Here is a 57671-nt window from a genome sequence, read left to right as displayed (position 1 = left end):
TATCCAGAAGAAGTCAACCGGTTTCTATCAGCTGATTGAGTTCAATGCAGAACCTACTGTCATTGAAAAATTGGAAGTAAACTTCCGTCGTGACGAGCGCGTTATCCGTTTCTTGACTTTCAAACAAGACAAGTACGCTGCTGAATATGCTGCGAAGAGAAGAAGTGTTAAATCAACTAAAAAGGAGGATTAATCATGGCACAACAAGTTCAATCAGAAATCAGATATTTAACTCCACCCTCAGTAGACGTTAAGAAGAAAAAATACTGCCGTTTCAAGAAGAGCGGTATTAAGTACATTGACTACAAAGATCCTGAATTCTTGAAGAAATTCTTGAATGAGCAAGGTAAAATCCTTCCGCGTCGTATTACCGGTACTTCTTTGAAGTTCCAACGTCGTGTAGCTCAAGCTGTGAAGAGAGCACGTCACTTGGCGTTGCTGCCCTATGTAACTGACATGATGAAATAATAGGAGGAGGAAAGTATGGAAATTATATTGAAAGAAGACATCGTAAACTTGGGTTATAAGAACGACATCGTAACAGTAAAGTCTGGCTACGGTCGTAACTACCTCATCCCGACCGGTAAAGCTGTTATCGCTTCACCGGCTGCAAAGAAAATGTTGGCTGAAGAGTTGAAACAACGTGCTCACAAGCTGGAGAAAATCAAAAAGGATGCTGAAGAACTGGCTGCTAAGCTGGAAGGTGTATCATTGAAGATTGCTACTAAGGTTAGCTCCACTGGTACTATTTTCGGTTCTGTTGGTAACATCCAGATTGCTGAAGAGCTGGCTAAATTGGGTCACAATATCGATCGTAAGATTATCGTTGTGAAGGATGCTGTGAAAGAAGTTGGCAACTACAAGGCTATCGTTAAGTTGCACAAGGAAGTTTCTGTAGAAGTTCCTTTTGAGGTGGTTGCTGAAGAAGCATAAATAAGTACGCTATAAATAGAAAGCCCGATTTCTTTGTATAAGAAATGGGGCTTTTTGTTTGTTTGAATCGCAAATTGGCCACTATTTGTAGAACTCGTCAATGGCAGATGCCGTTTCATCAATCTGCTTGATAAATCTGTTGTACATACGGGTTGGACTGTCATGGGTGAAATATATCTGCTGAATTAACTGGATTCCTTCCGGAAATTTAAAGAAAAAAGTCCATTCTTCTGCTGTTGAGTAATCTGCATCATTGGTCAAGAATTTTTGTACCTCCGGTTTATTGATTAATTTATCAACCTTCTTTTGCTTTATTTCCATAAATGAATTAAAGGTTTCATAGGAGCCTTTTATTGCATTGTATGTTTTAATGATTTGAGTCGCAAGTTCCTTGTCTCTGATGGCAGACATGAGCGAGGACGTTTTAAGCATTTCCATTGCATCGTTAATGTAAATGAAGGTCTGTGTCTGAAAGGGTAAATTCCCATATTTCTCTAAAGAGTCGGGTGCTGCCTTTGCAATGTTTTCCTTGTGCTGAAGCAGATATGAAGCTCCTTGTTTTTCAAATTCTTCTCTTTCCATCATCTGTGTCATGTATCCCCGGTTGAGTAACATCTCATTTTTGACCAGTAATAGTGCATCCTTAAGTCCTTTCTGTTTTTTATGTTCTTCAATGAGGTTACTGCCGGCAAAGGTCAGTAAGATGCCTAATACAACTGCTGTGAAGTTACAGATAAAATCTCCCAATCGCCTTTTAACGGTGGGGCAGACAAAGATTTTTTTCAGCTTGTTTTTCATAAGTATGTGATTGAGATTTTATTGGTTGTATTCTTCATCAATGGCTGCAATGACTTTGTCTATTGCTTTCAAATGATTTTGGTAAATATCAGTACTTTGTATTTGGGGGATTTGCTGTATGAGAGCGACTCCTTCTGGATATTTGAAGTAGAAATTCCAATCAATATAGTTGGTGGAATTCATTCTTTTTTTGACATCGGGGACTTTCATCAACTCTTCCAGGCAACGCTGTTTTATGTTGCCGTATGAATCGAAAGCGCTTTGGCTGTTCCTGACTATAGCGTAGGCGGTCAAAATTTGCACAGTCAGTTCTTTGTTTTTGATTTTGGGAATGAGGCCGGAAGCTTTGAGCATTTCCAATGCGTCGTACATTGCATTAAAAGAAATGCTTTGGAAGGGTAATCTATCATATTTTTGTAAAGAATCCGGGTCGGCCTCCTGTATTCTACCTTTGTATTCCAATAGATATAAGGCGCCTTTTTGTTCCAGTTCTACTAATTCTTTTATATATGCTATATCTTCACGGTTCGTTTGCAATTCACTTTTTACCAATAGTATGGATTCCTTCACTTCTTTTTGGGCATTGTGTTCTGTAATCCAGTCGCTTCCTGCAAAGGTGATGATAATACCCAATATGACAGCAAGAAAGTTACGGAAGAAGTCTCCAAATTTATATTCAGTGCTTATTTGTTTTGCTTTTTCTATCAGTTTTGTTTTCATGTTTTTTTGAACGTATGTTTTATCAAAGATAAAGGAAAAATGCAAATAACAAAGAAGGGGCATATCTTATTATTAAGATATGCCCTTGCTTATTGTCAGTCAATAATTTTTAGTTTCTTGGCAATGCTTCTTTTACTACCATCTGGCGGCCTACATATTCTGCTCCATTCAGTTTGTTGATTGCTTGTTGGGCTTCAGCAGCTTCGGGCATCTCCACGAAGGCAAAACCTTTTGATCTGTTTGTATTACGGTCCATAATCAGTTTTACTGATTCTACTGTTCCATACTCTTCCATTACTTGTCTCAAATCTGATTCCCTAACGTTGTAGTTAAGGTTTCCAATGTACATATTCATAAAATACAAAAATAAAAAATTAATAATTCAATAAAGGAGTCTTAGGAAGTTGTAGTCAGAAATGAAAATTCTCAATGTGGTTAATCGAGGAGAGACATAATGAAACGCAGATCGTAATAAACCTCTTATTGTTTTGTTGATGCAAAGTAACGTTTTTTATTTGGTATATGCACTATACTTTATCATTTATCTGCCATATTATACCCTTTTTTGTGAAATAAGACCAAGACTTAACAATTGGAAGGGAAAAGAATGAGAGGATAGGGCATAAAAAAAGTCTGGTGTGCTTGTATGCACGTCAGACTTTCAATTCTCTCGAGTGTTGTACTGAAATTATTCAGCTACAACAGCTGCGCTATCTACTGCTACAGTGTCAGCTGCTGCTGCGGCTGCTGCTGCTTCAGCTGCTGCTGCTTCTACAGCTGCGATTGAGTCAGCGATACGGATAGAATCTGCAGTTGCTTGTTCAGCGTTAGCTGCTTTGTTGCCACAAGATGCGAAAGATACTGCTACGATAGCTGCAGCCATCAAAACTAATTTTTTCATTTTCTTTACTTTTAAAACGTAATACAATCAATTGCTTTATTAAAACGTTGCAAAGGTATGTACTTTTTGAATATGTTGTTCTCGAAACCCCAACTTTTTTTATATTTTTTTTGGAGCTTCGGCTGTTTTTATCCCTATCTATATGTTTTACAACATATTAATCTTCGGCAATGCTGTTGTATAAGTATCTCTTGATACTTCTTTTGGGCGTTTTCTCAAATTCTGTTGGATAAAGTTGGATTTGGCTTACTTTTTCATAGGCTGCCACACTATTATTCAGATTTTTGAGATTCTCATCCATAATGGTTTTGAGGTTGTCCGGCTGGTTCAACCCTAAAGAATCCAAGGCTTCATAGTCGGCATAAACCAGTGCCACCAGTCTTTTATTCCGTTCGATGACAAGACTTTCCAGGACGAAAGGCATGTTGTTGAGCCGTGCTTCTATCTCTTCGGGGAAGATATTCTGTCCACTGGAACTGAGAATCATGGTCTTGCTGCGTCCGCGTATGTATAGGTTGTTGTCGTCGTCCAGTGTACCCAAGTCGCCGGTGCGAAGCCATCCGTCTTCGGTGAAGACTTCTTTGGTGGCTTCGGGGTTTTTGTAATAACCCGTCATCACGTTCTCGCCACGTACTTGTATTTCGCCGAGTTTGTCGTCCGGGTTTTCCTTGCAGATACGGGCTTCCATGATGTCGAGTACCCGTCCGGAGGAAGTCGGGACGAATTCATTCCAGGGAGCATAGCTGATGAGAGGGGCACATTCAGTCATGCCGTAGCCGATGGTGAAGGGGAACTTGATGCGGTGGAAGAATTCTTCCACTTCCGGGTTCATGGCTGCGCCTCCTATGATGACTTCCTTGAAACGTCCGCCCAGTGCGTCAATCAGTTTCTTGCGGATTTGCCCGTATATCTGTCCGTCGAGCAAGGGAATGCTGAGCGCCCATTTCATGGTCTTTTTGTTGATGATGGGCTGTATGACATTCTTGTATATCTTTTCAATGACAAGGGGGACGGTGATAATCAGGTTGGGTTTCACTTCCTCGAAAGCTTTCATCAGAATCTTTGGGGAAGGCACTTTTCCCAACAGTGTGACGTGTGTGCCGACGGCCGTGGCGGTAAGGAAATCGAATGCGCAGCCGTATGCATGTGCCAAAGGCAGGAAAGAGAGCACTTTGTCCCCTTTCTTCAACAGCTCGGTACGTATGCCGAAGGTGACGTTGCCGGCCAGGTTGTTTCCCGTCAGCATGACGCCCTTACTGAATCCGGTGGTGCCCGAGGTATAATTCAGCAGCATGACCTTGTCGTTGGAAAGGTCCGTGTAAACGATGTCTTCCTTGCGGAACCCGTTCGGGTAGGTCGCTTCCATTTCATCGCCCAGATGCTTGAGGAAACGCTGGATGGTTTCGCCGTCCCGCTGATACAGACAGCGGAAGTCGCTCAGCGAGAACACACCGCGAATTCCGGTAAGCCGTTCTTCTTCCAGATGTTCCCAAATGGCATCGCTGGTGAAGAGGAACGTCGATTCGGAGTGGTTTACGATATGATGGACATCATTGGGGTTGAAGTCTTGCAGAATGGGGACTACGATACCGCCGTAGGTGATGGTGGCCATATAGGCGATGCACCAGCGGGCATTGTTCTTGCCGATGACGGCTATCTTGTCGCCGCGGCGCAGTTGGCAGTACTTGAAAATAAGGTGCAGTCTGGCTATTTCTTGTGCCACTTCGCCATAAGTATAGCTCTCGTTTTCTCCATAGTTGGTATAGCAGGGGAGGTCCCAATTCTCGCGGAAACTATGCTCGTATAGTTTGATAAAGTTCTCTTGTATCATTGCACAAATTTTAGTTGAGTGTGCAAAAGTAGGAAAAATAGATTAATAATGTATATATTTGCAGCATAAATGTGTTTATAAGCTCATGATAGATACCAATATATTTCAAGATAAGACGGCGGTTTACTATACGTTGGGGTGCAAACTGAACTTCTCGGAGACCTCTACTATCGGTAAAATTTTGCGGGAAGCGGGCGTACGTACGGCGCGCAAGGGTGAGAAAGCGGATATTTGTGTAGTGAATACCTGCTCGGTGACGGAAGTGGCGGACAAGAAGTGCCGCCAGGCCATCCACAAACTGGTGAAGCAACATCCGGGTGCATTTGTCGTGGTGACCGGTTGCTATGCCCAGCTGAAACCGGAGACGGTGGCAAAGATAGAAGGTGTGGACGTCGTGCTGGGAGCCGAGCAGAAGAAGGACTTGCTTCACTACTTGGGCAATCTGCAGAAGCACGAGACCGGCGAGGCCTACACTTCCGCTTTGAAGGATATACGTTCGTTTGCCCCGTCTTGTTCGCGTGGCGACCGGACCCGTTTCTTCCTGAAAGTGCAGGACGGCTGCGATTATTATTGTTCCTATTGCACCATTCCCTTTGCCCGCGGACGTAGCCGTAACGGCAGCATTGCTTCTATGGTGGAGCAGGCCAGCCAGGCGGCTGCCGAAGGTGGAAAGGAAATTGTATTGACTGGCGTCAATATCGGAGACTTCGGCAAGTCTACCGGTGAGACTTTCTTCGATTTGGTGAAGGCGCTGGACGAGGTGGAAGGCATTGAGCGTTACCGCATATCCTCCATCGAGCCGAATCTGCTGACAGATGAAATCATAGAATACGTGTCCCGTTCCCGGCATTTCATGCCTCATTTCCATATACCGCTGCAGTCGGGCAGTGACGAGGTGCTGAAGCTGATGCGACGCCGTTACGATACCGCCTTGTTTGCCTCGAAGATAAAGAAGATAAAGAAAGTGATGCCCGATTCCTTTATAGGGGTAGACGTGATTGTGGGTACCCGTGGAGAGACGGAGGAGTATTTCGGGCAGGCTTATGAGTTCATCAAGAGCCTGGACGTGACGCAGCTCCATGTCTTCAGCTATTCGGAGCGTCCCGGCACGCAGGCCTTAAAGATAGACCACGTGGTGGCACCCGAAGAAAAGCACCGCAGGAGCCAGCAGTTGCTGGAGCTTTCGGACGAAAAGACCTGTGCTTTTTATGCGCGCCATATCGGGCAGACGATGCCGGTGTTGCTGGAACGTCCCAAACCCGGACTGCCGATGCACGGCTTCACTCCCAATTATATCCGTGTGGAAGTCCCTCATGATGCTGCCTTGGACAACCAGCTCGTGTCTGTGCGCCTGGGCGATTTCAATGCCGACGGCACCGCACTCTTGGGAGCAATGGAATGAGGAATGCCGCCTTTGCAACAAATAACTCATAACTTATAACTCATAACTGACGAAGTGAAATCAAAAATTGTCTATTGGCTGACTTATGCGGGCATGTGGCTTGTGGCACTTCTGCCTTTCCGGGTGCTTTATGCGTTGTCTGACGGGCTGTACTTCCTGATGCGCCACGTCGTGCATTATCGGAAGAAAGTCGTTCGCCGCAACCTTCGCAATTCCTTTCCGGAGAAGTCGGAAACCGAATTGATGGAGATAGAGCGCAAATTCTATCATTATATCTGCGATTATATGCTGGAAGAGGTGAAGATGCTGCGCATGTCTTTCGAGGAGCTCTGCCGCCGGATGAAGTATGATAATAAGGAAGAATACCTTGCCATGATAGAGAAGCATGGAGGCATTGTACTGCTGATTCCCCATTATGCCAATTTTGAGTGGATTATAGGCATGGGGGCCATCATGCATCCGGGCGACATCCCGGTGCAGGTGTACAAACCGCTAAGCAATAAGTATCTGGACGAGATGTTCAAGCATATCCGCGCCCGGTTCGGAGGATATAATGTGGCGAAACATTCCACGGCACGCGAAGTGATAAAGCTTCGCCGTGAAGGCAGGCGGATAGCCATCGGCCTGATTACAGACCAGTCGCCCAACCGCAGCGAGGCCCATTATTGGACTACTTTCTTGAATCAGGACACCGTGTTCATGGATGGCGCCGAGCGCATTGCCAAGCTGATGGACTTCCCCGTCTTTTATTGTGAATTGGAACGGACATCCAGAGGATATTGCAAAGTGCTCTTCGACTTGGTTACCGAAACTCCCAAGCAGACGGCGGATGGCGAGATAACCGAGTGCTTCGCCCGTCGTCTGGAGCAGACCATCCGGCGCGAACCGGCTTATTGGTTCTGGTCTCATAAACGCTGGAAAAAGAAACGAAAAGAAGCTGTGCAACATGGATAAGATTGCTGTTGTCATATTGAATTGGAACGGATGTGATATGCTCCGTTCCTTCCTTCCCTCTGTTGTGCGTTTTTCGGAGGCGGATGGTGCTGTGGTGTATGTGGCGGACAATGGCTCTACGGATGCCTCCGTGGCAATGCTCCGTCGTGAGTTTCCTTCTGTGCACTTGATTCTGCTGGAAGAGAACCACGGTTTTGCCGACGGATACAATCTGGCATTGAAGCAGGTGGAGGCAGAATATGTAGTGCTGCTCAACTCCGATGTAGAGGTCACCGAGCACTGGCTTGTCCCGTTGGCAGAGTATATGGATGCCTATCCGGAGACGGCCGCTTGCCAGCCGAAGATACGCAGTTGGCGTAACAAGGGGCAGTTTGAATATGCCGGAGCTGCGGGAGGTTTCATCGACCGCTATGGCTATCCCTTCTGCCGCGGCCGTATTATGGGCGTGGTAGAAGAGGACAAGGGGCAATACGACACGGTGATACCCATTTTCTGGGCTACGGGGGCGGCTCTGTTCATCCGTCTGGCGGATTACCGGGAAGCGGGTGGGCTGGACGGACGTTTTTTTGCCCACATGGAGGAGATAGATTTATGTTGGCGGCTTCGTGCCCGTGGCAGACAGTTGGCATGTATACCGCAGAGTGTGGTATTTCATGTGGGAGGGGCCACTTTGAAGAAGGAGAATCCGCGCAAGACCTTCCTCAATTTTCGTAATAACCTTGTCATGCTTTATAAGAATCTGCCGCAGGAGGACTTGGCGTCCGTGATGCGTGTACGTGTGGTGCTCGATTATGTGGCTGCGTTCAGTTTCATGCTGAAAGGCCAGTTTCCCAATGCTTTGGCCGTATTCCGTGCGCGCCGTGCCTACCACTCCTTCCGCGCTTCATTGGCAGCGTCCCGCAAAGAGAATCTGAAAAAAACTACGCTTGCCGTAATACCGGAACGGACAAAAAGCAGTATATTGGCGCAGTTTTATCTGCATGGAAAGAAATTCTTTTCCCAATTGTAGGAACTGTTGCCTTTTATAATTGTTCAATCTATTAAAGGTTTTGAATTATGGAAAAACTAATTAGAAAAATCGGATTAGTGGCACACGACGCCATGAAGAAAGACCTCATCGAGTGGGTACTGTGGAACTCGGAATTGCTGATGGGGCATAAATTCTATTGTACGGGCACCACGGGTACCCTTATCCTCGAAGCCCTCCGGGAGAAACATCCTGATGTGGAGTGGGATTTCACTATCCTTAAATCCGGTCCTTTGGGCGGTGACCAGCAGATGGGCTCGCGCATTGTGGACGGAGAGATTGACTATCTTTTCTTTTTCACCGACCCCATGACCCTTCAGCCGCACGATACGGATGTGAAGGCGTTGACTCGCCTTGCCGGTGTGGAGAACATCGTGTTCTGCTGCAACCGCAGTACGGCAGACCATATCATTTCCAGCCCGTTGTTTGTCGACCCGACGTATGAACGCACTGTTCCCGATTACAGCAACTACACCAAGCGGTTTGCAAATAAGCCGGTGGTGGCCGAAGCGGTGGAATCGGCAAAGAAGCGGAAACGGAAAAAATAGGCATTCATTGTGCTTCATAACCTTCACCTTTACAAGGAAGTAATTGATTGACAGAGCTTTCTGGTGAAAGATGTTTGAACGAAAAACAGATAAGGTGAATGATGCTGAAGCTGATAAATTTAAACCGATTATAAAAGTTGCACATACCCGACACAAGGGATGTGCAACTTTCTTATAGACTTTAGTTTTTGTGTTAGAATTGATAGCCTACGCTGAGCTGATAACCATAGTTGTGTAGGTTGCATTGTTTCTGTACTTTCTTTATGGATTCGTAGTATTGGAGTGAAACGGTGTATCTGCCTGCTATTACTGCTTTCATGCCTCCCACCGCACCATAATTCCAACGGTGGAAAGCGTCTATGGTAGCTTCATATTCATACGGGATGTCTGCTTTTGTCGGCACGATGTATGAATACCCGTCCATAGGCTTCCAATGATTGGTTTCTCCTGTATAATAAGGGTTCTTTACGTCGCATTTACCTGCATTGAAGTTGATGGAGCCGTAGACACCGATGTAGGGTATTAGGCTGAGGTTTTTGTTGATACGGATGTTGTAGCCTATTTTTATGGGGATGTTCAAGTGGTTCATCTTTATTTCCGTATCGGGGAAGTAAGGCACGCTGGCATTGAACAGCTTCATACTGCTTCGGGTTTGCATCCAGGTAAGTCCCGACATCAACATCCAATGGTGCTTGAACTCATAGTCCACGGTTCCGCCCAGTTGGAAACCGCCTCCCATGCTTCCCACTTGTTCGGCTTTCGATTTATCGTTTTTGTAGTGCGACCAGTTGCCGCCGGCTTCAACGCCGAATTTGACTTGTTGGGCAGAGGCTTGCATACAGCAGAAGACTCCTCCTAAGATAAAAGTTATGATTGCTTTCATTGATTATGTAAATCGGTAATTATAGTTGGTTTATAGCACTTACTATCTGTCATTCTGTATAAAGAAGAATGGCAGATAGTGTAAGATAAAATTAAGTATCGATGTCTTTTTTGACTTAGTTTGTTTTTACAATATAAAAGTCTCCCCCATAAGATTCACTATTGTTAAGTTTGGGAAGTTTGAATTTTCCCAGCTTATTTTCATAGAGTGCATACACGTTGTTATATTCTACAGAATCTTTGACATTACTAACAGAGTTGTCAGTCCAAACTCGTAACGTTCCAGAAAGATATTTTCCTCCGGGCTGTAAGCTGCCAACAGTTACATGCTTGTCGCCATCATTATGGTAAGCAAAGTATTGTATGTTATTGGTGTAAAGTTCTTGTCCATAAGGACCTATATATCTATATGCCATAGGACTTGCAGCGACTTGATAATAGATATCTCTATTGTCGTCTCTTTTCCATCTGTACCACATTTTCTTTTGACAGCCTACATGTACATTGATGTATGCTCTGCTGTCAATTTCTATATTTCCGGTTGTTTTCTTTTTACCTACTGTTTCTTTGAAATCAAATCTGTTGGTTGCACCGGCTCTCGTATCAGCAGCAAATACTGCTTTCTCAGAACTACTCATGTCATTGTTTAGTGAAATTTCTTTGACTTCATTGCCTATCACTACTTTTTTGTTTTCATTGATAAGGTAGGTAGAGAGGTTGTCGCCATCGGGAACGTACAGTGTCAAGTCTTCTACATCATATTTGTTCGTAATCAGTTTTTCACTGTACTTTTCTACGTATTGGGCATATCTCTTTCTGAAGTCGGCTTCGCTGGTTGCTACCGCGCCTATTTCATCTAATTCCATGTCTGCTTCGTTGGCAAGTTTCTGCAGAGAGATAAAGTTGTCTACGTATTCCAATCTTTCTTTAGCAGTCATGTGGCTGATTTCTGTTATAGTCGATTGGTAATCGGACTCGGAAATGAATCGTAGTGCAAGTTCTCCTTCTACAGAACTTCTGGTTGTAGTTCCATTGATTGGAATAATTTCCCCTTGGTTGGTGATTTGCACAATTTGAAGGTTTTTAGATTGGGGTACAGAAGGCTCGATTTGTGTGTTGATTTCTTCCTCTTGGCATGAAATATTAGCCAATAGGATGGTTGCAAGAAATAAAATTTTCTTCATGATTAATTGTTTAAAATGTAAATAATATGTTGGTTAATCCTCTTCCTCTAATGTGATTTCTCCCGTGATGTCTACAGCAGGGGAGGTTATTTCTATTGTATAAGGATAATCTTCAGGCGTATAGATATACAATGCTTTACTTTCGTAAATGGAGGTTTGTTGTTCGTTGATTACGATGTTCCCATTTTTATCTGCTACGGTGATGTCGGATTCATGCAATGGAAACTGAAATAGTATTTGCGGACAGTTATCGTTATTGCTTACATCTATAGTATAGTCTATAGGGATGCGTGGAAGCACATTTTTGCGTGTTTCATGTTTCCTCAAAAGGACTGGGCGTTTTCTTGGCTTATTAACTGCTCCACTTATCGGTACAATAAAGAGTACCACTAAAAGAATCATAAATAACTTTGCTTTCATTATTCGTTGTTTTATCGATTTATGGCGGCAAAGTTAGAGGGAAAAACTAAAATGGAAGCATGAAATCAATCACACTTGTTTTTTTGTAAGGTGTTGATTTGCAGATGTATTGTGTTTAGAATAATCACACTTACTTATTCTTTGGCTACATCCGTTCCTTTTTCATGCGGTATTTTCGTTGGGCAAGGGCATGTGTGTCGATATTGCCAAAACAAAGGGATATTGTTTGAGAAGAGAACCCAATTTCATCTAAGCAGAGAAATAATAAGTCTTCATCTGTCAATTTGGGATATTGGACTTTTATGCCAGCTATGTAATCAGTATAAATATCCAATACGGTTTCCTTTAGTTTTTTCAGTTCTGCATCTGTCAGTACACTTCGTTCTTTTTTACTTGACACGTTTTGTTTGGAGAGTTTTATTATCTTCTTGTATATGTCGCTTTGTTTGAACAGCCAGTTGCGCAAAGCCAGTTTTTCTTCTTTCAGTTTCTTTATTTGGTTTTCCCGCTCTTGTATTTCTTGATTGTTTTTTTCTTTTTCTTGCATTAATGTAGAATGCTCCCTCTGCAATAGAACTACAATGCGGTGACTCTCTTCGATGGTGGTTTCCAAAGAAGTGAGCTTTTCTTGGGCTTGTTTCAGGTTTTGCTCATTGATGAGTTGCAGCCTTTTTCTTTTGTTTATGCGATGTTGATAGAAGAGGGCAATGAGGAAGCAGCAGAATGTGAAACATGCGATCGCTGTCCTTAGTTTTTTTGTCCTTTAAACTGTTCTTCCTTTACTTTTGTTTGGGAGTCATACTTATGGATAAGTTGCTGTATCTTATTGGATTGCTCGGTGAAATATATTGAGTCAATGATGTCTACAAACTGATATAGTAATTCTGTGGTTGCTTGATAATCCCCTTGCTCTTCTTTTATATAAGATAAGTTTAATAGAGCATTTTCCCGTCCTTTTATATTTGTGCTATCTTCTATTTTTTTGTTTATATAATATATGGCAGAATCTCTTTCTTCTTTATCCAAGAATATATTGCCAATATTGGCGTGATAATCACTTCTATTTTTGTTTCCGGGAAGCCATTGTAAGGACATTCGCGCATAATATAAGGCTGTATCATTCGCTTCTTTACTGGAATATTCTACACTGAGATTAAGGGCTATTGTTGCAATCATGGCAGAATCTTTCGATATTTGGGCGTATTCCAAAGCCTTGCATTGAAGTATAAGTGCAGAGTCTTCTTTTTCTGTTACAGCATAAAAAGAGGCAAGGCTGTTCAATGCTATCGACTTGTCTTTATCCGTGGTGCAACATTTGTAAAGTTCTTGATACGCCTTTCCTGCTTTCTCGTACAGCCGTGCATCAAAGTATTCGTTTCCCAATGAGCTGAATAGATATTTTCTGGTTTCAATATCTTGGGGGAATTTCTTTATGATTTCCAGTCCTTCTAGCAAGAAGCCGATGGCCCGTTCGCTTTGTTCCATTTCCACTTCCAGTCTTCCTTTATAGAGAAGTGCCACGGCTCGTTCGCGCTCGTCATCGTCATAATAATCCAGTGCCACGTCCAGTAGCGAGTCGCAGGGTAGCAGAGGTTTTTCGCATTTGTCTGTGGCTTGTGCCAGCAGCAGGGCGTATCAGGCAGACTCCCGACGTGTAAGTTTGGTGGTTGCAGGCAGTGCCTCCAGCAGTCGCAGAGCACTGTCCGGATTTGCTGTCAGCAATGAGTCGGCGTTGTTCAATAAAGCTTCTGCCCATCCGTCCGTCCGGTGGCAAGCGGCCGGTAGCAGGAAGAGAGCGACGATGGGGAGTAATGCCAGTCGTTGTATAGCGTTTCTCATTGACTTTTTGTTGATGATGGGGCAAAGGTACGGAATATTGGTATCAATGGTGGTATTCTACGGCAGAAAAGTTGCTGCATGCTCACTGCAGAACTTCTGTATACATTTTGCAGTGCTACTGCATATCTGTTGCAGCGTCACTGCAAAGCTGTTGCAGTACTACTGCAAATATATGTGCAGTGTTACTGCAAACCGTTTGCAGCGCCACTGCAAAAAGCATGCAGTGTCTTTGCAGTGGGAAGTGTCTGTGTATCAATAGTGAATGGGGTGATTCGGCAATCTGTCATTCTCCGCGGCGTTGGCATATTTCCACTCCTGCAGCCTCTATATCCGCGCCCATCGGTGGATTGCGCTTTGCCAGCTTGAGGGTTATTTCTTCTATCTGTGGGAAGTCGTGGAACAATCGGTTTATAATTCGCCCGCATACATGTTCCAATAGTTTGGAAGGAATGTCCATCTCTGCCTTCACAGCTGTATGTACATCGGCATAGCTCACGGTGTCGGCTACGTCGTCCGTTTCTGCCGCACGCCGGATATCAACTTGCAGGCGCAGGCTGACGGTAAACTCATTGCCTACCACGGTTTCTTGTTCGCCCACGCCGTGATGGGCGAAGAAGCGAAGGGTGTCAAGGAAAATATAACTGGTCATTACTTGTAGATTGTTTTCTGCAAACTTACTGATATTTTGTGGTACGGGCAAATCGGTATCCGGTTATTACGATTCAGGTTGCGGATTGTATTCTGTAAAATATAAAAATAGCGCGAAATTGTTTTTTATAGAATACAATTATGTGAGGGTCGGAATAAACTTATCGAATTATTTTAGGCACGGAATTATACGGGTTATCACGGTTGCTTTCAATATTATCCGTGATTGTCCATGTAATCCGTGCCTAAAATAATGCTTTGTTAAGAATCCTTTCTTATCTTCCGGTGCTTTCTATCATGCTCCTTATTTTCTCGTTCAGGCTTTCTGCCTTCATCAGTTGTTCCAGTGTCAGGTGCATGCGCCAGCGCCAGTAGTGCCGCGGGTTGGCAGGAATATTGATGCGTTCTTCCTGCACGTTCGGGTTGCGCCATTTGCCGTCCATGGACATCCAGTCTTGCAGGGAGAGGATGCAGAGGATGGAGTTGCTATGGAGGTGATTGCGAACCACTTCTTCGCAGAGCTCCGGCGTGGCCGTTGCCGGTGCGGCACCGTAGTGTCCGAGCATGGTGTTGTAGTAACGCTGCGTCTGTTGGAAGTCTTCTTCCCACCAGCCGCGCAGGGTAGACATGTCGTGCGTGGAGATGGTGCAGACCGAACGGTACGGATACCAGTCAGTGTGGCCGAATTCTTGTTTCGGGTCTTTCGGCATACGTTGTATCTCCAGGGAAAGGATACGCAGGTCGTTCATCACCCATGCCACGCAATCGGGAATCATGCCTAAGTCCTCACCGCATACCAGCATGCGCGTGGACTGTGTCAGTTGCGGCAGTTTCTTCATGGCTTGCTGTCCCCAGAAGTCGTTGTGGCGGTGATAGTAGTACTGGTCATACAGCCGGTTGAAGGCAGCCTTTTCCCAATCGTTCAGTGCGCGGTAGATGTAGTCGTGCTGCACGCCGATGCGCGGATGGTATTCGTGCGGATTGTTGCGGTCGGGCACGAACAGCACATCGCTGATAAGGGCGTAAAGCCCGTCACGAATCCAGATGCTGTCATCGTCCGTCTTTCCGGCAAAGTAGGCTTCCACTTTGCGCTGGGTGTCGAACTCGGGACGCATGCGGTAAACCTCCCACGTGTCTGTCGGCTCTATGAAGGTCTGCTTCACATAGTCTGTATGCGGGCCGAAGATTTGTCCGAGGAAGTACTCATGGATATAGGGCTTCAGGAAGAAGTCTTCGCGGAATGCCAGTCCGTAGCTTTCTATCTCCTCGCGCGTCATGGGCAGGGCGGGGACGAATTGTCCCAACAGCCCGTGTACGGTGTGCATCGGTATCTCCCAAATGCGGAAGAAGCCGAGGATGTGGTCTATGCGGTAGGCATCGAAGTATTCCGCCATTTTGTGGAAACGCTTCATCCACCAGGCATAGCCGTCTTTCTCCATGACATCCCAGTTGTAGGTGGGAAAGCCCCAGTTCTGCCCGTTCACGGAGAAATCATCGGGCGGTGCGCCGGCTTGGCCGTTCAGATTGAAGTAGTGGGGTTCCTTCCAGGCTTCCACACTGTTGCGGCTGATGCCGATGGGGATGTCACCTTTCAGCACTACGCCGTTGGCGCGCGCATGTTCGGTGGCGGCAAGCAGTTGCAGGTGCAGATTGAACTGGATGTAGTAGTAGATGGCGATATGCGGATAGTCGGCAGAGTCCGGCCGGCACAATGTCTCTATCTCCTTGGCATCGTAGGTGGCATACTTGGGCCACTCGCGGAAATTCGGGGTCTTGTAGGCATCACGCAGGTAGCTGAAGACGGCATATGGCTGCAACCATTCTTTGTTGGCTTCGTAGAAATTACGGAAAGCATTCGAGGCCAGCACCTTTTCTCCTTCCTGCTTGAAGATGAGGTGGAAGTATTCCCACTTTGTCTTGTTCACAGCTTCGTAGTCTACGGCGGGCAGGGCATTCAGTTCCTTCTGGCGTTTGTTGAATTCGGCCATCACCTTCTTGTCCTTCAAGCTGCCCAACTGCTTCAGGTCGGCGTACATGGGATGGAAGGCATAGATGGAGATGCTACTGTAAGGGTAGGAGTCTGTCCAGGTATGCGTCATGGTAGTGTCGTTGATGGGCAGAATCTGTACCGCCTTCTGATTGGTGGCAACTGCCCAGTCAATCATGCGCTTCAAGTCGCCGAAATCGCCTACACCGAAGCTTTTCTCGGAGCGCAGGGAGAATACGGGTACGGCTACTCCGGAACCTTTCCATGCAGGAAGATTGAAGCATACATAACGGTCACCGACAGCCAGCGTTTCGTTGGCGGCTATCTGCGGGTCGGCCATATAGCGGTTGGGATTGTTCTCCCAGGCCACGGCACGGCGCTCTTTCTTGTTGTAAAGGACGAATTTATACTCCAGCGGGAAGCTGATTTTGCCGGCATCCACTTCTACCTGCCATTCGGGGAAGTCGATGTCGCTCATAAGGGCAGCTTTGTCCGGGTTCCAGTCACCCAGCGCCTTCTGGTTTCCGCAGAGTGCCAGGCAGTGGTCATTGTCTATGCAAGGGGCGTACGCCTTTATCAGCAACCCCTTTTTGTAGCTTTTCGGGGCGGCACTGCGTTCGCGATGCGCCAGCAGGGATTCTGTGAAAGCGGATGTATAAAAATACTGCTGCTCGGGCAGATTCTTCCAACAATCTTCTATGCGGTAAACTTTCTTCGGATTGTCTGCAACGTGCAGGATACGCGGCAGGCTGTTCCACTCTGTCCGTATGGTTCTGCCATCTCGATAGATGTGGTAACTGTATTCGACGCTTCCATTGCAGGGAATCTGGATATCCACTTCCGCGGTCCAGTGAATGCCGTCTACAGTGTACAGGGGGGTGGCTTTGTCGGGCTGGTTGTTGCCAAGTTCCGGGATAGAACCCAAGACTTTGACTTCTTCACCCCAGCTGGTGCGATACTCGATATTGAATATTAGTGTCATATTATATTAGATTTAGAAATAGCAATAGCTGCAATGATTATGCAAGTATAGAAATTATTCCTCATAATCATGCAGCTACCGTTATCTAAGTCATTTAAATTCCTATGCAAACGTTTGTGCTTGCCGTGGGATTATCCACAGCGGGAAGCTCCGCACGTCTTGCAGATGAGGCAACCTTCTTGGTAAACCAGTGTTTCGTTGCCGCAGTTGGGGCATTTCTTGCCTTTGGCTTCCGTGCCGTCCTGGATGTATTTCTTCAGGGCGCGTTCCACACCGTTCTTCCAGGTGTTGATGTTTTCGCTGTCCAGTTGCAGTGAACCTACCAGCTTGATGACCTGCTCGATAGGCATGCGGTAGCGCAATACACCGGAAATCAGCTTGGCATAGTTCCAATACTCTTTGTTGAACTTCTCGGACAGACCCTCGATGGTAACTTTGTATCCGCGCTTGTTCTCGAACTGGAAGTCGTAACGCTTGTTTCCGTGCTCATCCACATTCTTGATGATGTGGCCCGACACCACATTCTTCGGCAGGATGATGCCTTCGTCATCGTCCAGCACACCGGTGAATATCTCGTAGGGATGATTGTCCAGCAAGCCGACGAATGCCACCCATTTCTCCTTGTTGTTCTGGAAGCGGACAACGTCTGCATCCAATATTCTGGGACGTGTTTCAACGACCGTAGGCGGTTTGCACGGGGGAAGCTCAGACTTTTTGTCGCTCTTGGTAGAGATGAGTACACCGGAACGCGAACCGTCGCGGTAAACCGTACAGCCCTTGCAGCCGGATTTCCATGCTTCTACATACAGACGGTTCACGAGGTCTTCGTCTACGTTATTCGGCAGGTTGATGGTTACGCTGATAGAGTGATCCACCCATTTTTGGATACGTCCCTGCATCTTGACTTTCATCAGCCAGTCCACGTCGTTGGAGGTTGCTTTATAATAAGGTGATTTCTCTACCAGGGCATCCACTTCTTCCTGCGTGTAGCGTTTGGCGGGGTTGTATCCTTGTGCTTCCATCCAAGTCACGAACTTGGGGTGGAACACGATATATTCTTCAAAGGCATCCCCGGTTTCGTCGATGAAGTCCACATGGACGTTCGTATCGTTGGGATTCACTTTGCGGCGGCGCTTGTACACGGGCAGGAATACGGGCTCGATACCGGAGGTGGTTTGGGTCATCAGGCTGGTGGTTCCGGTCGGGGCGATGGTCAGACAGGCAATGTTGCGGCGTCCGTACTTCTTCATCTCCTCGTACATTTCCGGGTCGGCTTCACGCAGGCGGTTGATGAACGGGTTGTTCTTTTCGCGTTCTGTGTCGTACACCTCGAATGCGCCGCGTTCTTTGGCCATTTCTATGGATGAGCGATAGGCGTTGAGTGCCACCGTCTTGTGTACTTTCTCCGAAAACTCGGTTGCTTCTTCAGTACCATAACGCAATCCCAGGGCGGCAAGCATGTCGCCTTCTGCCGTGATGCCTACACCGGTACGGCGGCCTTGGGCGCTTTTCTTGTAAATCTTCTGCCACAAAACGCGTTCTGTATGTTTCACGTCTTCACTTTCGGGGTCGGCATCTATCTTGCTCATGATGCGTTCTATCTTTTCCAGCTCAAGGTCGATGATGTCGTCCATGATGCGTTGGGCCAAAGCTACATGCTTCTTGAATAGCTCAAAGTCAAAATAGGCGTCCGGCTTGAACGGATTGACTACGTATGAGTAAAGGTTGATGGCGAGCAGACGGCAGGAGTCGTATGGGCACAGTGGAATTTCACCGCATGGATTGGTGGATACGGTACGGTAGCCCAGGTCTGCATAGCAGTCGGGCACGGATTCCTTTAATATGGTATCCCAGAACAATACACCGGGTTCTGCCGATTTCCATGCATTGTGCACAATCTTTTTCCATAATGCGGATGCGTCAATGGCTTTTTGGAATGCCGGCTCTGTGGCGTCAATCGGATATTGCTGTGTATATGGTTTGCCTTCGATGGCGGCCTGCATGAAGTCGTCGGTCAGTTTTACGGAGACGTTGGCTCCGGTCACTTTGCCTTCGGTCATCTTGGCATCGATGAAGGCTTCTGAGTCGGGGTGTTTGATGGATACGCTGAGCATCAGTGCGCCGCGGCGTCCATCTTGAGCTACTTCGCGCGTAGAGTTTGAATAGCGTTCCATGAAGGGAACCAAGCCGGTGGAGGTCAGTGCCGAGTTCTTTACCGGTGAACCTTTCGGACGGATATGGGATAAGTCGTGTCCCACGCCGCCACGGCGTTTCATCAGCTGTACTTGTTCTTCGTCTATCTTGAAGATAGCACCATAAGAATCCGCTTCACCGTCCACACCGATAACAAAGCAGTTGGACAGAGAAGCTACCTGATAGTTGTTTCCAATTCCGGTCATCGGGCTTCCTTGCGGAACAATGTACTTGAAGTGGTCGAGCAAGCCGAAAAGTTCCTCTGAACTTAATGGATTGGGATATTTGGCCTCAATGCGGGCTATCTCATTGGCTATTCGCCAATGCATGTCTTCCGGAGACTTTTCGTAAATATTTCCGAAAGAATCTTTGACTGCATATTTGTTTACCCAAACTCTGGCAGCCAACTCGTCGCCTTGGAAGTATTTTAAAGATTCTCCGTAGGCTTCGTCATAAGAATAATTTTTCTTTTCCACAGTGTTGTATCTCTTAGGATTAGTTACAAATAAGTAAAATTGTAGAAGTTGTACTTATTGTTAACAAATGCATTTGCAAAGCTATGAATGTTTTTCAATTTGGCAAAATTAAAATGAATGTTTTTATTAACCGGTGGATAGTTTTCTGCTGATTTGTGTTAATTTGTTGGTTTATAATGTTTTAATGCTTTGAGTAAACGAATAAGTTTTCCAAAATGGAATTTATTAACAACTTGTTGGGCTGAAAGGTTCTCGGTTTAGTCGAACATAAGGTTACTTTTATCTGCTCGTAAAGATAATAATTGTTCATTTCTTGTTGAAAAGATGTATTTTATTCCGGATATATGATGATGAAAAAAGTGTGAACTCTTGAATGAATTGTTCGTGGATTACATTATCTTTGCAAAAAAAGAAAGAATGGAAAGCTTGAAACAAAGGAGAACAATCCGAAAATACCAGCAGAAGGATATTTCTGCTGATTTGTTAAATGATTTGCTTGAAACCTCTTTCCGGGCTTCTACAGTCGGAAACATGCAGGTTTATAGTGTGATTGTGACGCGTGATGCAGAGCGTAAAGCCAAACTGGCGCCTGCACATTTCAATCAGCCGATGGTTCAGACGGCGCCGGTAGTGCTTACTTTCTGCATAGATTTGCGCCGTTTCAGCAAGTGGTGTGAGCAACGTAAGGCTGAGCCGGGATACAACAACTTTGAGTGGTTTGTGACGGGGGCTGTCGATACTTTGCTGGTGGCACAGACTTTTTGCGTGGCTGCCGAGGAGAAGGGGTTGGGTATCTGCTATCTGGGAACTACCACTTATAACCCTCAGATGATTGTCGAAGCGTTGGAGTTGCCGGAATTAGTGTTTCCCATCACGACGGTTACAGTGGGATGGCCTGCCGAACAGCCGGAACAAGTGGACCGTTTACCGCTGGAGGCCATTGTACACGAAGAGTTTTATCATGATTATACTCCTCAGGACATTGACCGGTTGTATGCCTATAAAGAATCGCTTCCAGAGAACAAGCAGTTCATCTTGGAGAACAATAAGGAAACGCTGGCGCAGGTTTTTACAGATGTGCGTTATACGAAGAAAGACAGTGAGACAATGTCGGAGAATCTTTGGAAGATAATGAAAAAGCAGGGATTTTGAAAATTAAGGATTAGGGAAGATTAGGGATAAGGGGTTAAGCTAATGCATACTTAGCTGCATTTAATCCTTTATCCCTAATCCTTTATTCTTATCCTTTTTTCAGTACGGCTTGAATCTCGTCGATTTCCGCACGGAATGATTTGTCTACCTCTTTCAGCTCTTTGATGGTTTTGCATGCATGCAATACAGTGGCATGGTCTTTATGTCCAATTAGCGCACCAATTTTTGCAGTAGAGAAGTCTGTATAGTTTTTGGCTAAATACATGGCTATTTGTCGTGCTTGCACCACTTCCCGCTTTCTGGATTTTGTGTGGATGGTGGCTGTTTCCAATCCGAAATGCTTGCATACGGTGTTGATGATTTCATCGACAGTTACTGCTTTGCTTTCACTGTTCACCACCTTGCGTACGATACGTTGCGTCAGTTCCAGGTCTATTTCTTTATTGTATATGGTGGAATGTGCCATAATGGAAATGACGATGCCCTCCAGGTCACGTACACTGTCGCCCACGTTTTCTGCAATATAGTCAATCACTTCTTGGGGGAACTGCAGGCCGTCACGGTGTATTTTGTTGCGCAGAATGTTCTTGCGGAGCTCTACGGTAGGTTTCTCCAGCTCAGCTACCATTCCCCATTTAAAACGTGTGATCAGACGCTCTTCCATGCCTTGTAGCAATACCGGTGCACGGTCGGAGGTAAGGATAAGCTGCTTGCCGTTTTGATGCAGATGGTTGAAGATATGGAAGAATGTATTCTGTGTTTTGGTTACGCCGGCAAATTCCTGAATATCATCAATGATTAGAACATCAATGGTCTGGTAGAAGTTGATGAAGTCGTTAGTCGTATTGTTACGTACGGAATCGGTGTATTGCACTTGGAATAGGTGTGCAGATACATACAATACCCTTTTCTCCGGGTATAGTTCCTTGATTTTGGTTCCGATAGCATTGGCAAGATGGGTTTTGCCTACACCTGATGCTCCGTATAGGAACAGCGGATTGAAGATTGTTTTAGCCGGATTAAGAGCGACAGCTTCTGCAACGCTGCGCGACAGCTTGTTGCTGTAGCCTTCGATGAAGGTTTCAAAGTTGTATTCTGGATTAAGGTGCGGGTCAAGTTCGGGGACGGGAATCTGTGGGATCCTTTTGTCCATCACTTGTTTTTGCGGTATGATGGTACGCTGTGTAGACTCCAGGTCAACGGTTTTCCGCGAACTCTTGTCTACCATTACGTTATACATCAATTTAGTTCCCTCACCAATGACCTTATAGAGAGTCTTGCGCAACAAATCAACAAATTTGTCCTCCAAAAACTCATAGAAGAACTGGCTGGGCACTTGTACGACCAGCGTTTTGTCTTCATATTTTAAAGGTATGATGGGAAGAAACCATGTTTTGTATGTCTGCTCCGGAACATTGTCTCTGATGATTTCAAGACAGCGATTCCACAGCCCGACATGATCTATTTCACTCATAACGGCTATAAATACATTTATTAATTAAGCATAACTTCTACGATTGCAAAATTGGCAATCTTATTCGAGAAAAACAAATCCTTTTTTTCTTGCGTTTTTAGGAAAAGTAATAAGCTCTTTACTTTCAGCTACTTATCGACTACTATGAGTATATTCCTTATATAGGGTGTATTGCATTTATCTAATACTTTGTCATATAGTGATTTATGTAGCTTTACGTCTCTTGTTTTCCTTCTTTGTCCAGAGCAGGAAAAAGCCCTTTTTCGCTCCTTGTATAGAGCAAATGAGGGCTTTCCTTTTAATTCCTTTATGGACTTATTATTTAGACAAAATCTATATAATGCCAATCTTTTACTTATCTTTCTTGCCGAATAGGGAGAAATGGACGTATCGTTTCGGATGCGATTTTAAGTCTTCCAATAAACTTGCTGCGTTGGCAGTTGTGGCATTCAGATTATTATATAGAGAAGGATCGTTTAGCAAAAGTCCGATGGTATTGTCTTTCTGGTTCAATTTGTCTGTAATCATTTTTACATTATTCAAAGTTGCGTCTACCTTTTGCATGGCGGCAGCATAATCTATCTCCTTTAAGTTGTTGGAAATGAGTGCAAAGTTGTCTCCAATGGTATTGAGCTTGCCGGTCAGTTGTGGAATATCATCCTTCATTAGAGTTTGCAACTGGCGGCTTGTGACGGCCATACTTGCTGTTAAATCTTGTACGTTATGCAAGGTTGCAGGGATGGCGGGGTCGGCCAGTATGACATTTAAGGATGCGAGGATGGAATCCAGCTTGGGCAGCATCTTCTCTACTTGCGGCATCATGGTGGCAACTTTTTCCATCATTCCGTTGTTCAGCACGCCGGGGATTGTGTCTCCAATCTGGTATTTCTCCCGTGGATTATTGGCAAGTAGCAGGTTCATCTTTACGCCGCCAAGCATTTCGGCTGCCAGTTCTGCCGTACTTCCTTTGGGAATGCGTAGCTCTGGGTCAACATCTATTTCGGCAACGACTTTGCCCGGTTGGGTATAGTCGTAGTATAAGTCGCGGACAATACCCACGCGGAAGCCATCGGCAAAGACCGGGCTGGATTTTGTCAGCCCATTGACATTCTGGAATTTCACGTAGAAATAGCTGGAGGGTTTAAACATATTTATCCCTTTCAGGTAGTTGATGCCGTATACCAATATGCAAAGTGCAGCTATGCCTGCTATTCCTATTCTAACTTCTTTTGTAATATACTTCATGATGTATCTTTTGTTATTTATTTCTGTTCTTTTTAAATTCGCTGATGGCTGTGTTGACGTTTATCTTTTCTCCATTCTTGAACGCAATGATGAATGCGTCCTTGAATTTGTCCGTAATGCTACGTTTGCTGCGCAGCACCTTGTTGTAATCGGGTGATGCGCCGTACGTATATTTGTAGATTCCGTCTTCTTTATAATAATCCACGTCTTTCACTCCTTTCAGTCTTTTGTCATTCTTGGCCAGAGGACGTGAAGAAGTGAGTATCTGTACCTTAAACACGATGCCGCTCTGTTCTGTTTGGGAAACGGCTGCATTTTCTGATCTTTGTGGGCGTTGGGCAGCTTGGTTACTCTCCGCTTGAGGTGCATTATTCTTTTCCAGTGTCGCTGTAGCTGCGTTGCCTTCTTCTTGAACGGGCTCGGGTACATCCTCCGGAAGAATGGTATTGCTGCTTCCGTTCAATCGGATTTCCTGCTCGCGCTTATAGGTGAGGAAAGCGCGGAAGATACCGTTGGCAAGTGAGGTGGTTCCTGCTTCAGTGTTCAGGTACCGTTCCTCTTCCGGTGTGGAGATGAATCCGAGTTCCACCAGTATGCTTGGCATGGCACTGGCCTTCAATACCAGAAAACCTGCCTGGTGCACGCCCCGGTCTGTACGTTTGCAGGTTTGGCGGAAATGCTTTTGTACGAGGGAGGCGAGGTGCACACTCTGTGACATGTATTTGTCCTGCATGAATTCGAAGATGATGTAGGACTCCGCCGAGTTGGGATTGAAGCCGGCATACCGCGTCTTGTAGTCGCTTTCGTAGAGGATAACGGCATTTTCGCGCTTGGCTACTTCCAGATTGGCATCCGATTTTGCCAGACCCAGTGTCCAGGTGGAGGCTCCTTTGGCCGTCCGGTTTTTGGCCAGGGCATTGGTATGTATGGAGATGAACAAATCAGCTTTGGCGTTATTGGCAATTTCAGCGCGCCGGTCCAGGGGGATGAATATGTCCCGGTCCCGCGTATAGATAACTTTTACATCAGGGCAGTTCTTCTTGATTTGTTTGCCAAGTTTGAGTGCTACATTCAGGTTGATATTCTTCTCTTTGGAAATTTTTCCCACTGCACCCGGGTCGTGTCCACCGTGTCCGGGGTCTATAACGACAACAAAGTCTTTCGCTTCAGCGCTGCCACTGCAAAAGGGGGAGATAAGCAGCCCTAAGCATATACTTATATATAATATGTATCGTCTGTATAGTTTCATATAATTGTAGCAAAGACAATGCTTCCTTTTCGCTTGGCAAATGTAGTGGAAATTTATAGAAAACTAATGGATTATGTTCAGTTTTATTGTTCTTCTTCTCATTTTTAGTGTAATTAATGTCTGTGTTTGAGTAGTTAGTGGCTCAATGTATTGATAATATGCGTAACTTTGCGGCAGATAATTAAAATAGCAAATCAAGTATGCTGGTTCGTTTTATAAAGAACTGGACGTTGCCTTTGGCAATGCTTGCCGGTACTTTGGGATATTTCTTTTTTGCAGACATTCCTTTTGTGGCGCCTGCCAAACCTTATGTGAATGTGTTAGTGGCTTTCCTGACTCCGCTTTTGATTTTTTCCCAACTTCTGCTCACCTTCTGTAAGGTGGAGGTGCATGAACTGAAACCCAAATCGTGGCATGGATGGCTACTGCTGTTCCAGACGGTTTCTTGCTTGATTGTTGCGGTATTGTTGGTGTGTTGCCCTATGGAGGAGGTCTACCGGGAAGTGTTTGAAGGTGCAATGGTTTGTCTCATTTGTCCCACTGCAACCGCTGCGGCTGTCATTACCGGTAAACTGGGTGGAAGTGCATCCAGCTTGACGACCTATACGTTGTTGTCCAATCTTCTGGCGGCTGTGGCTGTTCCTTTGGTTTTCCCGTTGGTGGAGCCTCATGCTGACATTACTTTTTTTGTTGCATTCCTGAAAATTCTGAGTAAAGTCTTTCCATTGCTGCTTTGTCCTTTCTTGCTGGCATGGTTTCTGCGTGCGTTTGTGCCGAAGGTGCATCATTTTCTGTTGGGTTTCCATGATGCAGCCTTCTATTTGTGGGCGGTAGCTCTTGCCATTGTCTCAGGGCAGACGGTACGTTCATTGGTCAATAGTGATGCACCGATATTTGTTGAACTGCTGATAGCCCTGGCGGGACTGATAACCTGCTGTATACAATTCTATTTAGGAAAGAGAATCGGCGGTCATTATGGTGAGCGCATCAGCGGAGGGCAGGCGCTGGGGCAAAAGAATACGGTGCTTGCCATCTGGATGGCATATACTTATCTTAATCCGTTATCTTCCGTCGGTCCGGGATCGTATGTGCTGTGGCAGAATATAATCAATAGTTATCAGCTGTGGAAGAAAAGGAAAAATGAGACGGAATAACTACTGAGTATTTTACATCTTATTTGCTTTATGGACATAGAGGGTGGTTGCAACAATTATCAGTACAAATGCCATAATGAGGAATATTATCCGGATAAGACGATGTTTTGAAAATAGGTTGGCCATGCAGGCAGAAGCCACGCTGAAACGGGCTATTATAGAATCAATTGTGACGTTTTCGAAAAAGACTGATGCAATACTCCATAGTGCAATAATGGTTAATATTGCATTGGCTGATAAACAAAGAATTTTATCAAGTGGCATTCTAAATACTTTTCTTGTTCTCATATATAGGACTCTATGTTTTAACTCCTTTCATTCTTGCCTTTCGCTGAATCAGCCAAAGGATAGGGCAAAAATAAAAGAGAACTTCCTGACAGAATCAATATTATCTTGGAATATTGTTAAAAGGTTGAATTTCTAAACCTATGTTTATTCTTTGCTGTCAAAACTCAGTTTGTGTCTGATGCGGCTCATGTGAATAGGGGTTATTTTCAAGTAAGACGCAATTTCTTTTAGGGGTACCATTTGTAGGATTTCTGGACATTTTTTAAGAAGTTGGAGATAGCGTTCTTCCGATGTAAATCTGAACAAATCCAAGTAACGTGAATACGACTGAAAAAATAATTGTTCGGCTGCAATACGGGCTATTCGTTGATTTTCTTTGTTCTCTTCAAATTCTTGTAGAAGTAATTCGGAAGAACAGATGTAGATTCTACATGGGGTTATTGCTTGTATATTCAATTCAGATTTTATGTTATATAAACAATTGGGATAATCAGAGATAAATTCATTGGCAAAAGAAAAACCTACATTATATGTTTTGTTTTCAGTTTGGTTGATGCAGGTATATTTGATTACACCGGATACAATAAACCCGAAGAAAGAACCGACTTCTCCCTCTCGGAGGATAAACTCATTTCTTTTATAATACCGTAGTTCTCCGTTTCTTAAACACAGTTCCCTAAAAAAATCAGTGTCTATATTGCCCATGTATGAATTAAAATCTGTCATTTACAACACATGTTTTTCGAAAGGTACAAAATTATTGTTTTATTCCTGATTTTCTGTCATTGTTGGTAAGCTGGTCGTGGACTCTCTCATTATAATACTTTAAAAATTTAACTTCACCTACGTTTTTTAAAAGCTTTTGGTTTTCAATGAAGTTTTGTCCGTATTTTAGCCAACGTTTGGTAAATCTTTTGAATTTAGTACATGGGAAATCAGAACATTGGAAACAATGTGTTATTCCTTTTTCCAAGCAACATAAATGGAATGTTTTACATTTTTCACAGCGAGAGCCATTCTGTTCTGCTCCTTTGCAGGGACTTTTTTCTCTTGTGTATATGGGACAACCACCACAAAAGACACCACAAGCAGGAATACGTCCGTTATACGATTTCATTCAGCCAGCCTTTTCTCCATCCAAAAATTGGTGAGATAAAGTTGGTTGGCTTTGCGTTTCTGTTCCACTTCTACTATATAGCCTCTTTTCTCAAAGAATGGACGGGCTGTCAGGCTTACTTCTGATGTAATTCGCATGATTCCTCTTGTGGTTGCATACCGTTCTATCTCATTTAGAAGTATGGTAGCAATGCCTTTACCTTGAAAATCTTTATGAACAAACATAGAATGCAAATATCCTTGGTGGGTAATGGATGAAAAGCCGACAATCTGTGACTGTTGATTGGTTGCCACAATAAAATAATGTGTCTTAATCATGTCTTTTATGCGGGAGAGGTCGTTTCCACACGATGCCCAATCTGCCACTTCTGCTTCTGAATAGTCACGCTTGTTTATATGGAGGACTGTCTCTTGAAACAAACTCATAAGTTCAAGGGCATCAGACCGTTGGGCAATTCTAATTGTAAAATCTGTATTCATGTTTTTAAGTGCTAAAATGTATGCTTTTAGATGTTCCATGTTCTAACAGAAAGTCTTTCAATGTATTTATTGTGTTTGCAAAGATAATCTTTTCATTTCTAATTTATTGGTTTAGGAAAATCAAGTTGTTGATTCTCTGCTTCGAATATAAAAAGCATGCGAATTTTTTATGAAGCATGGAAATCTGCTTTCAATCGCCAGCCAATGGCTGATGAGTTTAACCGGGTAGATTTCTTGCCAATTGGTTTCAGACCTGCTTATAAGAACAATTTATAACAAAGTACTCCCAATAAAAGCAAGACTAAAGCACATGCTGCAAGAATCGTCTTTGCCCTGAATAGATGTTCTTTATCTGACAATTCCTTTTCAGTAGTATTTCTTCGGATTTTTTCTATTTCCTCAATGGTTACATCGGCTCTCTCAGGACCTTTTCTGTCTACAAGGTATTTGTAGTGTTCCCGCATCCGTCCTCTGCTCAGCTTGCGAAGAGCACGGTTCTCTTTATCCCTTTGTAGCATGTCATTGATGCAGCCTAATGTTCCCATAAGCAGATTTTTATCATGTGTAAGCAAAATGGTTTGCTTGCACGTGTACTAAGATACGGCATTTATGTCGCTTTCGCAAGCGATTTGGTGTCTTTTTGATGTAAACTGATGTGACGATACGATTTTGATGGTTATGTTAACTCATTGTCTGCTAGAGAGTAATTTTGCCAACCCATTGCCATGCTTTTGGCAAACTTTTGCCAACGCGGTGGCAAAGTCTTGCCAATAGGGTGGCAAAATCTTGCCAACTTGTCGGCAAGAAAGACACATACTGTTCCCTATACCTTTATTATAGTGTGATAGCGTGATAAGTGTTTTTCCTTTTTTAAACTTTTGTGTAGAATGATGATGGGCTTCTTTTATTCTGTTTTGCCGGATGGCATCAGAAGCTCTTCTTCATTGTAGCGCGGTCGATCCTTCACCTCAATGTATATTTTGCCGATGTATTCGCCCACAATTCCCAAGGACACAAGTATCACGCCTCCTACCAACCAGACGGAAATCATCAGTGATGACCATCCGGGAACGGTGTTATGCTGTGTGTAGGAGTGAAGTGTCCATCCGGTGACACATAGTGCCACAAGAATAAAGATGCAGCCTATCCAAAAAATCATACGGACCGGTTTGACGGAAAAAGAAGTGATGCCGTCAATGGCAAAGTTGAGCATCTTCCGGAAAGGATACTTTGATTCTCCGGCAAAGCGTTTTTCACGGTTGTAATACACGCAGTCCGTCCGGTAGCCGATGAGAGGAACCAATCCGCGAAGAAAAAGGTTGCGTTCCCGGAAACGGCATAGGTGCTGTACGGCTCTTTGGCTCATCAGGCGGTAGTCAGCATGGTTGTAGACGGATTTTACCCCCATTGCTTTCATCAGCCGATAAAAGACTAAAGCGGTGTTACGTTTGAAGAAAGTGTCGGTCTTCCGTTCTTTACGTACGCCATAAACGATGTCATTGCCCGCTTTATAGCTGTTTATCATGTCCGGAATCACCTGGATGTCATCTTGCAAGTCTGCATCAATGGAGATGGCTATCTCGCAACGGTCTTTTACTGCATTGAGTCCTGCCAGCAGGGCATTCTGGTGTCCTACGTTTCCTGCCAGGTTCAGTCCGCAGGCATAGGCCGTATGCTGGTGCAGTTCTTTGATGATAGCCCATGTCTGGTCGGTGCTTCCGTCGTTTACATATAATATATAGCTTTCCGGGGAAATTTGTCGGGCTTGTATCAGCCGGTCGAATAATTGGCTCAATCGTTTATGGGTTTCATGCAGCACTGCCTCTTCTTTGTAGCAAGGTACGACAACGGCGAGTATGGGAGAGTTTTCCATCATAGAACAAATCTTTTTGCAATATTCGTAAGAAATCGGGAGAAAAACAAATTATCACTCTTTTCTTTTGAAAACGAAACGTACGAGTAAGAAGTTGACCGGAATGGCGATGGCGAAAACCGGAATGGGGGCCAGAGGTTTGGGGATGCCCATCCAGAGAGAGAGGTTCAGCAACCCCATGTGTAGCAGATAGCTGCATAAGTGTGCCCCTCCAAATCCGAAGGCTTTTCTCCATGAGGGCTTTCGGCCGAAGGTAAAGTAAGCAGTCAGATAGAAATTGGCGATGAAGCTGAGAGCATATCCCAGTGTATAGGCTATGTTTACATTGATAACCCGTTGTAATACAAAATACAATCCGTAGTGCAGAGCTGTCGCAAAGATGCCCACCATTACGAAGCGTACAAATTCCGGTAGTTGTTTCAGCCGCTTCATCTTAACATTAAATATCTACTCTCTGTTGCCATTATCATTAGGGCGGCAAAGTTAGGCATTGTTTCAGAATTATTTGTAATTTTGCTTTGCGAAAATAAGCTGCATCTCAGCAAATTGCAAATAAATTTGCATCTGCTTTCGGTTTGCGCTATCTTTGCGTCCAGAAAACATAAAAAAACAAATAAGGTATGTCGGACAGAAAGAAGGCGTTCTGGTTTATTGCGCTGCTGAGTGTGCTTGTGGTTGTTCCCTTTCTGGGAGAAACAATTTTTTATTCCAAGGGGGAACCGCGGGAGGCGATTGTTGCCCTTTCTATGCTGGAAAGTGGAAACTGGATACTTCCAGTGAACTATGGTACTGATATTGCTTATAAACCCCCTTTCTTCTACTGGTCAATAGCCGCCGTCTCTTCCCTTTTTGGAGAGGTGACGGAGTTTTCCGCCCGTTTCCCGTCTGCATTGGCTTTTTTAGCCATGCAGTTGATGTTCTTTGCCTTTGTGGCAAAACGTAAAAACGTTCAAACGGCGTTTCTGGCCTCTATTCTTCTTTTGTCTTCTTTCGAGGTGCATCGGGCAGCTGTCGCTTGTCGGGTCGATATGGTTCAGGTTGCCTTTATCGTTATTTCCCTTTGTCTGCTGTTCCGCTGGGATGAGAAGGGATGCCGCGGAGTGCCCTGGCTTGCGGTGTTGTTGATGGGATGTGCCACGTTGACTAAAGGGCCGGTAGGCTCCATATTCCCTTGCGCATGTATCGGTGTGTATCAGTTGTTGCGCGGACGTTCTTTCTGGAAAGCGTTTTTCTCGTTGGCAGGTATCGGCTTGCTTTCTTTTGTTCCTTATTTAGCTTGGGTATACGTAGCTTACAGACAAGGTGGACAACCGTTCCTCGATTTGGTTCTGGAGGAGAATACCGGGCGGTTTATGGGCAAAATGTCCTACGAGTCCCATGAAAATCCTATATGGTATAATTTCCTGACTTTGATTTGGGGGTGGATCCCCTGGACGTTGGTTCTGGTAATTTCCTTGTTTGGCTTGAAGTGGAAAAATATGCGTTGTCTGCCGGAAGGGGAGACCCTGCTGTTGCGGTTGAAGAAGGGCTGGACTGCTTTCCGCAACCAGTCTCCGGTACAATTGTTCACGTGGCTGGTCATTCTGATAATCTTTGTCTTTTACTGCATCCCCAAGAGTAAGCGGAGTGTTTATCTGCTTCCCATCTATCCGTTTATGGCAGTGCTGATAGCTGAGTATCTGTTGGCTTTGGTACAAAAGGGGGCACGAGTTTTCAGGATTTGTGCAATCATCTTTGCTTCTTTGGGCTTGTTGCTTACGCTTGTTTTTGTCGTAGTTCGTCTCGGCCTGGTTCCCGACAGCGTTTTTGGAAGCGGACGTCATGCCGCTGAGAATGTAGCCTTTATGCATGCGTTGGAGGATGTGGCTTTGTCTGTTCCCAAGTGGCTCCTGGTGGCGCTTCCCGTAGTAGCTGCTGTCTGCACATCACGCATGGTGGTTAAGCGTGCGGATAGCCGGTCATTATTATATGGTATAGCAGGATGTATGCTTTGTCTTTTCGTATCATTGGATTCTGTTTATCAACCGACGGTGCTGGCTGTGAAATCTGATAAACATCTGGCTGAAAGGATCAATATGTATGTTCCGGAAGGTATGGTCTATTCTTACTCGAAAATGAGCTTTTATGGTGTTAACTTCTATCTGAAAGACCGCATGCGGCACATTGAAAAGGAACGTCCGTCCAGTGGGGAGGGATATTTGTTGGTTCCTGTAAAGGAGGAGGAGAATATGTTGGGAGAGCTGGAACAGACGTATCATCTGGAAAAGATATTCCGTACAGACAGACGCAGTTGTGATATGCGTAATGAAATCTGTATGTATAAATTCAGGGTGATTGACAATTCATAACCCATAATTTATAACTCATAACTTAAAATGAATCCGATAGATATCATTAACAAATATTATCCGGAAGAGAATGAGTTGCGGCATATACTGTTGACGCACAGCCGTTCCGTAGCCGACAAGTCGTTATGGATTGCCGACCGCCATCCGGAACTTTCATTGGATAAGGATTTTCTGTACGAGGCTGCCATGCTGCACGATATAGGCATTTTTCTTACAGATGCGGCAGGTATCCATTGTTTTGGTGACAAGCCTTATATCTGTCACGGTTATTTGGGAGCCGACTTGATGCGTGGCGAAGGATATCCCCGCCATGCTTTGGTTTGTGAACGCCATACGGGTGCCGGACTTTCATTGAAGGAAATCATTGCGCAGGATTTGCCTGTGCCTCATCGTGAAATGGTTCCGGTCAGCTTGGAAGAACAAGTTATCTGTTTTGCCGATAAGTTTTATTCAAAAACTCATTTGGAAAAGGAGAAAAGTGTAGAAAAAGCCCGTAAAAGTTTGGAACGTTATGGTGAAGAAGGGGTACGGCGCTTTGATAATTGGTGCGAACAGTTCTTGTAGCAATCTAAATTTCTTTAAAAAGGGAGATTATCCGTATAAATTATGTACTTTTGCCCCTCCAAGCGTAAACTATTAGTTAATGACGCCATTGAAAGCAAATACATTCATATCATTCATACTACTATTCGTCTTGCTTCTTCTCTCTGGTGGAGCTGCTTCTCAGCATCGTAGAGGGAAGGTTGTACCTCCGGATACCCAACGGACGGATTCATTGCAACGTGGCGACACCTTGCAGGTGGGAGACACTTTACAACATGGGGCGGGATTGCCCAATGACTCGTTGCGACAAGATACGATAGCTCCCCCTCCTCCCAAGAAGGATGCGCTGGATGCTCCCGTCGCTTATGAAGCCAATGACTCCATTGTGTTTACACAGAGTGGTTTTGCTCATCTTTACGGTCAAGGGAAAGTGAGTTATCCAGGAGCTGATTTGGAAGCTGAGATTATTTCTATGGATATGGATAATAGCACGGTTTTTGCTCGTGGTGTAGTCGATTCTGTAGGGACAGCTAAAGGACGTCCGGTTTTTAAAGATGGAGACACCTCTTACGAAACTGACACTATCCGTTATAACTTCAAGAGTAAAAGAGGGCTTATCAGTAATGTTGTTAGCCAGCAGGGTGAAGGGTATGTGACTGGTAACAATGCAAAAAAAGGAAATAATGATGAGCTTTATATGAAAAGTGGGCGTTACACGACTTGTGATCATCATGATCATCCTCACTTTTATATGCAGATGACCTATGCCAAAGTGCGTCCGAAAAAGAATGTAGTGACGGGACCTGCCTATCTGGTTGTAGAGGATGTACCGCTCCCTCTTGCCGTTCCGTTTTTCTTTTTTCCGTTCTCAAGCAGTTACCAGTCTGGTTTTCTGATGCCTACCTATATGGATGACTCTAATCGTGGTTTTGGTCTTACTGACGGTGGATACTATTTTGCCATCAGTGATCAAATGGATTTGAAGCTGAGGGCGGATATCTTTACGAAAGGCTCTTGGGCGCTTAATATGGAGTCGAACTATGTGAAGCGTTATAAATATTCCGGTTTGCTTCAGGCGAGCTATCAGGTGACTAAGACCGGTGACAAAGGCTTGCCCGACTACTCAGTTGCCAAAGACTTCAAAGTGGTGTGGTCTCATCGGCAGGATCCTAAAGCAAATCCTAATTCTACTTTTTCTGCCAGTGTGAACTTTGCTACTAGTAGTTATGAGCGTACCAATATTGACAATATGTACAATTCGCAGGCTATGTCTCAGAATACCAAGACTTCCAGTGTCAGCTATTCGCGCAACTTTCCTGATCAGCATTTGAATATTTCCATGTCAAGTAATATTGCACAAAGTATGAAAGACTCTTCTATTGCTGTGACTTTGCCTGACATGACCATTTCCTTGAGTACTATTTTCCCTTTTAAACGTAAACATGCTGTTGGAGATGAAAGGTGGTATGAGAAGATTTCAGTACGTTATACCGGTCGTCTGAAGAACAGCATCAAGACGAAAGACAATCTGTTGTTCAAAAAGAACTTGATACGCGATTGGGAGAACGGTATGCAGCATGAGATTCCTGTAAGTGCCACGTTTACTTTATTCAAATACTTCAATGTTACACCTTCTGTGAATTATACAGAGCGTTGGTACACCCGCAAGGTGAAGAAGGACTGGGATGATGAGCAAGGCAAGGAGGTAAACGATACGACTTACGGTTTTCACCGTGTGTATGACTACAGTGCCAGTTTGGGTATCAACACTAAACTTTATGGCATGTACAAGCCGCTGTTCATGAAGAAGAAGGAGATACAGATCCGTCATGTCATCACCCCCTCTATCAGTTTCAGCGCTGCGCCCGATTTTACTTCATCCCGTTATGGCTATTACGATTCTTATATAAAGGATCAGAATGGTGTCCGTGATACTGTGCAGTATTCTTATTATGCCGGTCAGGTATTCACTCCGCCAAGTGGGGGAAAGCAGGGACTTATCAGTTTCAATATCTCTAACAACCTTGAAATGAAGTTCAAGGATAAGAATGACTCTATCCGCAAGGTGAGCCTGATTGACGATTTGACTATGGGTATCAGTTACAACACAGCTGCCCAGGTGCGTCCTTGGAGTGACTTGACCTTTAATCTTCGTCTGAAGTTGAGTAAGAGTTATACTTTGAGTATGAACTCTACCTTTGCCACTTATGCCTACGAGTTTGACGAGAACGGAAGGGTGGTGCCCGGTAACCGTACAGAATGGTCTTATGGTCGTTTTGGCCGTTGGTCTGGATATGGTACATCCTTCAGTTGGACTGTGAACAATGATTCGTGGAAGAAGATAAGGAACTTCTTCACCGGTCAGAAGGATGATGAGGAGCAGGACCAGGATCAGAATGCTTCGACGGAGGAAGACGGTGATATGGAGGGGGAAGCCACCGAGGGTGGTACTCCGAAGAAGAAGACTGAAAAGGCTGCTGCCGACGCTGACGGTTATCAGGTATTCAAGATGCCTTGGTCCATCAACTTCAGTACCGGTTTCAATATTACGGAAGACACCAGTAAGCCCATTAATCGTAAGAACATGCGCTATCCGTACAAATTCAGCCTGAATTCCCTTAATATAAACGGTAACGTCAAGCTTACCAATAAATGGGCTGTCAGCTTCAATTCCGGTTATGACTTCAATGCGAAGGAGATAACGCAGACCGCTTTTAACATCACACGTGACCTACACTGTTTCAGCATGACGGCTGCCATATCACCTTTCGGACGATGGAAATACTATAACTTTACCATTCGTGCCAATGCAAGTATCCTGCAGGACTTGAAATGGGAACAGAGAAGCCAGACTCAGAGTAATATTCAGTGGTATTGATGTTTACCAAACGATTTCCTTTTCCCCGTGCTCTCTCAGGTAATCATTCGTTTTGCTGAAATGCTTGTTCCCGAAGAAGCCGTTATAGGCGGATAGGGGAGATGGATGTGCCGAGGTAAGTACTAAATGTCGGTTACGGTCGATGAATGCCCCTTTGCGTTGGGCATAGGCTCCCCAAAGAATAAATACAAGATGCTCTTTTTCTTCGGCGAGAATGCGGATGGCCGCATCTGTAAATGTTTCCCAACCGCGGTTTTGGTGAGAACCGGCTTGGTGTGCACGTACGGTGAGGGTAGCATTGAGCAGCAATATGCCTTGCTCTGCCCAGCGTGTCAGATTTCCGGTAGTGGGGGCATCAGTGCCAATGTCATTTTTTATTTCCTTGAAAATATTAAGTAGGGAAGGAGGGAAGGGAACACCATCATTTACGGAGAAGCAAAGTCCGTGTGCTTGTCCCGGACCATGATAGGGGTCTTGACCGATTATCACGACTTTTACTTTGTCAAAAGGGCATAGGTTGAATGCATTGAATATCAGCTTTCCCGGAGGATATATGGCATATTTCCCATATTCGTCCCGTACAAAATCAGTCAATGTACGGAAATAATCTTTCTCAAATTCAGGTTGCAGATGTGCTTTCCAGCTTTCTTCTATTTGAACATTCATAATTGGATCTGTTAGTAGTTTCGGATGCTAAAGTACAAAATAAAAAATAAAGTCCAACCTTTTGAGGGTTGAACTTTATATTATATGACGGGATAAACGTATATCAAATCAGGTGTATATTGTGTTCCTTACACTCTTTGCGCATATCTTCTGGCCAGATACTGGCTTGTATCTCACCGATATGCGCCTTGCGCAGATAGAACATACAGAGACGGGACTGTCCTATACCGCCGCCGATGGAAAGCGGCAGTGTATCATTCATCAAGCGTTTGTGGAAGTAAAGTTCCAGACGTTCCTCTTCGCCTTCCTCTTTGAGCTGGTGAAGCAGGGCTTCCTTGTCTACACGGATACCCATGGAGGAAAGTTCGATGCTGCGTTGCAGGATGTGGTCCCATAGCAAGAGGTCACCGTTCAGTCCGGGGAGGTCGTTCAGTCCTTTGCTGGTATAGTCATCATAGTCCGGAGCACGTCCGTCATGTTTCTTTCCGTCGCTCAGCTTGCATCCGATACCGATGATGAACACCGCACCGTATTTCTTGCAAATGGCATGTTCGCGGCATTTGGGTTCCAAGTCCGGATATAGTTGGCGCAATTCTTCGGCATGAATAAAGTGAAGTTTCTGGGGCAGGCAAGGCTTGATTTGCGGATACATCTCATATACCATATATTCTGTGCGCACCATGGCTGCATAGATACGGGTTACTATCTCCTTGAGGAATTCCACATTGCGGTCTTCGGCAGTAATGACGCGTTCCCAGTCCCACTGGTCTACATAAAGGGAATGCAGATTACCCAGCTCTTCATCGGCACGGATGGCATTCATGTCTGTGTAGATGCCATATCCTGGTTCGATATGATATTCGGCAAGCGTGAGGCGTTTCCATTTGGCGAGGGAGTGTACCACTTCAGCTTTGGCGTCACCCAAATCTTTGATAGGGAAAGTCACGGCACGTTCCACTCCATTGAGGTCGTCATTGATACCCATTCCTTTCAATACGAACAGTGGAGCTGTCACACGTCGCAGGCGCAGTTCGGAAGAGAGGTTTAATTGGAAAAACTCTTTAATTTGTTTAATCCCTAATTCAGTCTGTTTTAGGTCCAATAAAGGTTTGTAACCTTCAGGTGTTATCAGGTAGCTCATAAATCTATTCAGTATAACTTCTATTAAATTGTTCGGCAAAGATAGGAATAATATTAATACTTGCTTCTATTTTGTGAAAAAAAATAGCAAAATGTTTGTGTAATTGCGGTTGTTCTTCTCAAAGTAATAATAAAAATATTCCTCGGTTTGATATAAAAAGCGTTTGAATGTTAGGAATCTGCTAATTTTTTTATACTTTTGCATCCACATTTGGCTCCGTAGCTTAGTGAATAGAGCGTCAGATTCCGGTTCTGAAGGTCGTGCGTTTGAATCGCACCGGGGTCACAAAGAAAGGAACTCCCTTTGCATGAATACTTTGCAAAGGGAGTCCTTTTTTATACAATACATCCAGAAAAGTCAACCATACGGTTCTCTTTCTTGTTATAATTTCCATAGAGGCAGAGGTATGAAACAAATAATATTTATTTTTGCAATGTTAATGATTGGTCTGTCCTATGCCGGTAAGCCGGAAGGACGGTCAGAAAGGAGAACAGACATGAAACCAATGAAAGAGATTTATCTGGCAGGAGGATGTTTTTGGGGTACCGAACATTTCCTGAAACAAATAGAAGGTGTGGAGGCTACCCAGGTGGGATATGCCAATGGAAATATAGCCAATCCTACCTATCGGCAGGTATGTACCGGCACCACGGACTTTGCCGAAACCGTAAAAGTACAGTATGACGCCGATAAGGTGGACTTGCCTTTCCTTATCGACCTTTATTTCAAAACGATTGACCCTACCAGCCTCAATAAGCAAGGAGGTGATAGAGGTATACAATATCGCACGGGTATCTATTATACGGATACCGCCGACCTGCCCGTTATTCGTGAAACTGTTGACCGGCTGGCTGCCAACTACTCCCGTCCGTTGGTGGTAGAGATAGAGCCTTTGAAGAACTTCTATCCTGCCGAAGATTATCATCAAGACTATCTGGACAAAAATCCGGGTGGATATTGCCACATTAACCCCGCCTTGTTCGACTTGGCGCGTAAAGCGAAGATGAAGAAAGAAGGAGATGGCGAGTATTTAAATCTGGAAAAGTAACGGACAATGGATATACTGTTAATAAGTAATGAAGATACGTGCCGCAGCCGTATCGCGCAGGAACTCCTGCATGCATTTGGCAGGGGAATGAATATCTCTACGGCAGGAATTATGGAGGGGAACTGCGTTCCCGATGCCGTGTGCAATGTGATGGAACAGAATGGTTTAAGCGTGTCTCGCAAGAAACCCTCTGGTGTCGGGGCCTATACGCATCGGTCATGGGACTACGTGATTACCCTGTGTAAAGAAGCCGGAGAAGAACTGAAATTTATCACTCTGGATGCCAAGCAGCAGGCGCATTTTGATTTTGAAGATCCCTTTAAAAATCGTTTTCAAAATGAAAGTGAGCAGGAGCAACAAGTTGCCGCACTCTATGAAATCATGTACCGGCAGCTGTATGAATTTTACCGTAATGAACTGAGCGAGCAGCTGTTGCCTCGTTGTACGTGCGGTGCAAATACCTATTGCCGTTGCGAATAGTGAAATATGTGTTTTTTTTTGAAGCAATCTCTTGACTCGTACCTAAGGGCAGGACCTATCTTTGCATCATAAACAAAATGCGCATGAGTTTATGAAGAATAAAATGAAGTTTAAAATCGGAGAGTTTTCCAAACTTTGCCAAGTGACCGTTAAGACGCTTCGTCATTATGAAGAGATAGGATTGATGATACCCGTTGAAGTGGATGAGTGGACGGGGTATCGCTATTACGACATCAGCCAGCTCCGGTGTATGAGCCGTATTGTTTACCTTAAGCAATTAGGGTTCAGCCTCGAAGAGATATCCGAGTTGTTTGCCGATGGCAAGGAATTTCCGGATGCTGAATTGTTGAAGGTTAAAATAGAACGTTGCAAAAACGAGATTGAACACTTGATATGGCGGCAGACCGAACTTGCCAAATTGGAAAATTTACTCCATAAACAAGAGAATGTTATGGAAAAAGTGTTTAAGAAATCCCTCCCTTCAAGAATTTTTGCTACCCATCGCCGTAAAATAGACTCTTATCAGGAGCTGTTCAATCTTTGTCCGAATATCATCGGGCCTGAAATGTACCGTTTGGGTTGTGAATGTCCTGCCCCGGAATATTGTTTCACGGTGGAATATAATGAGGAATATGGGGTTGATATTGATATCGAGTTTTTTGAAGCGGTGGCTGAACGCAAGGAAGATTCGGAGCTGATTAAATTCAAGGAACTTCCGGAAGTACCGGTTGCGCTCTGTGTCAACCATTACGGTGCTTATGAGCATATGCCCGAAACTTTCGCCGAGCTTTTTGCGTATGCCGAGGCAAATGGATACGAGGTTATTGACCGTCCCCGGTTTTGCCATATTGACGGCATTTGGAACAAAGAAACGGTGGATGAATGGATGACGGAAATTCAGTTGCCCATCAAACCTTCTTAATCAGCCTTTGATTTCTGCGGAAAGCTTTCAACCGTGAGAATACCTAAAAATAGGGATAGGTAGTCAACTTATTTTCTGCGAACTTTGCAGACTGAAAAAAGAATTGAAATGAGAAGCCTGCATATTCTGTTCATATTGGTAGTTGTCACTTGGCTCGGTTTTCCGCTGAGAGCGCAAGAAGCTATTTCTATCGGGACTCGCCACACTTTGTTTTCGCATGTCTTGAATGAGGTTAGGGAGTATTGGGTGTATGTACCTGCAATCCGCCCTGGTGAAAAAGAGGAAAGTTATCCGGTTCTTTATTTGCTGGACGGTGATTCTTTTTTTCATTCGGTGGTAGGTTTTACTCGCTTGTTTTCCACCTCCAAAGTTTCTTCCTTACCGCCCTGTATCGTTGTGGCTGTCCTGAATACAGACAGGACCAGAGACTTTACGCCAACCTGTTCCGCTGCCCGGCGTGACGGAACTGTCCGTCCGGGCGATAAACCGGAAGGGGGTGGGGCAGGACAATTTTGCCGTTTTCTGACGGAGGAGCTACGCCCCGCAGTAGAACAAGACTTGCCGGTGAATGGACAACACTTGTTGGCCGGACATTCTTATGCCGGGTTGTTCACGCTGCATGTTTTGCTGAATTATCCCGGTGCATTTGATACATACATCGCCATAGACCCCAGTTTATGGTGGGATAAAGGATATTTTCAGAAACAGGTAGAACGGCAGGTAGATAAGGTTGACTTTTCAGGAAAGCAACTGTATGTTGCGTTTGCCACTCAGCCGCGTCCTGATAGGAAGCTGATCCACTTTCCCCTGACAGATGATTTTATAGGGAGTGCAGTTCCTCGTATGGAGAAGCGGCATTTGCGGGTGGTATTAAAAAAATTCCCGGAAGAGACGCATGGAACGGTTGCTCTTCCAGGATTTTATGACGGACTGAAAACGTTGTTCTTCCGTTCTGTGGTTGGAATTTCTCTGCCGAACAAACCTCTCTGAAAAAAACTCTATTTTTCAGTAAGCTGAATGATATGGCCATTGTACTAAGGGGACTACCTATACCATGGTGAGGTCTGCCAAAATCCTGAAAGCGTCATAGCCTGAGTTGCCTTCCGGCAGAAAGCGCCGAGAAGCGCCGTTTCCTTATAAATCAGTATTTTCAGCTCCGGAGAAGGTTGAGTGTCCTTCTCCGGACACACTGATTAAAAAACTGCAAAAGTGCAGCCGGGGCCGTTGACTCCGGGCAATTGGAATAGTAGTACAACCACTGTTGTACAATGAGCGCAGCACCATATGCCCTGCTACCGTACGGAAGTGCATAAAAAAACAGTTGCCTGGAGAAACCCTCTCCAAGCAACTCTTTTCAGCTTCTTGATACTTTATAAAAATCTTTCTTGTCATCAATCGTCAATGTCAATCACCCTCATTTTAGAGTCAAATGTAATTTCCCAACGATTAGACAACTTTATCTCATACTCATTGTCATCGTACTCAATCTGAAGAATTCTTGCATCCGGATAATTGGTCTTTACATAGTTACGTATCGCTTCCGGTACAATCTGTGCAGGAACTTCACTTTGTCTGCATCGTACCTCCTTCCATTCTCCCGATTTATCAAATTCTACCTTCTCCCCATTCGTGAACACCACATCATAGCTTTTATAAAACATTCCCGACTCTAATTTAGCCATTGCCACCTTATGGTCTTTAAAGTAAGTCTTGATAAATGTCTGCGCCTTCGCGGGCAACTGGCTCACCTCTATCGGCTTATCATTATCCGCCATTACCATTGTATGCACTGCAAACATACAAACCAACATCATAACTAACTTTTTCATACTTCTCTATTTTTTAATAATTAATACTTTATTTGTTTTTTGTATTGCAAAGATGAGAAGGAAATCTGGAAAGAATTGGGAAAAAACTCTATTTTTGGAAATGAAAAAAAAATCTATTTTGAAAATGGGTGTTGTGGCTCTTCACCTATGAATTTTTGTTTGCAATGAATATTATTTAAAGACACAATAGACTATTATGGCTATGAAAATATTAAATCAGTTTATCGATGATTTTGTAGGTGTTTTCCAATATCGGTTTATGGATACCTTTCAATATTTTAAAGAAAGGAAGAAAAGTAAATATTTGGGAGATAGATTTGAGGAATGGGTTGTGAAGAACTCTAATATTAGTAAAGAGGGTTATCCGGACCTTTGTGACAAGAAAATATTTTGGCGGCTTTTAGATTGGAGAGGTGATAAATACGTTGAGGGTTATAGACCTCTGTCTTCATCATCTCCGGATTTGTTGATGGAGTGTGTTACCACTACGAGTACCATTCATGAAGTTGGAGATATTATAGCTGTAGAATGTAAATGGCGAAGTAAGATAGGTTTTTATCTCGATATAAAAGACATTGAAAAGTACGAAAGGTATATGAACTCTAATCTGTTGAACCGTCCGATAAAAAACTTGTTTTATGTTTTTGGCTTTGGATGGTGTGGTGACGGTCCGGAATCTGTTTATGTAGTTCCTGCCAGAGAATTGTACGATTATGATAAAGATACTCGTAGGATAACGTTCCCTATTAAAGAAACCGAGAAGGAGAAAATGAGTAGATTGGAGCGTTTTAAGAAGAAAGACAATAGATGCCTTCTGTACATCAAGTAATGACATTTAGAGCGATACGGCAGAATGTTAGATATTGATTAAACTATAAAAATCAGTAAAGTACTACTGTATACCGATAAAGTATGCAGTAGTACTTTGTTATATAAACTCGAATCAACTGTTATTGTTTGGGTCGCCGTCAATCTTTGTGGCGAAGGCTATTACTGGCATCTAATGCGGTTTGCAACCTTTCCCAGTCCTCACAAAGCGCCTGCATGGAAGGAAACAATAAATCAGCTCCGGCATCCAGTAATACCTGCTTGTCCAGTGGACCAGTATTGACTGCTACAGTGAATATGCCTGCTGCTGTTCCGGCTTGTACTCCGATAGGTGCATTTTCTACAACTATAGCTTCATTGGCTTGTACTCCGGCTTTTTCCAGTCCCATCAAATAAGGCTCAGGATGGGGCTTCCCGTATTTCACATCAAAGGCGGTCACCATGTGGTCGCGCTGAAACATACCGGGGAAGTTATGGGCAAGGCGGTTCAGCAGGGAGTGTTGGCCCGAACCGGTGACAAGTACCGGAGTAAGTCCTGCCGCTTTTACCTTTTGCAGTACTTCCCAAGCACCCGGCATACGTTCCGGTTCCGGGTGGGTACTGAATTCGGCACTTTTCTCTGCATAGATGCTTTCTATCATCTCGGGAGTGGCATCCTTGCCATACTGGCGTTGATAAACGATATTGATGGTGGAGGCTCCGGTACGTCCCTCGTGCATGTATGCCTCTTCACGGCTCAAGTGCAGGCCATGGCGTTTCATTACTTTATGCCAGGCATCGGCATGGTAGGGCATGGAGTTGAACAGTACGCCGTCCATGTCAAAAAGAACTGCTTTCAATTGGATGTTGGAATGCCCGTGCTTTTCCAGATAACGGGCGATAGAGTTTTCGAACACTTGGTAGATTGAGGATTAAAAATTAAGAAATGCAGGGTAAATAAATTGAGAGTTGAAAATCGGGAAACGGCTTTTCATTGCGCTTATTGCACAGTCATTTCTCAATTCTCAACTCTCAATTCCTGATTTATCAAAGTCTTGCCTGGATGGCTTTGGACTCTTCTTCGTAGCCCGGCTTGTTCAGCAGTGCAAACATATTCTTCTTGTATGCTTCCACACCCGGTTGGTTGAATGGATTGACTCCCAGAATGTAACCGCTGATGCCGCAAGCTATTTCAAAGAAGTAGAGCAGACCTCCGATGCTTTCTTCATTCAGTGCAGGGATAACGATGCGCATGTTGGGTACGCCGCCGTCAACGTGGGCAAGCTGTGTTCCCAATTCGGCCATCTTGTTCACTTCGTCCACGTGCTTGCCTGCCAGGAAGTTCAGTCCGTCGAGATTCGCTTCGTCCGAAGGTACCTGCAGGGAGTGCTGTGTCTTTTCCACGGAGATGACAGTTTCGTAGATGGTACGTTCGCCTTCCTGAATCCATTGTCCCATGGAGTGCAGGTCGGTGGAGAAATCTACGGCAGCAGGGAAGATACCCTTGTTTTCCTTACCTTCGGATTCACCATAAAGCTGTTTCCACCATTCGCTTACGTAGTGCAGTTTGGGATTGTAGTTTACGAGGATTTCAATCTTCTTGCCGTTCTTGTAGAGCTCGTTACGTGTAGCTGCATAGATGGCAGCGGGATTTTCTGCAAACGGAACATCTTTTCCACAAGCCTTTTCCATGGCAACTGCACCTGCAACCAGTTTCTCAATGTCGAAACCTGCTATTGCGATGGGCAGCAAGCCTACCGGAGTCAATACAGAGAAACGTCCGCCTACGTTATCGGGGATGATAAAGGACTTGTATCCTTCCTTGTCGGCCGTTACGCGGGCAGCGCCTTTCTTGGCATCGGTGATGGCAACGATAACCTTCTTTGCCATATCCTTGCCGCGTTGGTCTTCGCATTGCTTTTTCAGCAGACGGAACGCCAGGGCTGTTTCAGTAGTAGTACCGGATTTGGAGATGTTGATAACACCGAATTTCTTGTCTTTCAAGTATTCGGTAAGCTCATATAGATAATCTTCACCGATATTGTGTCCTGCATACAGAATGACCGGAGCCGTTTTCTTGTCTTGCAACCAGGTGAAGCTGTTTGACAAAGCCTCTATCACCGCACGTGCACCGAGATAACTTCCGCCAATACCGGCAACTACTACTACTTCGCAGTTGTCACGCAACGTCTGTGCGGTAGCCTTTAGGTCAGCCAGGTGCTCTTTAGTGATGGAAGAGGGGAGGTGCAGCCAGCCTAAGAAGTCGTTGCCCTTACCGGTACCATTCTCTAATGCTTCCTGTGCAGCCTTTACTTGGGCTTCATAGGCGAAAACGTTTTCTTTGGAGATGAATCCAAGAGTCTTTTCAATGTTCAAACTAATCATAATATTCTAGGTTTTAAATTCAGTATTTCGTTTTATCTTTTTTCGCGCTTACCGGAATGAATCGGTAAGCAGCTTGATTTCAATCGTCGGCGAGATACGCTCATACAGAATGTTGTATACTGCATCTACAATAGGCATGTTGACATGATAATGCTTGTTGATTTCCTTGATACATTTTGTACCGTAATATCCTTCAGCAATCATTTCCATCTCAATCTGCGCGCTTTTCACGGAGTATCCCTTGCCAATCATCGTGCCGAATGTGCGGTTACGGCTGAAATTGGAATATCCCGTCACCAGCAGGTCACCTAAATAAACGGAATCATTTACGTTTCTGTTCAGTGGATGTACCGTTTGCAGGAATCTGTTCATTTCCTGTATGGCATTGGACATAAGCACAGCCTGAAAGTTGTCGCCATATTTCAGACCGCTGCAAATACCGGCTGCAATGGCATATACATTTTTCAGCACCGAACTGTATTCAATGCCGGCAACGTCATTACTGACAGAGGTCTTGATGAATGAACTGGCCAGTTTGCGGGCAATGGTGCAAGCCTTGTCGGTGTCGGGACAAGCAATGGTCAAGTAAGAAAGGCGTTCCAGAGCCACTTCTTCCGCATGGCAGGGACCTGCCAATACAGCAATATTCTCAGCCGGGACGCCATATTCCTTAGTGAAATATTCCGAGACAATCAAGTTGTCATCGGGTACAATACCTTTGATGGCAGTTATGATGAATTTATCCTTAATCTTAGTCTTCAGTTTCTTCAAGTGAACCTTCAGATAAGGGGAAGGTGTAACGAAGATGAGCGTATCAGATTCTTTCACGACATCATTGATGTTGGAGTTGAAGTTGATACGCTTGGTATCAAACTTGACGCCCGTCAGGTAGGCAGGGTTATGGCCAAGCCGTTTGAAGTCGGCAATACGGTCGTCTCGCCGCATATACCAGTTTATCGACTCCGCTTGGGCCAGTACCATTTTGGCAATGGCAGTTGCCCAACTTCCTCCGCCCATGATGGCTATCTTACCGGGTAGTTTCATATCGAAATTAATAATTAAAAACTAAAAATTAAAAGGGGGTGAAGGAGCGCGCCTTCACCTTCCTCCTATCTTTAATTTTGCCTATTTAATTCTTTAATTTTTAATTCTTAATTCTTCCGACCCAGTCAGCAACTTCGTTTACGGTCGGGTTTGCCAGTTCCAATTTATATTTCTTGTTGATACCGCAAATGTCCATGTGGAGTTTTTGCGGATTCACATCTTTCATGTCACTCACCAGGTTGTAGCCGGCCTTCTGGATTACAGCCACCCAATCTTCGGGGATGCCCAGTTCCGTGTATCGTGCAGGAGCATCTTTGGGGACAACCTTTTCCGGACGCATCTGCGGGAAGAAAAGCACTTCCTGGATGAAGGATTCGCCCGTCATCAACATTGTCAGACGATCGATACCAATACCGATGCCCGATGTGGGAGGCATACCATATTGCAATGCTTTCAGGAAGTCCTGGTCGATGAACATCGCTTCGTCGTCTCCCTTTTCGCTCAAGCGAAGCTGGTCTTTGAAGCGTTCTTCCTGGTCTATCGGGTCGTTCAGCTCGCTGTAAGCGTTGGCAAGTTCCTTGCCGTTCACCATCAGTTCGAAGCGTTCGGTCAGTCCCGGCTTGCTGCGGTGCATCTTGGTCAGCGGGCTCATCTCTACGGGATAGTCGGTGATGAAAGTGGGCTGTATGAAAGTTCCTTCGCAGAATTCACCGAAGATTTCATCAATCAGCTTACCCTTGCCCATGGTGTCGTCAATCTCCATATTCAGTTCCTTGCACACCTGGCGGATTTCGTCCTCGCTCTTGCCTTCGAGGTCGTATCCGGTCTTTTCCTTGATGGCTTCCAGGATGGGCAGACGGCGGTAGGGAGCTTTGAAACAGATGGTCTTGCCGTCTATTTCGGTTTCTGTGCAGCCATTTACGGCGATACAGATGCGTTCCAGCAATTTCTCCGTAAAGCTCATCATCCAGTTGTAGTCCTTGTACTGCACGTACAGCTCCATACAAGTGAATTCCGGGTTATGGTTCTTGTCCATACCCTCGTTACGGAAGTTCTTGCCTATTTCATATACGCCTTCGAATCCGCCCACAATCAGTCGCTTCAAGTAAAGCTCGGTGGCGATACGCAGGTAGAGGTCCATATCCAGAGAGTTATGGTGGGTAATGAACGGACGGGCGCTTGCTCCACCGGGGATGGATTGAAGAATCGGCGTCTCCACTTCCGTGTAGCCGGCTTCATCCAGCACGGCACGCATGGTCTTGATGACGGTGGCACGCTTCAGGAATTTTTCTTTCACGCCGTCGTTTACGATAAGGTCTACATAACGCTGGCGGTAGCGCAGTTCGGGGTCCTCGAAAGAGTCGTAAGCCACACCATCCTTATATTTCACGATAGGCAGGGGCTTGATGCTCTTTGCAAGTACGGTCAGCTTCTTGGCATGGATGCTGATTTCGCCCATTTGGGTACGAAATACGAATCCTTCGATGCCGATGAAGTCGCCTAAATCGAGCAAACGTTTGAACACGGTGTTGTACATCTCCTTGTCCTCGTCCGGGCAGATGTCATCGCGGGTGATATATACCTGGATACGTCCTTTGGAGTCCTGCAATTCGATGAAAGATGCTTTACCCATGATACGGCGGCTCATGATACGTCCGGCAACGGACACCTGGCGAGGCTCTGCATCGTCGTTGAATTCAGCTTTAATATCGGTAGAGAAAGCATTTGTTACATACTCTGCTGCGGGATAAGGCTCGATGCCCATCGCGCGAAGTTCATTCATGCTGTTGCGACGAATGATTTCTTGTTCACTTAGTTCTAATACGTTCATTTCGCTATATTTCACTCAATTTGGGTACAAAAGTACGAAACATTTTTCAGATAGCGAACCTTTTTCCTTGAAATATAGGGAACGGGGGTGACATTAACCCTCTCCTTCGGCATCCACCCATTCGATGTGCGGGGAGAGGAGGGTGCGTTCCGTCACTTGTCCGCATTGCCCGCGGTAGTATTCGGGGATGAAGCGTATCTGCACCGCAGTGATTTGCGCCGGACTCACTTCTTCTGGGGTGTCTACCCCAGTGCCTTCCGAACGGCAGGTGTAGTAGAACGTCCCGATGCCCTTGAGCTTTACGGAGTGTCCCGAGCTCATCAGCTTGCCCAGCACTTCTCCGAGGTTCATTAATACTGCATAGGTATCTCCCGGGGTTACCGTAGACATTTCCGACAATAATCGGGCTATTTCATCCGTTGTATAGGGATGTCCTTTGGTGACGGCTCTTGGGTGCCATTTGTCGTCGCCTTTTTGTTTTACTTTCTTATAGAATGCCATGGGGGCTTGTTGTTATTATGTGTCCGGCTCAACCGGTAGGTCAGGCATGGTTCATACGGTATGAATGTGCCAATCATACGGTATGATTATATCAATCATACGGTATGATTATGGTAATCATATCTTATGATTTATCATTGAATCGCAAAGATAGCATAAATCATCCGCATAGTGTGCAGGTTTAAGGTGTTTTTTCTGCTGTTCTGTTTTAAAAAAAGAGTACCTTTGCACCCGCTAAAAAGAAATAGGTATATAATATGGCAGGACAAAAGACTCCCACGGCGTTGGGAACGGAAAGTATAGGTAAACTCTTGATGCAATATGCCGTTCCGGCAATCATCGCAATGACGGCATCCTCTTTATATAATATGGTAGACAGTATCTTCATCGGTCACGGCGTTGGGACGATGGCTATTTCGGGATTGGCGTTGACTTTCCCGTTGATGAATCTGGCTGCGGCGTTCGGTTCGTTGGTAGGAGTGGGGGCTTCTACACTGATTTCCGTCAAGCTGGGGCAGAAGGATTATGACACGGCACAGTGTGTGCTGGGCAATGTTTTTGTGCTGAACATGGTACTGGGAATTGCCTTTACCATCATTGTCATGCTCTTTCTCGACCCGATTCTCTATTTCTTCGGAGGCAGTGACCAGACGGTGGGCTACGCGAGGGATTATATGCAGATTATCCTTTTGGGAAATGCCGTTACGCACCTCTATCTGGGGCTGAATGCAGTGCTGCGCTCTTCAGGGCATCCACAGAAGGCGATGTACGCCACTATAGCCACGGTGGTTATCAATACCATACTCGACCCGGTGTTTATCTATGGTTTTGGCTGGGGCATACGTGGTGCTGCCGTCGCTACCATTGTGGCGCAAATCATCTCTTTGACGTGGCAGTTCAAGCTTTTCAGCAATAAGGATGAGCTGTTGCATTTCCACCGGGGGATATTCCGTCTGAAACGTAAGATTGTATTCGATTCGCTCGCCATCGGCATGTCTCCTTTCCTGATGAACCTGGCAGCCTGCTTCATCGTTATCATTATCAATCAGGGGTTGAAGAAGTATGGCGGCGACTTGGCTATCGGGGCTTTCGGTATCGTGAACCGTCTGGTTTTCATTGTAGTGATGATTGTGATGGGGCTGAATCAGGGTATGCAGCCTATTGCCGGATATAACTTCGGGGCGAAGCTGTACGGACGGGTGAACAAGGTGCTGAAACTGACGATAATCTATGCCACGGCAGTGACCACTTTCGGCTTTCTGGTCGGTATGCTGGTGCCGGACCTGGTAGTGGGCATCTTTACATCGGATGCGGAACTGACAGAGCTTTCGGTCACGGGACTGCGCATTACGGTAATGTTCTTCCCGATTATCGGTTTCCAGATGGTGACTTCCAACTTTTTCCAGAGCATAGGCATGGCAGGCAAAGCGATATTCCTTTCCCTTACCCGACAGATGCTGATTCTGCTTCCTTGCCTGCTTATCCTGCCGCAGTTCTTCGGAGTGGCAGGAGTGTGGTACAGCATGCCGGTATCCGATTTGCTTGCAAGTTTGATAGCATTGGTGATGTTGGTTTGTCAATTCCGCAAATTCAGAACCTCTCCCTTGTAGGGATAGGTCGGGGGAGAGGCTCTGAATTTTTCTTCCTACTTTCTGCAGATATTCCGTAAGAATATTTATATTTGCTATCTGCAAACCAATAGATGAATAAGCGTATGGGCAATAATTTTATAATCAATATAGGCCGTCAACTGGGCAGTGGCGGACGGGAGATAGGCGAGAAACTGGCTGCCCGTCTGGGTATTGACTTTTATGATAAGGAACTGATTAGGTTGGCTTCTGAAGAGAGTGGACTGTGTTGTGAATTCTTTGAGAAAGCTGATGAGAAAGCTTCACAAGGTATTATTGGAGGGCTCTTCGGCATGCGTTTCCCTTTTGTCAGTGACGGGGCTATCCCGGCCACGAATTGCCTGAGTAATGATGCTCTGTTCAAAGTGCAGAGTGACGTGATACGCAGATTGGCGGAGGAGAAGTCCTGCTTGTTTGTGGGGCGTTGTGCCGATTACATTCTGCGAGAACATCCACGCTGTGCCAATGTCTTCATTTCCTGCTCCAATGAGGAGCGCATCAAGCGTATTTGCCGAATGTATTCCATTTCTGAGCGTGAAGCGGAGGAGATGATGAACAAAGCGGACAAGAAGCGTGCCGAATACTATAACTACTACAGCTACAAAAAATGGGGAGCTGCCGAAACATACCACTTGTGTATCGATTCTTCCGTATTAGGTATTGAGGCTACGGTGGACTTTATAGAAGAGTTCGTCAAGAAGAAGCTAAGACTTTAAGGAATTAAAATTAAAGGCTGCGTAGTTGGGTTAAACCAACATTGCGCAGCCTTTAATTTTAATTCCTTAATTTCCTCCTACATCATTGTCAGCAGTATCATCTGTCCCGCCAGAATTCGCAGGAACATTGTCAATGGATATACCGTGGAGTAACCTACTGCCGGAGCATCATTGCCTGATGTCTGATTGGCGTATGCCAATGCAGGAGGGTCTGTGTTGCTACCTGCTATTAAACCCATCAGGGTGAAGTAGTTCACTTTGCAATAGAAACGGGCTATCATGCCGATTATCAACAAAGGGATGACGGTTATCAGGAATCCATAGCCTACATACAGTAATCCGCTGCCTTCTACTACTGTTTGTACAAAATGCTCACCGGCTTCTATACCTACACTGGCAAGGAAGAGTACAATACCGATTTCACGCAACATCAAGTTAGCGCTCATGGTGGTGTACGTCACAAGATGCATTTTGTGACCAAAACGTCCGATAAGGATTGCCACTACCAGCGGACCACCTGCGAGACCTAACTTAACCGGTGTCGGCATACCCGGGAATGCGATGGGGAGGCTTCCCAGCAGGATTCCTAGGAAGATTCCCACGAAAATAGTAACGATATTCGGAGTGTCCAAACGTTTCAACTGGTTGCCCAATACACCGGCTACACGCTCTACGGCATCTTGCTGGCCAACCACCATTACGCGGTCACCTACTTGAAGTACCAGATTGGGATCAGCAAACAAGTCCATACCTGAGCGGTTGATACGGGTTACATTTACACCGTACATACTGCGGAAGTGGAGGCTTCCCAGCTTCTTACCGTTGATTTCGGACTTAGTGACGAGGATACGACGGGAAACCATTGGGGTGTCCTGCTTTTCCCAGTCTACATGTATTTCTTTTCCGATAAAGGCAGCTACCGCTTCGGCATCTTCTTCGGAGCATACGATGAAGAGCTGGTCTCCTACGTGGAATACCGTTTCATGGTTGGGGATACTGACGTGCCCCTCATGGCGTATGCGTGAACAGACAAACGGACGTCCCAGGAAATCCTTTATCTGGAGCAGGGTCTTTCCGGAAATTGATTCGTTGCGTACTTCGAGGTGAAGCATGTGCGGCTGATGCTTTACATCTGCTTCCTGCGTATTGAGTTCCTGCTCCTCTTTCTTGAGGTTCACCCGGCAGATATAACGGATGGCTATGATGGAACCTATGATACCTACCACACCAAGCGGATAGGCGCAGGCATATCCCAATGCGATGGGGTCTCCCGTATAGTTTATTTGGTTCAGGGCTTCTTGTGCGGCACCCAGACCCGGAGTATTGGTTACGGCACCATAGAGAATACCTACTATCATTGGCAAGTCTATCCCTCCGTCAATGAAGTAGATGCTCAATGCTACTGCGATATTCAGCAACACGATACCGACAGCAAGCATGTTCAGCCGCATCCCCCCTTTCTTAAAGGAAGAGAAGAAGGAAGGCCCGACTTGCAGACCGATACAGAATACAAATAAAATCAAACCGAATTCGCGGATGAAATGCAAAATGTGTGTTTCGCCCGTGAAGCCAAAATGCCCCATCAGGATACCCGCAAAGAGGACGAATGTAACCCCCAACGATACCCCGAAAATCTTAATCTTACCCAGCAATACGCCCACAGATATTACGAATGCATACAAACAAACGATGTGAGCGACAGATGAAGGGTCCCATAACAAGCTTTCTAACCAATTCATAGTACCTTTTAATATGTCGTTTTTTAAAATTTCGCGCAAAATTACTTAATAAAAAGGAGGTGACAAAAGCTTTGTGGTACTTTTTGCTATATCAACTTTGCAAAAATAGGGTGTGTTTCCGGTGAATACGCTGAATCCGTATGGATGCGGAGTCATCTGTAAGTGCAATTTTCTCTAAAAAAAGATTTTGTTCTAAGTATTTCCTTATATTTGCAAGTCTCTTGATGACAAAAATGAATAGTATTCATCTATTTTAATTTTAAATAAACTATGGCAGACAGTAAAGAAAAACTCTTCTCCGACTTCTCTCCCGTTTCCACTGAGCAGTGGATGGAGAAAGTTACCGCAGACCTGAAAGGGGCGGATTTCGAGAAGAAACTCGTTTGGAAGACAAACGAAGGATTTAAAGTGAAACCTTTCTACCGTATGGAGGACCTGGAAGGTTTGAAGACGACAGATGCTCTTCCCGGCGAGTTCCCTTATCTCAGAGGTACCAAGAAAGATAACAATGAATGGCTTGTGCGTCAGGAAATCAAAGTGGAATGCCCCAAAGAGGCCAATGCCAAGGCGTTGGATATCTTGAATAAAGGTGTAGATTCACTCTCTTTCCATGTAAAGGCCAAGGAATTGAACGCAGAGTATATTGAAACTTTGTTGAAAGATATCTGCGCAGAATGTGTTGAGTTGAATTTCTCTACCTGCCAAGGGCATGTGGTGGAACTTGCGGAACTTCTTGTCGCTTATTTCCAGAAAAAGGATTATGATTTGACGAAGTTGCAGGGTTCCATCAACTATGACTACTTCAACAAGATGCTGGCCAAAGGTAAAGAAAAAGGTGATATGGTGGCAACAGCCAAGGCACTGCTCGAGGCTACCGCTTCCCTTCCGAAATACCGTGTGTTGAATGTGAATGCGTTGACATTAAACAATGCAGGTTCTTATATTTTCCAGGAGTTGGGTTACGCTTTGGCTTGGGGTAATGAATATATGAATCAGTTGGTTGATGCCGGTCTGCCGGCTGCAATGGTAGCCAAGAAGATTAAGTTTAATTTCGGTATCAGTTCCAACTACTTCCTTGAAATAGCCAAATTCCGCGCTGCACGTATGCTGTGGGCTAATATTGTGGCTTCTTACAGTCCTGAGTGTCTGCGCGACTGCGAAAACAAGGGTAAGGATAACGAGTGTCGCTGTGCAGCCAAGATGAAGATTCATGCGGAAACTTCTTCATTCAACCTGACTTTGTTTGATGCACACGTAAACTTGTTGCGTACGCAGACTGAGGCGATGAGTGCCGCCCTTGCCGGTGTTGACTCAATGACGGTTACTCCGTTCGACAAGACTTATGATGCTCCTAACGAATTCTCTGAGCGTATGGCGCGTAACCAACAATTGCTGTTGAAAGAAGAATCGCACTTCGATAAGGTTATAGACCCGGCTGCAGGTTCTTACTATATCGAGAACTTGACCGTCTCTATTGCCAAGCAGGCTTGGGACCTCTTCCTCGCTGTAGAAGAAGACGGTGGTTTCTATGCTTCCGTGAAAGCCGGAAAAGTGCAGGCTGCCGTAAACGAGAGCAACAAGGCACGTCATGCTGCAGTCGCCAAGCGTAAGGAAGTGTTGCTGGGCACCAACCAGTTCCCCAACTTCAATGAAAAGGCCGGGGATAAGAAACCGGTTGAGGCTACTTGCTGTTGCGGCGGCGGACATACGTGCGAGAAAGATGTTCCGACACTGAACTTTGACCGTGCTGCCAGTGAATTTGAAGCGTTGCGTCTCGAAACAGAGGCTTCCGGCAAACGTCCGAAAGCGTTTATGCTGACTATCGGTAATTTGGCCATGCGCCAAGCACGTGCACAGTACTCTTGCAATTTCTTGGCTTGTGCCGGATATGAAGTTGTAGACAACCTCGGTTTCTCCACCGTAGAAGAAGGTATAGAAGCTGCAATGGCTGCCAAGGCCGACATCGTGGTATTGTGTTCAAGTGATGATGAATATGCAGAATATGCTGTTCCCGCCTTCAAGGCTCTGAATGGCCGTGCCATGTTTATCGTAGCCGGTGCTCCTGCTTGCATGGACGACTTGAAGGCTGCCGGTATCGAGAACTTTATCCATGTCCGTGTCAACGTGCTGGAAACATTAAAGGAATACAACGCTAAACTTTTGAAGTAAGATGAGAAAAGATTTTAAAAACTTAGATATATATGCCGCTTTTCAACCCGTCAATGGTGCTGAGTGGCAAAAGGCTAACGGCATCCATGCTGATTGGAAAACGCCGGAACACATTGAGGTGAAGCCTGTTTATACAAAAGAAGACCTTGAGGGAATGGAACATTTGGGTTATGCTGCCGGACTTCCTCCTTATTTGCGTGGTCCGTACTCTGTAATGTATACATTGCGTCCCTGGACTATCCGTCAGTATGCAGGTTTTTCTACAGCGGAAGAGTCAAATGCCTTTTACCGTCGTAATTTGGCTTCCGGACAGAAAGGTCTGTCCGTAGCTTTCGACTTGGCCACTCACCGTGGCTACGACCCCGACCACGAACGTGTAGTGGGTGACGTAGGTAAGGCAGGTGTGTCTATCTGTTCCTTGGAGAATATGAAGGTGCTGTTCGATGGAATTCCTTTGAACAAGATGTCCGTCTCCATGACCATGAACGGTGCCGTACTTCCTGTTATGGCATTCTACATCAACGCAGGTCTGGAGCAGGGTGTCAAGTTAGAAGAAATGGCTGGTACTATCCAAAATGATATCTTGAAGGAATTCATGGTGCGTAATACCTATATTTATCCGCCTGCATTCTCTATGAAGATTATCTCCGACATCTTTGAATATACTTCCCAAAAGATGCCTAAGTTTAACTCTATCTCCATCTCCGGCTACCACATGCAGGAAGCGGGTGCTACGGCAGACATCGAGTTGGCTTACACCCTGGCAGACGGTTTGGAATATCTGCGTGCCGGAACGGCTGCGGGTATTGACATCGATGCTTTCGCACCGCGTCTCTCTTTCTTCTGGGCCATCGGAACGAACCACTTTATGGAAATTGCCAAAATGCGTGCCGCACGTATGTTGTGGGCAAAGATTGTGAAGCAGTTCAACCCGAAGAATCCGAAGTCGCTGGCTTTGCGTACGCACTCTCAGACTTCCGGCTGGTCGCTGACAGAGCAAGACCCGTTCAACAATGTGGGCCGTACTTGTATTGAGGCGATGGCTGCTGCATTGGGACATACTCAGTCACTGCATACCAATGCTCTTGACGAGGCTATTGCCTTGCCGACGGATTTTTCTGCACGTATTGCACGTAATACGCAGATTTATATTCAGGAAGAAACTTACATTTGCAAGAATGTAGACCCATGGGGTGGCTCTTATTATGTGGAAAGTTTGACCAATGAGTTGGCTCACAAGGCTTGGGAATTGATTCAGGAAGTAGAGAAGCTGGGCGGTATGGCAAAAGCCATCGAAACCGGTATTCCCAAGATGCGTATCGAAGAGGCTGCTGCACGTACACAAGCCCGTATTGATAGCGGTTTACAGACCATTGTCGGCGTGAACAAGTATCGTCTGGAGAAAGAAGCTCCGATTGATATTCTTGAAATCGACAATACGGCTGTCCGTCAGGAACAGATTGAAAACTTGAAGCGTCTGAAGGAAGGACGTAACCAGGCAGAAGTGGACAAGGCTTTGGAGGCTATTACTGAATGTGTGAAGACAGGTAAGGGCAACTTGCTGGAACTGGCAGTCGAGGCAGCCCGTGTCCGTGCCACTTTGGGGGAAATCTCTTATGCTTGCGAAAAGATTGTAGGACGTTATAAAGCAGTAATTAGAACTATATCAGGCGTGTATTCATCAGAAAGTAAGAATGACAGCGACTTCCACCGTGCTTGTGAATTAGCTGAGAAGTTTGCGAAGAAAGAGGGACGTCAGCCTCGTATCATGGTAGCAAAGATGGGGCAGGACGGTCACGACCGCGGTGCCAAAGTTGTTGCAACCGGATATGCCGACTGTGGCTTCGATGTGGACATGGGACCCTTGTTCCAAACACCGGCCGAGGCTGCCCGCGAAGCAGTTGAGAACGACGTTCATGTAGTGGGGGTTTCTTCATTGGCTGCCGGACACAAGACATTGGTTCCGCAGATTATCGAAGAACTCAAGAAGTTGGGACGTGAGGACATCGTAGTGATTGCCGGTGGTGTAATCCCCGCACAAGACTATGACTTCCTTTACAAGGCAGGCGTAGCTGCCATCTTCGGCCCCGGTACTCCGGTTGCCAAGGCTGCTTGCCAGATATTGGAAATCTTGTTGGATGAAGAATAATCCGACACGTTAAATGTTAAAAAAGGACGGTGTGCGTTTGCATATCCGTCCTTTTTTCTTAATCTGTGTTATAGAACATACTTTTTTAGTTGGATAATTTGCAGATTTATCAGAAGTACGTATCTTTGCAATGTGTTTTTCATAGTATTAGATTTAAGGTTAACAAAGGTTGGAGTACGGCGGTACTCCTTTTTTTATGTTCATATGTCAGCTTTTGGGGAGAAAAAATTACCAGGTCTATGTTATCGTTCCTTGCTTATCGTTTCGTTCTTGCCCCCTTTTTATTACCTTTGTCCCACTAAATAAAATAGCGAATGATAGTTTGTATTGCCGAAAAGCCCTCTGTGGCGCGTGACATAGCCGATGTATTGGGAGCGAGAGAAAAGAAAGACGGATACATCGAAGGAAATGGATACCAGGTGACCTGGACATTCGGTCATCTTTGTACGCTGAAAGAGCCGCATGAATATACTCCTAATTGGAAGTCATGGAGCTTGGGAAGCCTGCCCATGATACCTCCCCGTTTCGGCATTAAGCTGATTAGTAATCCCACATACGAGCGCCAGTTCCATACGATAGAGAACCTCATGCAACATGCCGATATGATTATAAACTGCGGTGATGCCGGGCAGGAGGGAGAATTGATACAGCGTTGGGTGATGCAGAAGGCCGGGGCACGTTGTCCGGTGAAACGTCTTTGGATATCTTCATTGACAGAGGAAGCTATTCGTGAGGGGTTTGCCAAGCTGCGTGATGCGTCGGATTTCCAGCCTTTGTACGAAGCAGGCTTGTCGCGTGCCATTGGCGACTGGCTGCTCGGGATGAATGCCACCCGCCTCTACACCATGAAGTATGGGCAGAACCGGCAGGTACTTTCTATCGGCCGTGTGCAGACGCCGACACTGGCGTTGATTGTAAACCGTCAGTTGGAAATACAGAATTTTGTTCCCAAGCAATACTGGGAGCTGAAGACCGTCTATCGTGATACCACTTTTTCCGCCATCCTCCGGAAAAGTGAGGAGGAACTGGTACTGGAAGCCGAGAAGCAGAAAGAGGCCATAGCTGCTGGGAAGAAACCTAAAAAAGAAGAA

The 57671-nt window shown here is 45.2% G+C and carries 55 protein-coding genes and 1 tRNA gene (2 of these 56 cut by a window edge); 23 read left to right on the top strand and 33 right to left on the bottom strand.

Going from position 1 to position 57671, the window contains the following annotated elements:
- The 3 genes in view from rpsF to rplI are tightly spaced (at most 15 nt apart) and all read left to right on the top strand, a layout consistent with a single transcriptional unit that may run on beyond the window.
- A protein-coding gene (gene rpsF / locus DWY57_RS00545) for a 30S ribosomal protein S6 (RefSeq protein ID WP_025832522.1) crosses the window boundary here: on the top strand, positions 1-193 show its 3' portion. Its footprint begins 152 nt before the window's first position; only the last 193 of its 345 coding nucleotides appear in the window; the start codon falls outside the window, past its left edge; its stop codon occupies positions 191-193.
- Positions 194-195: 2 nt separating this feature from the next.
- The gene (rpsR, locus tag DWY57_RS00540) at positions 196-468 is read left to right on the top strand and encodes a 30S ribosomal protein S18 (protein WP_004288442.1); all 273 of its coding nucleotides are present in this window, start codon (positions 196-198) and stop codon (positions 466-468) included.
- A gap of 15 nt (positions 469-483) precedes the next feature.
- Complete coding sequence (gene rplI / locus DWY57_RS00535) at positions 484-933, top strand: 50S ribosomal protein L9 (protein ID WP_025832525.1); 450 nt, start codon at positions 484-486, stop codon at positions 931-933.
- A gap of 81 nt (positions 934-1014) precedes the next feature.
- Here the strand turns inward: rplI and DWY57_RS00530 are convergent, their stop codons facing one another.
- From DWY57_RS00530 to DWY57_RS00510, 5 genes are all read right to left on the bottom strand, one after another.
- Positions 1015-1731: a hypothetical protein gene (locus DWY57_RS00530; RefSeq protein ID WP_117966740.1), complete on the bottom strand. Its 717-nt coding sequence runs from the start codon at positions 1729-1731 to the stop codon at positions 1015-1017.
- An 18-nt stretch (positions 1732-1749) separates the two neighbouring features.
- The gene (locus DWY57_RS00525) at positions 1750-2451 is read right to left on the bottom strand and encodes a hypothetical protein (RefSeq protein ID WP_117599981.1); all 702 of its coding nucleotides are present in this window, start codon (positions 2449-2451) and stop codon (positions 1750-1752) included.
- A 109-nt stretch (positions 2452-2560) separates the two neighbouring features.
- Entirely contained in the window at positions 2561-2806 is a 246-nt protein-coding gene (locus DWY57_RS00520; RefSeq protein ID WP_117966746.1) for an RNA-binding protein, read from the bottom strand.
- A gap of 333 nt (positions 2807-3139) precedes the next feature.
- Positions 3140-3352, bottom strand: coding sequence for a hypothetical protein (locus DWY57_RS00515; RefSeq protein ID WP_005833237.1), 213 nt, complete (start codon positions 3350-3352; stop codon positions 3140-3142).
- Positions 3353-3509: 157 nt separating this feature from the next.
- Positions 3510-5183: a long-chain fatty acid--CoA ligase gene (locus DWY57_RS00510; RefSeq protein WP_117599982.1), complete on the bottom strand. Its 1674-nt coding sequence runs from the start codon at positions 5181-5183 to the stop codon at positions 3510-3512.
- 85 nt (positions 5184-5268) lie between these two features.
- Between DWY57_RS00510 and mtaB the strand changes: the two genes are divergently transcribed.
- Genes mtaB through DWY57_RS00490 form a run of 4 tightly spaced genes read left to right on the top strand, consistent with a single transcriptional unit; the run spans position 5269 to position 9114 of the window.
- Positions 5269-6585 carry a tRNA (N(6)-L-threonylcarbamoyladenosine(37)-C(2))-methylthiotransferase MtaB gene (gene mtaB / locus DWY57_RS00505; RefSeq protein ID WP_119961265.1) on the top strand — a complete coding sequence of 439 codons (1317 nt, stop codon included), beginning with the start codon at positions 5269-5271 and terminating at the stop codon, positions 6583-6585.
- A 54-nt stretch (positions 6586-6639) separates the two neighbouring features.
- Positions 6640-7539, top strand: a complete 900-nt coding sequence (locus DWY57_RS00500; RefSeq protein ID WP_119961178.1) for a lysophospholipid acyltransferase family protein — start codon at positions 6640-6642, stop codon at positions 7537-7539.
- The gene (locus DWY57_RS00495) at positions 7532-8548 is read left to right on the top strand and encodes a glycosyltransferase family 2 protein (RefSeq protein WP_119961177.1); all 1017 of its coding nucleotides are present in this window, start codon (positions 7532-7534) and stop codon (positions 8546-8548) included. The genes DWY57_RS00500 and DWY57_RS00495 overlap by 8 nt, the downstream gene beginning before the upstream one ends.
- A 47-nt stretch (positions 8549-8595) precedes the next feature.
- The gene (locus tag DWY57_RS00490; RefSeq protein ID WP_117599984.1) at positions 8596-9114 is read left to right on the top strand and encodes a methylglyoxal synthase; all 519 of its coding nucleotides are present in this window, start codon (positions 8596-8598) and stop codon (positions 9112-9114) included.
- Between the two features lie 193 nt (positions 9115-9307).
- On the opposite strand, the gene DWY57_RS00485 is transcribed toward DWY57_RS00490, so the two are convergent.
- The 9 genes from DWY57_RS00485 to DWY57_RS00450 all read right to left on the bottom strand — a co-directional run bounded on the left by DWY57_RS00485 (position 9308) and on the right by DWY57_RS00450 (position 19725).
- Positions 9308-9997 carry a porin family protein gene (locus DWY57_RS00485; RefSeq protein WP_119961176.1) on the bottom strand — a complete coding sequence of 230 codons (690 nt, stop codon included), beginning with the start codon at positions 9995-9997 and terminating at the stop codon, positions 9308-9310.
- Positions 9998-10112: 115 nt separating this feature from the next.
- On the bottom strand, positions 10113-11180 hold the full coding sequence (locus DWY57_RS00480) for a DUF4848 domain-containing protein (RefSeq protein WP_117599986.1): 1068 nt from the start codon (positions 11178-11180) through the stop codon (positions 10113-10115).
- 33 nt (positions 11181-11213) lie between these two features.
- Positions 11214-11600 carry a DUF3244 domain-containing protein gene (locus tag DWY57_RS00475; protein WP_117599987.1) on the bottom strand — a complete coding sequence of 129 codons (387 nt, stop codon included), beginning with the start codon at positions 11598-11600 and terminating at the stop codon, positions 11214-11216.
- Positions 11601-11745: 145 nt separating this feature from the next.
- Entirely contained in the window at positions 11746-12213 is a 468-nt protein-coding gene (locus DWY57_RS21155) for a hypothetical protein (RefSeq protein ID WP_243634620.1), read from the bottom strand.
- 134 nt (positions 12214-12347) lie between these two features.
- Positions 12348-13163: a hypothetical protein gene (locus DWY57_RS21150; RefSeq protein WP_243634618.1), complete on the bottom strand. Its 816-nt coding sequence runs from the start codon at positions 13161-13163 to the stop codon at positions 12348-12350.
- 72 nt (positions 13164-13235) lie between these two features.
- On the bottom strand, positions 13236-13439 hold the full coding sequence (locus DWY57_RS21145; protein ID WP_243634616.1) for a hypothetical protein: 204 nt from the start codon (positions 13437-13439) through the stop codon (positions 13236-13238).
- 283 nt (positions 13440-13722) lie between these two features.
- Entirely contained in the window at positions 13723-14088 is a 366-nt protein-coding gene (gene folB / locus DWY57_RS00460; RefSeq protein ID WP_005830212.1) for a dihydroneopterin aldolase, read from the bottom strand.
- A gap of 274 nt (positions 14089-14362) precedes the next feature.
- Entirely contained in the window at positions 14363-17056 is a 2694-nt protein-coding gene (locus DWY57_RS00455) for a 4-alpha-glucanotransferase (RefSeq protein WP_119961175.1), read from the bottom strand.
- Positions 17057-17187: 131 nt separating this feature from the next.
- Positions 17188-19725: an adenosylcobalamin-dependent ribonucleoside-diphosphate reductase gene (locus tag DWY57_RS00450; RefSeq protein WP_119961174.1), complete on the bottom strand. Its 2538-nt coding sequence runs from the start codon at positions 19723-19725 to the stop codon at positions 17188-17190.
- 417 nt (positions 19726-20142) lie between these two features.
- Here DWY57_RS00450 and DWY57_RS00445 point away from each other — a divergent pair, with 417 nt between their 5' ends.
- Positions 20143-20877: an NADPH-dependent oxidoreductase gene (locus DWY57_RS00445; RefSeq protein WP_119961264.1), complete on the top strand. Its 735-nt coding sequence runs from the start codon at positions 20143-20145 to the stop codon at positions 20875-20877.
- 88 nt (positions 20878-20965) lie between these two features.
- Here the strand turns inward: DWY57_RS00445 and dnaA are convergent, their stop codons facing one another.
- From dnaA to DWY57_RS00430, 3 genes are all read right to left on the bottom strand, one after another.
- Positions 20966-22351, bottom strand: coding sequence for a chromosomal replication initiator protein DnaA (dnaA, locus tag DWY57_RS00440; protein ID WP_119961173.1), 1386 nt, complete (start codon positions 22349-22351; stop codon positions 20966-20968).
- Positions 22352-22702: 351 nt separating this feature from the next.
- Positions 22703-23596: an MlaD family protein gene (locus tag DWY57_RS00435; protein WP_117599992.1), complete on the bottom strand. Its 894-nt coding sequence runs from the start codon at positions 23594-23596 to the stop codon at positions 22703-22705.
- A gap of 13 nt (positions 23597-23609) precedes the next feature.
- Positions 23610-24845, bottom strand: a complete 1236-nt coding sequence (locus DWY57_RS00430; RefSeq protein ID WP_119961172.1) for an N-acetylmuramoyl-L-alanine amidase — start codon at positions 24843-24845, stop codon at positions 23610-23612.
- Between the two features lie 200 nt (positions 24846-25045).
- Here DWY57_RS00430 and DWY57_RS00425 point away from each other — a divergent pair, with 200 nt between their 5' ends.
- Positions 25046-25999 (top strand): transporter, encoded by a 954-nt coding sequence (locus tag DWY57_RS00425; protein ID WP_117599994.1) that lies wholly within the window; start codon positions 25046-25048, stop codon positions 25997-25999.
- 12 nt (positions 26000-26011) lie between these two features.
- Here the strand turns inward: DWY57_RS00425 and DWY57_RS00420 are convergent, their stop codons facing one another.
- From DWY57_RS00420 to DWY57_RS00390, 7 genes are all read right to left on the bottom strand, one after another.
- The gene (locus tag DWY57_RS00420) at positions 26012-26287 is read right to left on the bottom strand and encodes a hypothetical protein (protein WP_226791215.1); all 276 of its coding nucleotides are present in this window, start codon (positions 26285-26287) and stop codon (positions 26012-26014) included.
- Between the two features lie 144 nt (positions 26288-26431).
- A complete protein-coding gene (locus DWY57_RS00415; RefSeq protein ID WP_117599996.1) occupies positions 26432-27013 on the bottom strand; it encodes a Crp/Fnr family transcriptional regulator in 582 nt (193 codons plus the stop codon).
- A 31-nt stretch (positions 27014-27044) separates the two neighbouring features.
- Positions 27045-27404: a DUF3795 domain-containing protein gene (locus DWY57_RS00410; RefSeq protein ID WP_117599997.1), complete on the bottom strand. Its 360-nt coding sequence runs from the start codon at positions 27402-27404 to the stop codon at positions 27045-27047.
- Positions 27401-27883, bottom strand: a complete 483-nt coding sequence (locus tag DWY57_RS00405) for a GNAT family N-acetyltransferase (protein WP_117600074.1) — start codon at positions 27881-27883, stop codon at positions 27401-27403. The genes DWY57_RS00410 and DWY57_RS00405 overlap by 4 nt, the downstream gene beginning before the upstream one ends.
- Positions 27884-28140: 257 nt before the next feature.
- Positions 28141-28428 carry a hypothetical protein gene (locus DWY57_RS00400; RefSeq protein WP_044467809.1) on the bottom strand — a complete coding sequence of 96 codons (288 nt, stop codon included), beginning with the start codon at positions 28426-28428 and terminating at the stop codon, positions 28141-28143.
- A gap of 359 nt (positions 28429-28787) precedes the next feature.
- Positions 28788-29759 (bottom strand): glycosyltransferase family 2 protein, encoded by a 972-nt coding sequence (locus DWY57_RS00395; RefSeq protein WP_117599998.1) that lies wholly within the window; start codon positions 29757-29759, stop codon positions 28788-28790.
- 51 nt (positions 29760-29810) lie between these two features.
- Complete coding sequence (locus DWY57_RS00390; RefSeq protein WP_005833184.1) at positions 29811-30188, bottom strand: GtrA family protein; 378 nt, start codon at positions 30186-30188, stop codon at positions 29811-29813.
- Between the two features lie 188 nt (positions 30189-30376).
- On the opposite strand from DWY57_RS00390, the gene DWY57_RS00385 reads away from it, so the two are divergent.
- The 3 genes from DWY57_RS00385 (at position 30377) to DWY57_RS00375 (ending at position 35525) form a co-directional block, all read left to right on the top strand.
- Positions 30377-32104, top strand: a complete 1728-nt coding sequence (locus DWY57_RS00385; RefSeq protein ID WP_117599999.1) for a glycosyltransferase family 39 protein — start codon at positions 30377-30379, stop codon at positions 32102-32104.
- A 27-nt stretch (positions 32105-32131) separates the two neighbouring features.
- Entirely contained in the window at positions 32132-32668 is a 537-nt protein-coding gene (locus tag DWY57_RS00380; protein ID WP_119961171.1) for an HD domain-containing protein, read from the top strand.
- Between the two features lie 79 nt (positions 32669-32747).
- Positions 32748-35525, top strand: coding sequence for a putative LPS assembly protein LptD (locus tag DWY57_RS00375; protein WP_119961170.1), 2778 nt, complete (start codon positions 32748-32750; stop codon positions 35523-35525).
- Positions 35526-35528: 3 nt separating this feature from the next.
- Here DWY57_RS00375 and ung read toward each other — a convergent pair whose 3' ends face one another.
- Both ung and asnA read right to left on the bottom strand, forming a co-directional pair.
- Positions 35529-36191 carry a uracil-DNA glycosylase gene (gene ung, locus DWY57_RS00370; protein WP_117600002.1) on the bottom strand — a complete coding sequence of 221 codons (663 nt, stop codon included), beginning with the start codon at positions 36189-36191 and terminating at the stop codon, positions 35529-35531.
- A 103-nt stretch (positions 36192-36294) separates the two neighbouring features.
- Positions 36295-37332, bottom strand: a complete 1038-nt coding sequence (gene asnA, locus DWY57_RS00365; protein WP_117600003.1) for an aspartate--ammonia ligase — start codon at positions 37330-37332, stop codon at positions 36295-36297.
- Positions 37333-37544: 212 nt separating this feature from the next.
- Between asnA and DWY57_RS00360 the strand changes: the two genes are divergently transcribed.
- From DWY57_RS00360 to DWY57_RS00340, 5 genes are all read left to right on the top strand, one after another.
- Positions 37545-37617 (top strand) — tRNA-Arg (locus DWY57_RS00360).
- A 121-nt stretch (positions 37618-37738) separates the two neighbouring features.
- Positions 37739-38380 carry a peptide-methionine (S)-S-oxide reductase MsrA gene (gene msrA, locus DWY57_RS00355; RefSeq protein WP_118273911.1) on the top strand — a complete coding sequence of 214 codons (642 nt, stop codon included), beginning with the start codon at positions 37739-37741 and terminating at the stop codon, positions 38378-38380.
- A gap of 6 nt (positions 38381-38386) precedes the next feature.
- On the top strand, positions 38387-38860 hold the full coding sequence (locus DWY57_RS00350; protein ID WP_119961169.1) for a hypothetical protein: 474 nt from the start codon (positions 38387-38389) through the stop codon (positions 38858-38860).
- Positions 38861-38951: 91 nt separating this feature from the next.
- Positions 38952-39782 (top strand): MerR family transcriptional regulator, encoded by an 831-nt coding sequence (locus tag DWY57_RS00345; RefSeq protein WP_118273913.1) that lies wholly within the window; start codon positions 38952-38954, stop codon positions 39780-39782.
- 108 nt (positions 39783-39890) lie between these two features.
- Positions 39891-40772 (top strand): alpha/beta hydrolase-fold protein, encoded by an 882-nt coding sequence (locus tag DWY57_RS00340; RefSeq protein WP_119961168.1) that lies wholly within the window; start codon positions 39891-39893, stop codon positions 40770-40772.
- A gap of 401 nt (positions 40773-41173) precedes the next feature.
- On the opposite strand, the gene DWY57_RS00335 is transcribed toward DWY57_RS00340, so the two are convergent.
- A complete protein-coding gene (locus DWY57_RS00335; RefSeq protein ID WP_005833165.1) occupies positions 41174-41611 on the bottom strand; it encodes a PepSY-like domain-containing protein in 438 nt (145 codons plus the stop codon).
- A 202-nt stretch (positions 41612-41813) separates the two neighbouring features.
- Here DWY57_RS00335 and DWY57_RS00330 point away from each other — a divergent pair, with 202 nt between their 5' ends.
- The gene (locus tag DWY57_RS00330) at positions 41814-42440 is read left to right on the top strand and encodes a hypothetical protein (protein ID WP_117964232.1); all 627 of its coding nucleotides are present in this window, start codon (positions 41814-41816) and stop codon (positions 42438-42440) included.
- Between the two features lie 139 nt (positions 42441-42579).
- Here DWY57_RS00330 and DWY57_RS00325 read toward each other — a convergent pair whose 3' ends face one another.
- From DWY57_RS00325 to DWY57_RS00305, 5 genes are all read right to left on the bottom strand, one after another.
- Positions 42580-43335: an HAD family hydrolase gene (locus DWY57_RS00325; RefSeq protein ID WP_117964099.1), complete on the bottom strand. Its 756-nt coding sequence runs from the start codon at positions 43333-43335 to the stop codon at positions 42580-42582.
- Positions 43336-43465: 130 nt separating this feature from the next.
- On the bottom strand, positions 43466-44803 hold the full coding sequence (locus DWY57_RS00320) for a glucose-6-phosphate isomerase (RefSeq protein WP_117600007.1): 1338 nt from the start codon (positions 44801-44803) through the stop codon (positions 43466-43468).
- Positions 44804-44851: 48 nt separating this feature from the next.
- Positions 44852-45847: an NAD(P)H-dependent glycerol-3-phosphate dehydrogenase gene (locus DWY57_RS00315; RefSeq protein WP_044467854.1), complete on the bottom strand. Its 996-nt coding sequence runs from the start codon at positions 45845-45847 to the stop codon at positions 44852-44854.
- Positions 45848-45947: 100 nt separating this feature from the next.
- A complete protein-coding gene (gene lysS / locus DWY57_RS00310) occupies positions 45948-47678 on the bottom strand; it encodes a lysine--tRNA ligase (RefSeq protein WP_117600008.1) in 1731 nt (576 codons plus the stop codon).
- 93 nt (positions 47679-47771) lie between these two features.
- Positions 47772-48179, bottom strand: coding sequence for an HU family DNA-binding protein (locus DWY57_RS00305; RefSeq protein ID WP_117600009.1), 408 nt, complete (start codon positions 48177-48179; stop codon positions 47772-47774).
- Between the two features lie 257 nt (positions 48180-48436).
- Between DWY57_RS00305 and DWY57_RS00300 the strand changes: the two genes are divergently transcribed.
- On the top strand, positions 48437-49789 hold the full coding sequence (locus tag DWY57_RS00300) for an MATE family efflux transporter (RefSeq protein WP_044467852.1): 1353 nt from the start codon (positions 48437-48439) through the stop codon (positions 49787-49789).
- A 104-nt stretch (positions 49790-49893) separates the two neighbouring features.
- Positions 49894-50523, top strand: a complete 630-nt coding sequence (locus DWY57_RS00295; protein ID WP_044467857.1) for a cytidylate kinase-like family protein — start codon at positions 49894-49896, stop codon at positions 50521-50523.
- Positions 50524-50600: 77 nt separating this feature from the next.
- Here DWY57_RS00295 and DWY57_RS00290 read toward each other — a convergent pair whose 3' ends face one another.
- Positions 50601-52262, bottom strand: a complete 1662-nt coding sequence (locus tag DWY57_RS00290) for a putative transporter (protein WP_044467851.1) — start codon at positions 52260-52262, stop codon at positions 50601-50603.
- Between the two features lie 270 nt (positions 52263-52532).
- Between DWY57_RS00290 and mutA the strand changes: the two genes are divergently transcribed.
- The 3 genes from mutA to DWY57_RS00270 form a co-directional block, all read left to right on the top strand.
- Positions 52533-54431, top strand: coding sequence for a methylmalonyl-CoA mutase small subunit (gene mutA / locus DWY57_RS00285; protein WP_044467850.1), 1899 nt, complete (start codon positions 52533-52535; stop codon positions 54429-54431).
- A gap of 1 nt (position 54432) precedes the next feature.
- Positions 54433-56580, top strand: a complete 2148-nt coding sequence (scpA, locus tag DWY57_RS00280; RefSeq protein WP_119961167.1) for a methylmalonyl-CoA mutase — start codon at positions 54433-54435, stop codon at positions 56578-56580.
- 314 nt (positions 56581-56894) lie between these two features.
- Positions 56895-57671: the 5' portion of a DNA topoisomerase 3 gene (locus DWY57_RS00270; protein ID WP_119961166.1), read on the top strand. Its footprint extends 1413 nt past the window's final position; the window shows 777 of its 2190 coding nt (coding positions 1-777); the start codon lies at positions 56895-56897; its stop codon lies off the right edge, out of view.

It is taken from the genome of Bacteroides sp. AF25-5LB (genome assembly GCF_003602965.1).
Taxonomy (GTDB): domain Bacteria; phylum Bacteroidota; class Bacteroidia; order Bacteroidales; family Bacteroidaceae; genus Bacteroides; species Bacteroides uniformis.
This window is presented reverse-complemented; position numbering and strand designations above follow the sequence as displayed.

Excerpts from the sequence above, each read along its gene's own strand:
- rpsR (WP_004288442.1), top strand. The coding sequence starts at position 196 with ATGGCACAACAAGTTCAATCAGAAATCAGATATTTAACTCCACCCTCA.
- rplI (WP_025832525.1), top strand. The coding sequence starts at position 484 with ATGGAAATTATATTGAAAGAAGACATCGTAAACTTGGGTTATAAGAAC.
- DWY57_RS00530 (WP_117966740.1), bottom strand. The coding sequence starts at position 1,731 with ATGAAAAACAAGCTGAAAAAAATCTTTGTCTGCCCCACCGTTAAAAGG.
- DWY57_RS00525 (WP_117599981.1), bottom strand. The coding sequence starts at position 2,451 with ATGAAAACAAAACTGATAGAAAAAGCAAAACAAATAAGCACTGAATAT.
- DWY57_RS00520 (WP_117966746.1), bottom strand. The coding sequence starts at position 2,806 with ATGAATATGTACATTGGAAACCTTAACTACAACGTTAGGGAATCAGAT.
- DWY57_RS00515 (WP_005833237.1), bottom strand. The coding sequence starts at position 3,352 with ATGAAAAAATTAGTTTTGATGGCTGCAGCTATCGTAGCAGTATCTTTC.
- DWY57_RS00510 (WP_117599982.1), bottom strand. The coding sequence starts at position 5,183 with ATGATACAAGAGAACTTTATCAAACTATACGAGCATAGTTTCCGCGAG.
- mtaB (WP_119961265.1), top strand. The coding sequence starts at position 5,269 with ATGATAGATACCAATATATTTCAAGATAAGACGGCGGTTTACTATACG.
- DWY57_RS00495 (WP_119961177.1), top strand. The coding sequence starts at position 7,532 with ATGGATAAGATTGCTGTTGTCATATTGAATTGGAACGGATGTGATATG.
- DWY57_RS00490 (WP_117599984.1), top strand. The coding sequence starts at position 8,596 with ATGGAAAAACTAATTAGAAAAATCGGATTAGTGGCACACGACGCCATG.
- DWY57_RS00485 (WP_119961176.1), bottom strand. The coding sequence starts at position 9,997 with ATGAAAGCAATCATAACTTTTATCTTAGGAGGAGTCTTCTGCTGTATG.
- DWY57_RS00480 (WP_117599986.1), bottom strand. The coding sequence starts at position 11,180 with ATGAAGAAAATTTTATTTCTTGCAACCATCCTATTGGCTAATATTTCA.
- DWY57_RS00475 (WP_117599987.1), bottom strand. The coding sequence starts at position 11,600 with ATGAAAGCAAAGTTATTTATGATTCTTTTAGTGGTACTCTTTATTGTA.
- DWY57_RS21145 (WP_243634616.1), bottom strand. The coding sequence starts at position 13,439 with ATGAGAAACGCTATACAACGACTGGCATTACTCCCCATCGTCGCTCTC.
- folB (WP_005830212.1), bottom strand. The coding sequence starts at position 14,088 with ATGACCAGTTATATTTTCCTTGACACCCTTCGCTTCTTCGCCCATCAC.
- DWY57_RS00455 (WP_119961175.1), bottom strand. The coding sequence starts at position 17,056 with ATGACACTAATATTCAATATCGAGTATCGCACCAGCTGGGGTGAAGAA.
- DWY57_RS00445 (WP_119961264.1), top strand. The coding sequence starts at position 20,143 with ATGGAAAGCTTGAAACAAAGGAGAACAATCCGAAAATACCAGCAGAAG.
- dnaA (WP_119961173.1), bottom strand. The coding sequence starts at position 22,351 with ATGAGTGAAATAGATCATGTCGGGCTGTGGAATCGCTGTCTTGAAATC.
- DWY57_RS00435 (WP_117599992.1), bottom strand. The coding sequence starts at position 23,596 with ATGAAGTATATTACAAAAGAAGTTAGAATAGGAATAGCAGGCATAGCT.
- DWY57_RS00430 (WP_119961172.1), bottom strand. The coding sequence starts at position 24,845 with ATGAAACTATACAGACGATACATATTATATATAAGTATATGCTTAGGG.
- DWY57_RS00425 (WP_117599994.1), top strand. The coding sequence starts at position 25,046 with ATGCTGGTTCGTTTTATAAAGAACTGGACGTTGCCTTTGGCAATGCTT.
- DWY57_RS00420 (WP_226791215.1), bottom strand. The coding sequence starts at position 26,287 with ATGAGAACAAGAAAAGTATTTAGAATGCCACTTGATAAAATTCTTTGT.
- DWY57_RS00415 (WP_117599996.1), bottom strand. The coding sequence starts at position 27,013 with ATGACAGATTTTAATTCATACATGGGCAATATAGACACTGATTTTTTT.
- DWY57_RS00410 (WP_117599997.1), bottom strand. The coding sequence starts at position 27,404 with ATGAAATCGTATAACGGACGTATTCCTGCTTGTGGTGTCTTTTGTGGT.
- DWY57_RS00405 (WP_117600074.1), bottom strand. The coding sequence starts at position 27,883 with ATGAATACAGATTTTACAATTAGAATTGCCCAACGGTCTGATGCCCTT.
- DWY57_RS00400 (WP_044467809.1), bottom strand. The coding sequence starts at position 28,428 with ATGGGAACATTAGGCTGCATCAATGACATGCTACAAAGGGATAAAGAG.
- DWY57_RS00395 (WP_117599998.1), bottom strand. The coding sequence starts at position 29,759 with ATGATGGAAAACTCTCCCATACTCGCCGTTGTCGTACCTTGCTACAAA.
- DWY57_RS00390 (WP_005833184.1), bottom strand. The coding sequence starts at position 30,188 with ATGAAGCGGCTGAAACAACTACCGGAATTTGTACGCTTCGTAATGGTG.
- DWY57_RS00385 (WP_117599999.1), top strand. The coding sequence starts at position 30,377 with ATGTCGGACAGAAAGAAGGCGTTCTGGTTTATTGCGCTGCTGAGTGTG.
- DWY57_RS00380 (WP_119961171.1), top strand. The coding sequence starts at position 32,132 with ATGAATCCGATAGATATCATTAACAAATATTATCCGGAAGAGAATGAG.
- DWY57_RS00375 (WP_119961170.1), top strand. The coding sequence starts at position 32,748 with ATGACGCCATTGAAAGCAAATACATTCATATCATTCATACTACTATTC.
- ung (WP_117600002.1), bottom strand. The coding sequence starts at position 36,191 with ATGAATGTTCAAATAGAAGAAAGCTGGAAAGCACATCTGCAACCTGAA.
- asnA (WP_117600003.1), bottom strand. The coding sequence starts at position 37,332 with ATGAGCTACCTGATAACACCTGAAGGTTACAAACCTTTATTGGACCTA.
- msrA (WP_118273911.1), top strand. The coding sequence starts at position 37,739 with ATGAAACAAATAATATTTATTTTTGCAATGTTAATGATTGGTCTGTCC.
- DWY57_RS00350 (WP_119961169.1), top strand. The coding sequence starts at position 38,387 with ATGGATATACTGTTAATAAGTAATGAAGATACGTGCCGCAGCCGTATC.
- DWY57_RS00345 (WP_118273913.1), top strand. The coding sequence starts at position 38,952 with ATGAAGAATAAAATGAAGTTTAAAATCGGAGAGTTTTCCAAACTTTGC.
- DWY57_RS00340 (WP_119961168.1), top strand. The coding sequence starts at position 39,891 with ATGAGAAGCCTGCATATTCTGTTCATATTGGTAGTTGTCACTTGGCTC.
- DWY57_RS00335 (WP_005833165.1), bottom strand. The coding sequence starts at position 41,611 with ATGAAAAAGTTAGTTATGATGTTGGTTTGTATGTTTGCAGTGCATACA.
- DWY57_RS00330 (WP_117964232.1), top strand. The coding sequence starts at position 41,814 with ATGAAAATATTAAATCAGTTTATCGATGATTTTGTAGGTGTTTTCCAA.
- DWY57_RS00320 (WP_117600007.1), bottom strand. The coding sequence starts at position 44,803 with ATGATTAGTTTGAACATTGAAAAGACTCTTGGATTCATCTCCAAAGAA.
- DWY57_RS00315 (WP_044467854.1), bottom strand. The coding sequence starts at position 45,847 with ATGAAACTACCCGGTAAGATAGCCATCATGGGCGGAGGAAGTTGGGCA.
- lysS (WP_117600008.1), bottom strand. The coding sequence starts at position 47,678 with ATGAACGTATTAGAACTAAGTGAACAAGAAATCATTCGTCGCAACAGC.
- DWY57_RS00305 (WP_117600009.1), bottom strand. The coding sequence starts at position 48,179 with ATGGCATTCTATAAGAAAGTAAAACAAAAAGGCGACGACAAATGGCAC.
- DWY57_RS00300 (WP_044467852.1), top strand. The coding sequence starts at position 48,437 with ATGGCAGGACAAAAGACTCCCACGGCGTTGGGAACGGAAAGTATAGGT.
- DWY57_RS00295 (WP_044467857.1), top strand. The coding sequence starts at position 49,894 with ATGGGCAATAATTTTATAATCAATATAGGCCGTCAACTGGGCAGTGGC.
- DWY57_RS00290 (WP_044467851.1), bottom strand. The coding sequence starts at position 52,262 with ATGAATTGGTTAGAAAGCTTGTTATGGGACCCTTCATCTGTCGCTCAC.
- mutA (WP_044467850.1), top strand. The coding sequence starts at position 52,533 with ATGGCAGACAGTAAAGAAAAACTCTTCTCCGACTTCTCTCCCGTTTCC.
- scpA (WP_119961167.1), top strand. The coding sequence starts at position 54,433 with ATGAGAAAAGATTTTAAAAACTTAGATATATATGCCGCTTTTCAACCC.